The sequence below is a fragment of the Pseudoduganella sp. R-31 genome, assembly GCF_049913235.1.
GTDB lineage: Bacteria > Pseudomonadota > Gammaproteobacteria > Burkholderiales > Burkholderiaceae_D > Rugamonas.
In genome coordinates, this window is sequence record NZ_CP183986.1 from 2,095,828 (window position 1) to 2,149,233 (window position 53,406).

Annotated in this window: 57 protein-coding genes and 1 pseudogene (1 of these 58 only partly in view); 29 read left to right on the forward strand and 29 right to left on the reverse strand. The window is 62.2% G+C overall.

Annotated elements, in window-relative coordinates; translation table 11 throughout:
• On the reverse strand, nt 1–109 hold the beginning of the coding sequence (locus tag ACN9MY_RS09495) for an FCD domain-containing protein (RefSeq protein WP_426337205.1). Its footprint begins 641 nt before the window's first position; the window shows 109 of its 750 coding nt (coding positions 1–109); its start codon is at nt 107–109; the stop codon falls past the left edge of the window.
• 81 nt (nt 110–190) lie between these two features.
• On the opposite strand from ACN9MY_RS09495, the gene ACN9MY_RS09500 reads away from it, so the two are divergent.
• Nucleotides 191–1,006: a DUF4019 domain-containing protein gene (locus tag ACN9MY_RS09500; protein ID WP_426337206.1), complete on the forward strand. Its 816-nt coding sequence runs from the start codon at nt 191–193 to the stop codon at nt 1,004–1,006.
• Nucleotides 1,007–1,016: 10 nt separating this feature from the next.
• On the opposite strand, the gene ACN9MY_RS09505 is transcribed toward ACN9MY_RS09500, so the two are convergent.
• The 7 genes from ACN9MY_RS09505 to ACN9MY_RS09535 are packed head-to-tail and all read right to left on the reverse strand — an operon-like array spanning nt 1,017 to nt 7,266.
• On the reverse strand, nt 1,017–1,661 hold the full coding sequence (locus tag ACN9MY_RS09505) for a hypothetical protein (RefSeq protein ID WP_426337207.1): 645 nt from the start codon (nt 1,659–1,661) through the stop codon (nt 1,017–1,019).
• Nucleotides 1,658–2,362 carry a hypothetical protein gene (locus ACN9MY_RS09510; RefSeq protein ID WP_426337208.1) on the reverse strand — a complete coding sequence of 235 codons (705 nt, stop codon included), beginning with the start codon at nt 2,360–2,362 and terminating at the stop codon, nt 1,658–1,660. The genes ACN9MY_RS09505 and ACN9MY_RS09510 overlap by 4 nt, the downstream gene beginning before the upstream one ends.
• A complete protein-coding gene (locus ACN9MY_RS09515; protein ID WP_426170094.1) occupies nt 2,349–3,308 on the reverse strand; it encodes an AraC family transcriptional regulator ligand-binding domain-containing protein in 960 nt (319 codons plus the stop codon). The genes ACN9MY_RS09510 and ACN9MY_RS09515 overlap by 14 nt, the downstream gene beginning before the upstream one ends.
• A gap of 15 nt (nt 3,309–3,323) precedes the next feature.
• Nucleotides 3,324–3,857 (reverse strand): DUF2059 domain-containing protein, encoded by a 534-nt coding sequence (locus ACN9MY_RS09520; protein ID WP_426321971.1) that lies wholly within the window; start codon nt 3,855–3,857, stop codon nt 3,324–3,326.
• Between the two features lie 11 nt (nt 3,858–3,868).
• Nucleotides 3,869–5,470 carry an OmpP1/FadL family transporter gene (locus ACN9MY_RS09525; RefSeq protein WP_426337209.1) on the reverse strand — a complete coding sequence of 534 codons (1,602 nt, stop codon included), beginning with the start codon at nt 5,468–5,470 and terminating at the stop codon, nt 3,869–3,871.
• A 10-nt stretch (nt 5,471–5,480) separates the two neighbouring features.
• Complete coding sequence (locus ACN9MY_RS09530) at nt 5,481–6,488, reverse strand: transporter (RefSeq protein WP_426170100.1); 1,008 nt, start codon at nt 6,486–6,488, stop codon at nt 5,481–5,483.
• A gap of 10 nt (nt 6,489–6,498) precedes the next feature.
• Nucleotides 6,499–7,266: a C39 family peptidase gene (locus ACN9MY_RS09535; protein ID WP_426170103.1), complete on the reverse strand. Its 768-nt coding sequence runs from the start codon at nt 7,264–7,266 to the stop codon at nt 6,499–6,501.
• A 450-nt stretch (nt 7,267–7,716) separates the two neighbouring features.
• Here ACN9MY_RS09535 and ACN9MY_RS09540 point away from each other — a divergent pair, with 450 nt between their 5' ends.
• Genes ACN9MY_RS09540 through ACN9MY_RS09555 form a run of 4 tightly spaced genes read left to right on the forward strand, consistent with a single transcriptional unit; the run spans nt 7,717 to nt 10,415 of the window.
• Nucleotides 7,717–8,229, forward strand: a complete 513-nt coding sequence (locus ACN9MY_RS09540; RefSeq protein ID WP_090443139.1) for a DUF6160 family protein — start codon at nt 7,717–7,719, stop codon at nt 8,227–8,229.
• A gap of 43 nt (nt 8,230–8,272) precedes the next feature.
• Complete coding sequence (locus tag ACN9MY_RS09545) at nt 8,273–9,064, forward strand: hypothetical protein (protein ID WP_426321977.1); 792 nt, start codon at nt 8,273–8,275, stop codon at nt 9,062–9,064.
• Entirely contained in the window at nt 9,064–9,957 is an 894-nt protein-coding gene (locus tag ACN9MY_RS09550) for a hypothetical protein (protein WP_426337210.1), read from the forward strand. Before ACN9MY_RS09545 ends, ACN9MY_RS09550 begins: the two co-directional genes overlap by 1 nt.
• The gene (locus ACN9MY_RS09555) at nt 9,954–10,415 is read left to right on the forward strand and encodes a hypothetical protein (protein ID WP_426337211.1); all 462 of its coding nucleotides are present in this window, start codon (nt 9,954–9,956) and stop codon (nt 10,413–10,415) included. Before ACN9MY_RS09550 ends, ACN9MY_RS09555 begins: the two co-directional genes overlap by 4 nt.
• Here ACN9MY_RS09555 and ACN9MY_RS09560 read toward each other — a convergent pair.
• Nucleotides 10,412–11,590, reverse strand: a complete 1,179-nt coding sequence (locus ACN9MY_RS09560) for an MFS transporter (protein ID WP_426321983.1) — start codon at nt 11,588–11,590, stop codon at nt 10,412–10,414. The genes ACN9MY_RS09555 and ACN9MY_RS09560 overlap by 4 nt on opposite strands.
• A 55-nt stretch (nt 11,591–11,645) precedes the next feature.
• Between ACN9MY_RS09560 and ACN9MY_RS09565 the strand changes: the two genes are divergently transcribed.
• From ACN9MY_RS09565 to ACN9MY_RS09575, 3 genes are all read left to right on the forward strand, one after another.
• On the forward strand, nt 11,646–12,359 hold the full coding sequence (locus ACN9MY_RS09565; protein ID WP_426321985.1) for a substrate-binding periplasmic protein: 714 nt from the start codon (nt 11,646–11,648) through the stop codon (nt 12,357–12,359).
• A 4-nt stretch (nt 12,360–12,363) separates the two neighbouring features.
• Nucleotides 12,364–13,860 (forward strand): dipeptidase, encoded by a 1,497-nt coding sequence (locus ACN9MY_RS09570; RefSeq protein WP_426337212.1) that lies wholly within the window; start codon nt 12,364–12,366, stop codon nt 13,858–13,860.
• A 132-nt stretch (nt 13,861–13,992) separates the two neighbouring features.
• A complete protein-coding gene (locus ACN9MY_RS09575) occupies nt 13,993–14,934 on the forward strand; it encodes a TraB/GumN family protein (protein WP_426170122.1) in 942 nt (313 codons plus the stop codon).
• On the opposite strand, the gene ACN9MY_RS09580 is transcribed toward ACN9MY_RS09575, so the two are convergent.
• The 3 genes from ACN9MY_RS09580 to ACN9MY_RS09590 form a co-directional block, all read right to left on the reverse strand.
• Nucleotides 14,931–15,290, reverse strand: coding sequence for a hypothetical protein (locus tag ACN9MY_RS09580; RefSeq protein WP_426321991.1), 360 nt, complete (start codon nt 15,288–15,290; stop codon nt 14,931–14,933). The two genes, ACN9MY_RS09575 and ACN9MY_RS09580, sit on opposite strands and share 4 nt — an antisense overlap.
• 76 nt (nt 15,291–15,366) lie before the next feature.
• Entirely contained in the window at nt 15,367–15,765 is a 399-nt protein-coding gene (locus tag ACN9MY_RS09585; RefSeq protein ID WP_426337213.1) for a VanZ family protein, read from the reverse strand.
• A 143-nt stretch (nt 15,766–15,908) separates the two neighbouring features.
• Nucleotides 15,909–17,771 (reverse strand): methyl-accepting chemotaxis protein, encoded by a 1,863-nt coding sequence (locus tag ACN9MY_RS09590; RefSeq protein WP_426337214.1) that lies wholly within the window; start codon nt 17,769–17,771, stop codon nt 15,909–15,911.
• 190 nt (nt 17,772–17,961) lie between these two features.
• Between ACN9MY_RS09590 and ACN9MY_RS09595 the strand changes: the two genes are divergently transcribed.
• Genes ACN9MY_RS09595 through ACN9MY_RS09605 form a run of 3 tightly spaced genes read left to right on the forward strand, consistent with a single transcriptional unit; the run spans nt 17,962 to nt 19,067 of the window.
• Entirely contained in the window at nt 17,962–18,165 is a 204-nt protein-coding gene (locus tag ACN9MY_RS09595; protein WP_426170131.1) for a hypothetical protein, read from the forward strand.
• Nucleotides 18,166–18,167: 2 nt separating this feature from the next.
• Nucleotides 18,168–18,623, forward strand: a complete 456-nt coding sequence (locus ACN9MY_RS09600) for a hypothetical protein (protein ID WP_426170133.1) — start codon at nt 18,168–18,170, stop codon at nt 18,621–18,623.
• Between the two features lie 6 nt (nt 18,624–18,629).
• Nucleotides 18,630–19,067 (forward strand): hypothetical protein, encoded by a 438-nt coding sequence (locus tag ACN9MY_RS09605; RefSeq protein WP_426170135.1) that lies wholly within the window; start codon nt 18,630–18,632, stop codon nt 19,065–19,067.
• Between the two features lie 135 nt (nt 19,068–19,202).
• Here ACN9MY_RS09605 and ACN9MY_RS09610 read toward each other — a convergent pair whose 3' ends face one another.
• From ACN9MY_RS09610 to ACN9MY_RS09625, 4 genes and pseudogenes are all read right to left on the reverse strand, one after another.
• Nucleotides 19,203–19,967 (reverse strand): SDR family NAD(P)-dependent oxidoreductase, encoded by a 765-nt coding sequence (locus tag ACN9MY_RS09610; RefSeq protein ID WP_426337215.1) that lies wholly within the window; start codon nt 19,965–19,967, stop codon nt 19,203–19,205.
• Between the two features lie 32 nt (nt 19,968–19,999).
• Complete coding sequence (locus ACN9MY_RS09615; protein ID WP_426337216.1) at nt 20,000–20,524, reverse strand: TPM domain-containing protein; 525 nt, start codon at nt 20,522–20,524, stop codon at nt 20,000–20,002.
• A gap of 601 nt (nt 20,525–21,125) precedes the next feature.
• A pseudogene (locus ACN9MY_RS09620) lies at nt 21,126–21,603 on the reverse strand (TPM domain-containing protein); the annotation flags it as partial.
• Between the two features lie 195 nt (nt 21,604–21,798).
• Nucleotides 21,799–22,392, reverse strand: coding sequence for a LemA family protein (locus ACN9MY_RS09625; RefSeq protein ID WP_426322005.1), 594 nt, complete (start codon nt 22,390–22,392; stop codon nt 21,799–21,801).
• Nucleotides 22,393–22,513: 121 nt separating this feature from the next.
• On the opposite strand from ACN9MY_RS09625, the gene pyrF reads away from it, so the two are divergent.
• Complete coding sequence (gene pyrF, locus ACN9MY_RS09630) at nt 22,514–23,335, forward strand: orotidine-5'-phosphate decarboxylase (RefSeq protein ID WP_426322007.1); 822 nt, start codon at nt 22,514–22,516, stop codon at nt 23,333–23,335.
• Between the two features lie 79 nt (nt 23,336–23,414).
• Here the strand turns inward: pyrF and sbcB are convergent, their stop codons facing one another.
• Nucleotides 23,415–24,860, reverse strand: coding sequence for an exodeoxyribonuclease I (sbcB, locus tag ACN9MY_RS09635; RefSeq protein WP_426322009.1), 1,446 nt, complete (start codon nt 24,858–24,860; stop codon nt 23,415–23,417).
• A gap of 50 nt (nt 24,861–24,910) precedes the next feature.
• On the opposite strand from sbcB, the gene ACN9MY_RS09640 reads away from it, so the two are divergent.
• Nucleotides 24,911–25,471, forward strand: coding sequence for a DUF5610 domain-containing protein (locus ACN9MY_RS09640; protein ID WP_426337217.1), 561 nt, complete (start codon nt 24,911–24,913; stop codon nt 25,469–25,471).
• A 64-nt stretch (nt 25,472–25,535) separates the two neighbouring features.
• Here the strand turns inward: ACN9MY_RS09640 and ACN9MY_RS09645 are convergent, their stop codons facing one another.
• On the reverse strand, nt 25,536–26,507 hold the full coding sequence (locus tag ACN9MY_RS09645; RefSeq protein ID WP_426337218.1) for a diguanylate cyclase: 972 nt from the start codon (nt 26,505–26,507) through the stop codon (nt 25,536–25,538).
• Nucleotides 26,508–26,573: 66 nt separating this feature from the next.
• Here ACN9MY_RS09645 and ACN9MY_RS09650 point away from each other — a divergent pair, with 66 nt between their 5' ends.
• Nucleotides 26,574–27,347, forward strand: a complete 774-nt coding sequence (locus ACN9MY_RS09650; protein ID WP_426170159.1) for a helical backbone metal receptor — start codon at nt 26,574–26,576, stop codon at nt 27,345–27,347.
• A gap of 3 nt (nt 27,348–27,350) precedes the next feature.
• On the opposite strand, the gene ACN9MY_RS09655 is transcribed toward ACN9MY_RS09650, so the two are convergent.
• From ACN9MY_RS09655 to ACN9MY_RS09670, 4 genes are all read right to left on the reverse strand, one after another.
• Nucleotides 27,351–27,707: an HPF/RaiA family ribosome-associated protein gene (locus ACN9MY_RS09655; protein ID WP_426170162.1), complete on the reverse strand. Its 357-nt coding sequence runs from the start codon at nt 27,705–27,707 to the stop codon at nt 27,351–27,353.
• A gap of 54 nt (nt 27,708–27,761) precedes the next feature.
• Nucleotides 27,762–28,406 (reverse strand): DUF1345 domain-containing protein, encoded by a 645-nt coding sequence (locus tag ACN9MY_RS09660; protein ID WP_426337219.1) that lies wholly within the window; start codon nt 28,404–28,406, stop codon nt 27,762–27,764.
• Nucleotides 28,407–28,419: 13 nt separating this feature from the next.
• Nucleotides 28,420–29,643, reverse strand: a complete 1,224-nt coding sequence (locus tag ACN9MY_RS09665; protein ID WP_426337220.1) for an MFS transporter — start codon at nt 29,641–29,643, stop codon at nt 28,420–28,422.
• A gap of 66 nt (nt 29,644–29,709) precedes the next feature.
• Entirely contained in the window at nt 29,710–30,735 is a 1,026-nt protein-coding gene (locus ACN9MY_RS09670) for a CDP-6-deoxy-delta-3,4-glucoseen reductase (RefSeq protein ID WP_426337221.1), read from the reverse strand.
• A gap of 12 nt (nt 30,736–30,747) precedes the next feature.
• Between ACN9MY_RS09670 and ACN9MY_RS09675 the strand changes: the two genes are divergently transcribed.
• The 3 genes from ACN9MY_RS09675 to ACN9MY_RS09685 all read left to right on the forward strand — a co-directional run bounded on the left by ACN9MY_RS09675 (nt 30,748) and on the right by ACN9MY_RS09685 (nt 32,358).
• The gene (locus tag ACN9MY_RS09675) at nt 30,748–31,632 is read left to right on the forward strand and encodes an SDR family oxidoreductase (protein WP_426337222.1); all 885 of its coding nucleotides are present in this window, start codon (nt 30,748–30,750) and stop codon (nt 31,630–31,632) included.
• Between the two features lie 45 nt (nt 31,633–31,677).
• A complete protein-coding gene (locus ACN9MY_RS09680) occupies nt 31,678–31,902 on the forward strand; it encodes a hypothetical protein (RefSeq protein WP_426170175.1) in 225 nt (74 codons plus the stop codon).
• A 213-nt stretch (nt 31,903–32,115) separates the two neighbouring features.
• A complete protein-coding gene (locus ACN9MY_RS09685) occupies nt 32,116–32,358 on the forward strand; it encodes a hypothetical protein (protein WP_130315086.1) in 243 nt (80 codons plus the stop codon).
• Nucleotides 32,359–32,436: 78 nt separating this feature from the next.
• Here ACN9MY_RS09685 and ACN9MY_RS09690 read toward each other — a convergent pair whose 3' ends face one another.
• The 3 genes from ACN9MY_RS09690 to ACN9MY_RS09700 form a co-directional block, all read right to left on the reverse strand.
• A complete protein-coding gene (locus ACN9MY_RS09690; RefSeq protein ID WP_426337223.1) occupies nt 32,437–33,603 on the reverse strand; it encodes a glycine-rich domain-containing protein-like in 1,167 nt (388 codons plus the stop codon).
• A 335-nt stretch (nt 33,604–33,938) separates the two neighbouring features.
• Entirely contained in the window at nt 33,939–35,723 is a 1,785-nt protein-coding gene (locus ACN9MY_RS09695) for a CHASE domain-containing protein (RefSeq protein WP_426337224.1), read from the reverse strand.
• A gap of 120 nt (nt 35,724–35,843) precedes the next feature.
• The gene (locus ACN9MY_RS09700; protein ID WP_426170183.1) at nt 35,844–37,595 is read right to left on the reverse strand and encodes a glutamine--tRNA ligase/YqeY domain fusion protein; all 1,752 of its coding nucleotides are present in this window, start codon (nt 37,593–37,595) and stop codon (nt 35,844–35,846) included.
• A 234-nt stretch (nt 37,596–37,829) separates the two neighbouring features.
• Here ACN9MY_RS09700 and ACN9MY_RS09705 point away from each other — a divergent pair, with 234 nt between their 5' ends.
• From ACN9MY_RS09705 to ACN9MY_RS09720, 4 genes are read left to right on the forward strand one after another with little or no spacing between them, the layout of a single operon-like run.
• Entirely contained in the window at nt 37,830–38,123 is a 294-nt protein-coding gene (locus ACN9MY_RS09705; RefSeq protein ID WP_426170185.1) for a DnaJ domain-containing protein, read from the forward strand.
• A gap of 22 nt (nt 38,124–38,145) precedes the next feature.
• Nucleotides 38,146–38,646, forward strand: a complete 501-nt coding sequence (locus ACN9MY_RS09710; RefSeq protein ID WP_426170186.1) for a hypothetical protein — start codon at nt 38,146–38,148, stop codon at nt 38,644–38,646.
• Between the two features lie 2 nt (nt 38,647–38,648).
• Nucleotides 38,649–39,425, forward strand: coding sequence for a hypothetical protein (locus ACN9MY_RS09715; RefSeq protein ID WP_426170189.1), 777 nt, complete (start codon nt 38,649–38,651; stop codon nt 39,423–39,425).
• Nucleotides 39,425–40,297, forward strand: coding sequence for a hypothetical protein (locus tag ACN9MY_RS09720; protein ID WP_426170191.1), 873 nt, complete (start codon nt 39,425–39,427; stop codon nt 40,295–40,297). The genes ACN9MY_RS09715 and ACN9MY_RS09720 overlap by 1 nt, the downstream gene beginning before the upstream one ends.
• 58 nt (nt 40,298–40,355) lie before the next feature.
• Here the strand turns inward: ACN9MY_RS09720 and ACN9MY_RS09725 are convergent, their stop codons facing one another.
• Nucleotides 40,356–41,246 carry a LysR family transcriptional regulator gene (locus ACN9MY_RS09725; RefSeq protein WP_426170194.1) on the reverse strand — a complete coding sequence of 297 codons (891 nt, stop codon included), beginning with the start codon at nt 41,244–41,246 and terminating at the stop codon, nt 40,356–40,358.
• A 76-nt stretch (nt 41,247–41,322) separates the two neighbouring features.
• Here ACN9MY_RS09725 and ACN9MY_RS09730 point away from each other — a divergent pair, with 76 nt between their 5' ends.
• Both ACN9MY_RS09730 and ACN9MY_RS09735 read left to right on the forward strand, forming a co-directional pair.
• Entirely contained in the window at nt 41,323–42,522 is a 1,200-nt protein-coding gene (locus ACN9MY_RS09730) for an MFS transporter (RefSeq protein WP_426337225.1), read from the forward strand.
• 73 nt (nt 42,523–42,595) lie between these two features.
• Nucleotides 42,596–42,925, forward strand: coding sequence for a hypothetical protein (locus tag ACN9MY_RS09735; RefSeq protein WP_130315077.1), 330 nt, complete (start codon nt 42,596–42,598; stop codon nt 42,923–42,925).
• 136 nt (nt 42,926–43,061) lie between these two features.
• Here ACN9MY_RS09735 and ACN9MY_RS09740 read toward each other — a convergent pair whose 3' ends face one another.
• Nucleotides 43,062–44,288 (reverse strand): CaiB/BaiF CoA transferase family protein, encoded by a 1,227-nt coding sequence (locus ACN9MY_RS09740; protein ID WP_426170199.1) that lies wholly within the window; start codon nt 44,286–44,288, stop codon nt 43,062–43,064.
• A gap of 70 nt (nt 44,289–44,358) precedes the next feature.
• Between ACN9MY_RS09740 and ugpQ the strand changes: the two genes are divergently transcribed.
• The 6 genes from ugpQ (at nt 44,359) to ACN9MY_RS09770 (ending at nt 52,090) form a co-directional block, all read left to right on the forward strand.
• Complete coding sequence (gene ugpQ, locus ACN9MY_RS09745; protein WP_426170202.1) at nt 44,359–45,111, forward strand: glycerophosphodiester phosphodiesterase; 753 nt, start codon at nt 44,359–44,361, stop codon at nt 45,109–45,111.
• 123 nt (nt 45,112–45,234) lie between these two features.
• A complete protein-coding gene (alaS, locus tag ACN9MY_RS09750) occupies nt 45,235–47,847 on the forward strand; it encodes an alanine--tRNA ligase (protein WP_426170204.1) in 2,613 nt (870 codons plus the stop codon).
• Nucleotides 47,848–48,036: 189 nt separating this feature from the next.
• On the forward strand, nt 48,037–48,264 hold the full coding sequence (locus ACN9MY_RS09755; protein ID WP_426172164.1) for a sulfurtransferase TusA family protein: 228 nt from the start codon (nt 48,037–48,039) through the stop codon (nt 48,262–48,264).
• Between the two features lie 147 nt (nt 48,265–48,411).
• Complete coding sequence (locus tag ACN9MY_RS09760; RefSeq protein ID WP_057261578.1) at nt 48,412–49,161, forward strand: electron transfer flavoprotein subunit beta/FixA family protein; 750 nt, start codon at nt 48,412–48,414, stop codon at nt 49,159–49,161.
• 84 nt (nt 49,162–49,245) lie between these two features.
• Complete coding sequence (locus tag ACN9MY_RS09765) at nt 49,246–50,178, forward strand: electron transfer flavoprotein subunit alpha/FixB family protein (protein WP_426322032.1); 933 nt, start codon at nt 49,246–49,248, stop codon at nt 50,176–50,178.
• A 121-nt stretch (nt 50,179–50,299) separates the two neighbouring features.
• A complete protein-coding gene (locus ACN9MY_RS09770) occupies nt 50,300–52,090 on the forward strand; it encodes an acyl-CoA dehydrogenase (protein WP_426337226.1) in 1,791 nt (596 codons plus the stop codon).
• A gap of 29 nt (nt 52,091–52,119) precedes the next feature.
• On the opposite strand, the gene ACN9MY_RS09775 is transcribed toward ACN9MY_RS09770, so the two are convergent.
• Together ACN9MY_RS09775 and ACN9MY_RS09780 are read right to left on the reverse strand one after the other, a co-directional pair.
• The gene (locus tag ACN9MY_RS09775; protein WP_426170214.1) at nt 52,120–53,178 is read right to left on the reverse strand and encodes a bifunctional transcriptional activator/DNA repair enzyme AdaA; all 1,059 of its coding nucleotides are present in this window, start codon (nt 53,176–53,178) and stop codon (nt 52,120–52,122) included.
• On the reverse strand, nt 53,165–53,359 hold the full coding sequence (locus tag ACN9MY_RS09780; RefSeq protein ID WP_426170216.1) for a hypothetical protein: 195 nt from the start codon (nt 53,357–53,359) through the stop codon (nt 53,165–53,167). The genes ACN9MY_RS09775 and ACN9MY_RS09780 overlap by 14 nt, the downstream gene beginning before the upstream one ends.
• Between the last annotated feature and the right edge of the window lie 47 nt (nt 53,360–53,406).

A 53,406-nucleotide genomic window follows, 5' to 3' on the forward strand; every position in this document is an offset into this window, starting at 1 on the left:
CCAGTTCGCGCTCGGGCGGTAGGCGGTCGCCAGGCTTCAGCGAACCTTCGAGGATACGGGTTTCCAGTTCAGTGGCGACGACATCGGACAGGCGTGGGGCGGATGGCATGGCGGCTCGCAGCTTAATGGTCAGACGGCCGGATGCTACCACAATTGACCTTTTGTCGCGCCGTGCTCTATATTGCAATGCATGATTGATCTCCTGATACTCCTGGCCGCAGCTGCGGCGACGCCCGACAGTATTGGCTACCCCAGCGCCGCCGCAGCATTGGATGCCTTGAAAGCACGCGGCGACGTGGCGATCACGGAGGAGGGCGGCTGGACTGTCGCAGACGATAAAGCGAGCCATACGTTGTGGTCCTTCACCCGGGCCGGGCATCCTGCCCATCCTGCGGCAGTCCGGCGCACGGTGGTTGTGGAAAATGGCCAGGCATCGATCAGGATGAATGCGCTATGCCAGGCAAAGCGCGAAGCCTGTGACAGCATGCTGGAGGAATTCCGCCGCATGAACGCGGCGCTTCAGCAGTCCCTGGCGCCACCAAAGACCGTGAGTGCAACGCCAGCGTGGCAACCGACCGCCTCCCAGAAAACCCGCGTCGAGGCGCTGAGCAAGGCTTACTTTACGGAGAAGGATGCGGCGCGCTATGCCGAGGCATGGGCGCGCCTTGGCGCCGGCTTGCGGCAGCAGTGGACGTTTGAGGAATGGCGCGATGCCATGGCGGCGAGCGCTGCACGGGCAGGCAGTGTGCAACAGCGTGACCTGAAGAAAGTGACGATCTATCGCAGCTCGCAAAGCGGCGCGCCTGGCACCTATGCAGCGGTGGATTTCACGGGCCGTTTCACCAATGCCGAGACCTACTGCGGCTACCTGGTCTGGAGCGAGCAGGCGGACGGCAGTTTCCTGCTGATGCGGGAAGAAGAGAACTATATCTACAACGAAACCGCGGCGCGGCTGACGGCCGAACAACGGTCGAAAATGAAGGGTGTGTTTCGCTGCGTGGAGTGATAACTTTCCTTTACCTGGCCGCTTGCGCACGCAGCGCTTCCAGCGTGCGCGGGAGGCTGCGCTTGCTCATCATCTCGACGATCCAGCCGAAGCCGTAGGGCACCGGTCCCGGATCGGCATAGACATGATATTCAACCAGCGTCTTGGCGCTTTCGCCGGGGATCGGCGTGAATAGCCAGTAGCCGGCGGTGTCGGCAATGGTGTCTGCTGGCGCCAGGCCGGTCGGCACCAGCTGCCATGCGAGTTTGCATTGGGTGGTGTCGGGCTGCTGTTGCTGCTCCAGTCGCAGGCGGTACCTCTTTTGCTGTCCCAGTGGCAGGTCGAGTGTCATGTCGACCAGGACGTAGCCGTCTCCTTCGCCAACCGGCAGCGCGCTCTTTGTATTGGGCATGTAAGAGGAATAGGCGGCGTAGTCTTGCACCATCGCGCACAGGCGCGGGACGGGAGCTGCAACCAGCGTCCAGGCAGTGAAGGCTTTGCCGGGCAGGCCAGGACTTGGCGCCTCAGCCACATGGACAGTATTGCCCGACAGGGCGGACACCGCAGGTGCCAGAGGCTCTGCGCCTGTTGCCGCCATCGCGGGCAGGGCGACAGCCAGGGCCAGCCAAGGCGCGCGATGCAGGCGCTTTGCGACGGGGCGGACGGCGCGGTTCATCGCTTGAGCGCCATCGTGATGACGGTACCGGTCAGGTCGATGCCCCTGATCGAGATGCTGCCGAAGCTCGGTCCACTGCCCGCGGCGCCATGCACGCGGATGTTGTTGAAATTGATTTCTCCGATCGTGGTCGGAAGGTTCAGCGACAAGGAGCCGTCGGGATTCACGGTGGTCGCCGCGCGGTTCGGCGCGTACACCACGTTATTCACGCTGACATCGGAGTCAATCATGCCAAGCACCGGATTCACCAGCTTGGCCAGGTCTCCGCTCACTTCCACGCCGTTACGTTTCAACTGATCGCGTACCTGGCGCACCAGGTCTTCATCAAGCCCTTGGGCTGTCACGGCGTCGAGTTCACTTTCCGCCAGTGCCGCAAACGAGCCCTCGCGGGGCACGATTGCAGCCGGGGCGCTGATGGTGACGGGGGCTGTAGCCAGCGTTTCGGCGGCATACGCCTCCAGTGGAGCGAAAATCGCCCCGATCAGCGCCGCCGCCATGCGCACGCGGCGCTGCTTGCGCAGGATGTCCTGCACATGCTGGTGCGTGACAAGCTCCCACTCGGCGAAAATTTCGCCGAGCCGCTGGCCGGTTTGCCGCTGATGTTCGATCGCGCTCTGAAGCTGTTCTTCGGTGACCAGCTTGTGCTTGACCAGCAATTGGCCAAACAGTTGCGCAGGATGCTCCGGTTTATACCATGCCATGTTTTTCTCCGTGATTGGCCAGGTCGGAAGGCGTCATGCCGAACCAGCGCTTGCAGGCCCTGTAGAATGCGCTCGGTTCGGAAAAGCCCAGTTGGAAGCTGAGCATCTTCAGCGACAGTTCGCCAGCTTCAAGCGATTGCCGCGCCAGCGCGCGCCGGGTGTCGTCGACCACATTGGAAAAGCTGGTGCCTTCCTCGGCCAGGCGGCGCTGCAAGGTGCGCTCGCTCATGGCCAGCAAGCCGGCGACGGCGTCGCGATGCGGCGGCCCTTTCGGCAGCAGCGAGGCGAGGATCTCTTGCACACGGGCTGTGAATGCAGGCGGCTGCGCTTCGGCCAGTTGGGCCAGGATAGGCTTGGGGCCGGGCAGCGGCATGCCGCCGTTGGGCAGCGCCGCCACCATGTCCGCGTCGGAAAACTCCATCACATTGTGCGGCCGGTTGAAATACACCGGGCAGCCGAAGGTATTTTCGAAGAATGCCGAATTGGCCGGTTCCGGGAAGGCGTATTCCACCTTCACCGGCACGGCGTCGTCGCGGCCGGAGGCACAGCGCAGGGTGCGCAGCAGCACGCACCAGACGAAGTCGTAGCGCTGGCGCGGCACCACGCGCTGCAGGCCGGGCAGCAGGATACCGACGCGCGTATGGCCGTGACAGCGCTCGATCGTGCTTTGCACGGTCGGCGACAACAGCATGATGTGCCCCATCACGCCCAGCCAGCCCAGGCGATGCGGGGTAGAGACTTTCAGGCCGATCAGCGGATCGCCCGAATGTTCAACCACCAGCTCCCACAGGTGGCTGAGTTTATCCGACAGCGTCAGCGCGTCGCAGGCCAGGCCATCGCCTTCATTCAGGCCAGCTTGCTCGAACAGCGCTTCCGCTTCAACGCCGGAATGGGAAAGGCGCGATTTCACACCGCGCACCAGGTGAAGAGCCGAGGAATAGCTCATGGCCTGTTCTCCCGGTCAGGGCGACACCGCACTACGAAGGCGCATGCCGATGCGCTGCTGCAGTTCCTGCAGCTTGGGATCCATCACGGCACGCGTATCGGCGGCAACCCCTTCGCCCAGCTTCTTCTGCAGCTCGGGCACCATGCCTTCGAACTTTTTCTTCACCGGCGATTCGAGAATGGTGATGATCTGGCGCAGTTCCTCCTCCGTGAAGCGTTCGGCCAGCATCGGGGCCACCGTGGTGCCGACCAGTTTCTGCGCGCTGGCCTGCGCCAGCGGCTTGTTCTCGTCCATGAACTGGCGGGCATCGGCCACGATCTCCTTCAGCGCGGCATCGCGCTTTTCCGGCGATACGCGGCCCTGCAGCACGGCGCGCGCCTGCTGCACCGCATCGCCTACCGGCGCCTGCAGCATCGATTCCCCGATGGTTTCCGGGTGCCAGAGCTGCAGCACGCGGTTGACCAGCTCCTGTTTCGCGGCCGGTACCGGCGCCGCATGCACCGTGCCCCCGATGGCCAGGGCGGCGATCATTGTCGCGAGTTTTTTCATCTCAAACGCTCCTAGAAATGTTCAACAAGACTGAATCCGGTGTACCGGACCTTGATATCGCCAGCCACGTCCTGGCCGGCATATGGGTTGTAAATGATGTTGAGGAATTTGCTGCTGTTCATGTTGTCCGACGATTCGGCCGGCGCATTGAACTTGCCCGTCATGTAGGAGGCGGCCAGGTTCAGCTCATACTTCTTGCTGAGACGCCAGTTCAGGCCCACGCTATACAGCTTGGTATCCGGCAGCGGCGCGATCAGGTCGATCTTGTTGGCCGGGACCGAGGTCTTGCGCGGTTCGTAGCCCAGGCGCAGCGCCACGCCTTCGAACGGGAACAACTGCAGGCCGTAGCCCATATTCAGCACGCTCTTGTAGCCGCGCGGGATCTTCAGCTTGGTCGAATCCGGAACGCCGTACAGGCGCGCCACTTCCAGCAGCTTGATGCTCTGGTCGAATTCGAACACCAGCTGGTTCCAGTCGCTCCAGCGCGCGTAGCTGGCGTCCACGTTCAGCTGCACGTAGCGCACCGGCTTGAATTTGACGCCGACCTGCAGGTGCGCAGGGAAGGGGATGCTGGCCGACATGTAGCCGTGCTGGACTTCCGGGATCGACTGCGGCAGGCCGAGGATGGCGCCTGCCACGGGGCCGAACAGGCTGGAATTGAGGCCTTTAACGAAATTGCGCAGCATCGGCTCGGTCTCGAAGGTGTAATGCCCGGTATAGCGGGTCTTCGAGCCGCCCTGGTAGACCGCGCCCAGCGCGAACCACGGCTGCGGTTCCCACAGCACGCCCAGGTTCAGCGTCGGGTCGACCGGCGAGGTCATTTCCAGCCGCATCGCCGCAGCCTTCTTGAACGGATTGACCATGCCGGCCTTGCCGCCGCCGCACAGGCCGAAGCCGAAGGTGTCGATGATGTTGCCGCCTTCTTCCGGGCACCAGCCTTCCTGCAGCTTGCCGAAGATGCCCAGCAACTGGTTGGGGAAGCGCATATGCGTATCGACCACGAAGGCCGAGTGCGCGATCGGCACGGCGGCGCCGAAGCGCAGCGTGTCCGAATACTTGTAGCCGACGGCTGGCGAGGCCCACACCAGCCTTTGCAACTGGATCTGGCGCCCGTCGAAGCGGCCCGGGTCTTCCGGGTCCTTGGTGCGGTCAAGGCTGATCGCCTGCGCCATGTAGGAATTGGTGGCGAAAGTCCACGGCGAGCCCGGATTATTCCAGGCGAAGCCGAAAGTCGGCACCACCACCCCGGGCAAGCGCCAGCCCGGCATGCCGTAAGTCGGCACATACATCGCTTGCCGCATCGGCCCGGTGTGGGTGCCGCTGAGCGGATCGTCCTTCCATCCGCCGATATCGAAGCCGGCCGGCGCCGAGAAGCCGGCGCGGGCGCGGATCGAGGCGCCGAACGCCGTGTGCTGCATGCTGTCGCCCTGCAGGCGCGCCAGTCCTGCAGGATTGAAGTGCACCGAGTCGATGCCGGGCGGGTCTGCCGTCACGGCGTTCCCGAGCGACATGGCCACCACGCTGGTGGTCAGGTTTTCCACCAGCGCGGCATGCGCGGGCAGAACGTGGGCAAGCGCTGCGGCACATGCCGCCAGGCGGAGCGGGGCTCGCATTGCTGCCTCGTCAGAATGCCAGCGGCAGGTTCAGGCCCACCGAGAAGTTAGGCGAGTCGCTGGTCAGGCCGATGCCAACCGACATATTGACGGTGTTCTTCGGCGACATGCGGTAGCCCATGCCGAAGTTCAGGATGGCCGAGGTTTGCGTATTGGTGCGCACGTTCAGGCCGTCGGCAAAACGCAACTTCGCGCCCTGCGAGATCGCGCCCTGGAAGGACATCGTTGTAGAAATGCCATACGACAGGGCATAGGCGAAGCCCATGCCGAAGCCGAACTGTGTGCCCGGCGCCACACGCGTCAGCACGCGGGTGCCGTTGGCCTGGTGCAGGCCGGTAGCCTGGCTGCTGGCGGTCAGCGACAGGGAGCCGAACAGCGCCACCGGATCGACGATGCGGTTGACGTTCATGCCCAGCGACAGCGAAGCGACACCGCTGCCGGTTGCTTCGCCGCTGCCGGCGATGATCTTGAACGGGCTGCGCCCGGTGGGCAGGCGCAGGTTGCTGGTGGCGGTGAAGTTGGCGCGGTCGCGCCGTGCTTCCCACGGCTGGTAGCGGGCGCCGATGGCGATGTCGCCCAGCGAGAATGAGGTGTTGTTGCCGTTGCGCGACTCGGCGAACTTGCCGATCACGGGCAGGGTCACGTTGGCGGTCAGGTTGTCCCACACGCCGTAGTCGACCGACAAGGTGTTGGTGACCACGTGGGCCGATACGTTCTCGATTTCGAACAGGGTCAGGCCGTCGGCCGCGATGTCGGTGACGATTTTTTCCTGGCCGATGTAGGTGTAGTTCAGGTCATAGGTGTATTGCGATTTGCCTTTGCGGATCAGGGAATACTGCTTATCGACTGCGGTAAGGGTTTCCTTCAGCAGGGCGCTCTGGTCGCCTTCGCCTTCCTTCTTCGCCAGCGCGTCGCGTGCGGCGGCGGTGGTGTTGGCTGCCGTGCTTTCCTGCGCGCCGGCGGTCGAATGCACCAGCAGGGCGGTGGCAAGCATGAATGGCAGGTACTGATATTTCATTCGCGTTTCCTTATTGACGGTGCATCCAGGTGCGGGCCGGGCCGGAGTTGACGGCACGTTCCAGCAGTTGCGTGGTGTTGTTGAAGGGATCGAGCTGGCCATGGTTGGTGACGCGGTCCATGTCGACCACGCCCAGTTCCTGGTCATTCAGCGCCAGTTGTGCCGGCGCTTTCTGTCCGGCCGGCGCGGACAGGATGAATAGGGTGTTCTTGTCCCACAGCGTGGCAAATTCCTCTACCGAGAAGGCCAGGTTGCCGGCGGAGGGATCGGCGATGAAGACCACGCCATTGCGAATGCCGCGCAAGACCACGAAGTGCTTGGCGCCGGCATAGTCGATCGGCACGATGGCCGGTTCTTCCAGCGTCAGCAGGTCTTTTACTTCGGCCTTGTAGCCGGCGGCGGGCACGTTGAGCGAAGCGGCGTAGCGCTTCATGTCCAGCAGCGAAAAGCCGCGGCGCTCGATGATCTTTTCCTTCTCGCCCTTTTCCAGCATGCCTTCCATGGCTTGCTGCTCGGTGACGTCGAGGCCGAGGTGGAACTTGAGGATGGTGACCAGGGCCGCCGAACCGCAGCTGTAGTCATAGGCCTGGCGCACGATGTGGCGGTACTTGAGTTCGGAGAACGGCTCCATGCTCACGGCCTGCGAATAGCTGCCGCCGCCCAGCATGGTTTGCGGCATCTCGTACTGGCCTTTGGGACGCTCCTGCACCTCGTGGCGGGAGAGGGCGGCGGAACCGCCAATCAGGGCGGCCAGGACCCCCATCAACAGCATCAGCATGGCAGCTCCCGATCGTTGGGGTAAGCGCTGCCCTTGCGCGTCGCGCGCGCGTCGAATCCTGCTCCCATGGCGTCTCCAATGTAATTTGGACGAACGTTCGTCCTTGCTCTTTTGTTATTTATTTACGCACGTTTCGTGGCTTGCACGATGCATAAAAATTAGATGCACACCTCTACTTCGCACCCGAAAACTTATGCTAAAGCGAGCAACATGCGCACAACAGCGCTCTTCCTCTGTGTGGCTCCCCAGGACAATTGTTTGGCCTGTGCGGTCAGTGTGAAACGCTAGACCCTGTGCGGCGGCGCCACCTATCATAAATTTAATTAATATTCGAACAATATTAAGACGGCGCTTCGCCAACCCGGGCTTACCAGGCCAGGGGCCGGCAAGGAGGCGCAACAGGTGCAGCAAGCAAACCAAATTATTCTTATTCGAACGGAGATCAACGATATGAAACGCATTACCACCGCTGTAGCAATCGCCCTGTCCACCCTGGCCCTGTCCGCATCCGCAATGACCCCGATCAAAGACGCAGAACTGAGCGCAGTTACCGGCCAGGACGGCGTGTCGATCGGCGCCAACCTGAACGTCAAAGTCGAATCCTTCGTCTACACCGACACCGACGCTCTGGATGCCAACGGCCTGGGCGGCGGTTCGGTGAGCTTCAACGGCATCAAGGTCAATGGCCTGATCGCTGCCACCATCGACATCCTGTCGCGTAACTCCTTCCTGCAGGCTGCCGGCGCTGCCGGCGTGACCAACCCAGGCACCTTCTACAACCCGGCAACCGGCGGCGACGTGGTGCAGATCGCGATCCCGGCCGACGTGCAAGTGGCAGCAGGCAAACTGCTGAACATCTCCGTTGACGCAATCAAGATGGGCGGCAGCAATGCTTCCTACGGTTCGATGGCCATGAACCAGCTCGACCTGCGCGGCACCCAAGTGTGGATCTGGGCACACTGATCGCAATAGCGGCCGTGGGAGCGGCCGCTTTGCGAAGTTCCTGATGATGGAATCCCGTCTCTTTGCGGCCGCCCTCGCGGCCGCCTTTTTCTGCGCACCGGCTTCTGCGCAACTGCGGCCCATGAGCGACGACGACCTGTCGCGCGCGCGCGGGCAGGGCTTGCTGGCAGTGAGCAACAGCACGCTTGGCGGCTTCGATTTCACGCGCATCGCGCTGGACGCGGACGTGGAAATGAATGCGAGCTTGCGTAACATTCGCCTTGGCGATTACCGCTTTCCTTCGCGTGAGGGGACGGGCGCCGATATCGACATGCCGGCCCTGCAGTTCGGGCAGAACGGCAGCAAGGTTTCGATCACCAATCCGTATTTCGAAGTCGTGTACCGCAACACGGGCGATGCCAATGCGCCACGCGAAGTAGTGGGCATGCGCATGGGCTTCGACAGCATAAAGGGCGACGTGGGCCTGAAGGTGAACGGCCTTTCCGGTTCGCTGCTGGTCAGCGGCGTGGACGCGAACGGCCAGCCGGCTACAATCGATTCGCATACCGATGCCGGCGGCGGCAAGCGCTGGGATGGCGCCAGCTCCCTGGCCGGCGTGCGCGCAGGCGACGCTTCGGGGCCGAGCCGCGATTTCTGGATTTCCGTGCTGAAGTCGGGCGTGCAGTTCCAGGCGCCGAGCGGCACCACGCAGATGCCTGATGCCGCGCAGTCGGGCGTCTGGCTCAATTGGCGCGACAAGCTGGTGTCGCTCACCAACCTGCCCGCGGCGCAAGTCCCGGCGCCCGTGGCCCCAGCAGTGACGCTGGCTGCGCCAACCGTGTCGGCGGGGCGCTGATGCAGCGTGCACGCCGCTCCTTGCTGGCTGCAGCCCCCGCGGCCGCTGCCAGGGCCGCGCTTGTGTGCTGGGCGCTGGCGCCTGCGCTGGTGCTGGCTGACGGCCTGCGCCCGCTGAACGACAGCGCGCTGTCGGACGTGCGGGGACGCGATGGCGTCAGCTTCGACCTGAACGGCTTTTCCATGAACGGCGACCTGCGCGTGACCTATACTCGTCCGGACGGCGCCAGCATCTGGGCCGGCAACCCCAGCGCATCGCGCAGCGACAGTGCGATCCCGTTCTCCGATCCCTACCGCTTCGACATCATGCGCAGCACCAACGGCCTGGCCGACGTCGCGCAATTCTCCTTGCCGCAAAATGCCAACGGCGAACAGAAATGGCAGCTTGCCTTCGACTTTGGCGTGAATGCCGACGGCATCGACCGCGATGGCGGTTCCATCGTAGTAAGCGACCTGGCCTTGTATGGCGGCGGCTGGCAATTCTCCACGCCACGCACGCAGGACGGCCTTGCCCTTGGCGTAGCGATGCGCATGGACATCGGACAGTGGGCGTTGCGCCCGAACGGCCGCGCCAATACGGTGGGCCAGATGGCGCTGGATAACATCCGCATCGGCGCCACCGACGAAAACGGCAACTTCACCGGCCAGCCCTGGATGATTGCCGACGTTGCGCGCCAGCCCGCGCTGGTCAATGCGCTGGCCGACGAGAACGGCCCGCGCCTGCACATCGGCATCGGCGCGCCGGATGCGCAGTACGGCACCGGCCAGGCAGCCAGCGGGGGCATTGAAATCGGCAAGATCAGCTTCACGTCGCCCAGCGGCAACGTGGACCTGGGTTCTTCGCGCATCGGCAATATCCAGATCAACTACCTCGATATCAAATTCCGCCAATGACGAGACTTGCCACGCTATTGCTGCTGGTCCCGGCCTTGCTGCAGGCCGCCCCCTCCCGGCCGCTCGACGACAGCGAGCTTTCCGGCGTCAGCGCCCGCGACGGCATCAGCTTTGCCGCCCATGTGGTAGTGAACGATCCGACCCTGGTTGGCGCCGTGACCGACAGCCGCCTGTCGCTGGGCTTCCACGATGGCGGCCAGCCGCGCTACATCGTGCTGCGCAATGTGCGCGGCACGGTCGACATGTTTGCCATCGGCCTGAACGTACAAGCCCGCCCCGACGGCAGCGGCGATTACATCGCCATCACGCTGCCGTCGCAAATGCGCTACACAAACTTCGGCTTCGAATCAATGAGCGTGCAGAACGACCCCAACGCCGCCGTCACCGGCAACCTTGGCAGCGTCAATATCAACGGCAACCTGCAGATGCAGGGCGAGTTCCGCATGTGGGCGCATTAATCGCGGCGCTCGGTCGCGAACAGCAGTAGCGCCAGCAAGGGAAACAGCAGCCCCGCCACCAGCACGCCGTTCCAGCCGTAGCGGGCCCAGGTCCAGCCGCCAAGCCACGAGCCGAAGGCTCCGCCGGCGAAGAATATCGAGATATACAGGCCATTCAGGCGGCTGCGCATTTCCGCGCCCAGTGCGAAGATGGCGCGCTGGCCGACGACCAGGTTGCCCGAAGCGCCCATGTCCAGCACGATCCCGCACAATACCAGCAGCACCAGCGTGAACTCTCGGCCGCCATGCAGCAGGAGCGGCGCGCCAAAAGCTGCCGCAGCGGCCAGCAGCGCCATCAGGGTGGTCGAGCGGCTCTTGCCCTGGTCGGCGCGCCGGCCGGCGATCGGCGAGGCGATCGCACCTGCCACGCCAAGCAGCGCAAAGATTGCGATGCCGGTTTGCGAAAGGTTGAAGGCGGGGCTGGCCAGCACCAGCGGCACCGTGGTCCAGAACAGGCTGAAGGCGGCGAACATGCAGGCCTGGTAGGCCGCGCGCCGGCGCAGCACAGGCGTGGTGCGCAGCAGCGTCCACATGGAGGCTAGCAATCCGCCGTAGCGGTAGCCGCCCTCCGGCCGGCGCTGCGGCAAGCGTAGTTGCAGCACCACGGCCAGCACCGCGATGGCAGCAGTGGAGATGAAGAAGATTGCATGCCAACCCAGCGCGTCGGTCACCAGGCTTGATACCGGCCGCGCCAGCATGATCCCCAGCAGCAGCCCGCTCATTACCGTGCCCACCGTCTGGCCACGATGTTCCGGCGCCGACAGGTGGGCGGCAAACGGCACCAGAACCTGCGCTGCCGCCGAACATAGCCCGATGAAGAAGGCCGCCGCGAGGAAGGTCGCGGCATTGCCCGCCATCGCTGCGCCGAGCAGCGCCAGCGAGGTTGCGCCCAGCAGCGTCACGGTCAGGCGGCGGTTTTCCAGCAGGTCGCCCAGGGGCACGATGAAAGCCAGGCCCAGGCAGTAGCCGATCTGCGTCAGCGTGACGATCAGGCCCGCCGCGCCGGGTTCGATCCCGGTGGCGCGGCTGATCGGGCCCACCAGCGGCTGGGCGTAATACAGGTTGGCGACTATCAGTCCGCTGGCGACAGCCAGCAGCAGGATCATGGCTGGGGTGATGTGGTGCTCTTGTTTCATGGCGCAGGAGGATAGCACCGAAACAAAAAGCCTGCTGGTGGGTTAATATTTCCAAATGAAAGCCATTTCCGCCATCGTGTTCTCCCTGCTGACCGCTGCTTCGGCGCGCGCCGAAAAAGTGGTCATGCTGGTCGATACCGGCACTGAAATGCCGATGGCGGATATCCGCGGCGGCGAAGTCGTTGGCGGCATCCACAAGGATCTGGCAGAAGCGCTGGCGCAAAAAATGGGCCGCACGGCGGTGACGCTGGCGATGCCGCGCAAGCGCATCTCGATGGCGCTCGAATCGGGGCAGGGCGACGTTCTGTGCATGTACCTGCCCGAATGGCTGCAGGGGCGCTTCGGCTGGACGCAAGCCTTCATGCCGCAGACTGAAACAGTCATTACCTCGCGGACTGTGGCGCAGCCGCAAAGCCTGCTTGAACTGTGGGGCCAGCCGATCGGCACGGTGCTTGGTTTCCAGTATCCCGAAATGGAAAAGGCGATGGGGACCGGCTTCGTGCGCGCCGACGCGCACTCCAACCTGGCCAACCTGCGCAAGCTGGCAGCCGGCCGCCTGCGCCACGTCGCCACCATCAAATCGTTCTACGATTACCAGCTGCACAGGGGCGAGAAGGTCAACGTCCATGAACCGCTGGCAGTGCGCAGCTACTATACGCGCTGCGCCGTGTCGGAAAAGGGCCGCGTGGCCCTGGCCGAGGTCGACGCCGCCATCACCCAGCTGGTGCGCGAAGGCGCCATCAACAAAATCCTGTCCAACTACCAATAGCACAATGATCAAGAGACTCGCACTAGCCACCACGCTGGCCTTTGCCACCGCCCATGCCGCAACGCCTCTCAGCAGCGACGCCACGGCCGCCGCGCGCCATGCCCGCCAGGCTTACGGGGAAAAAGTGATCGACAGCCTGGCCAATATGGTCAGCTTCAATACCGTGGCAGACGACAAGGTACCGTTCGAGAAGAACCCCCAGCACATCGGCTTCAAGCGCTTCATCAAGGAAGAAGCCCGGCACCTTGGACTCGATTTCGCCGACCATGGCTACATCATGGTGATCGGCCTGGGCGAAGGCAAGGAGCGGGTTGGCGTGATCACCCACGGCGATGTGCAGCCGGTCGACCCGAGCAAGTGGAAGCAGTCGCCATTCAAGCTTGATCGCACCAGCGAACCAGGCTTGCTGCTGGGACGCGGCACCGAGGATGACAAAGGCCCGATCGCCACCGCCATGTATGCGATGAAGGCGATCAAGGACCGCAATGTGCCCTTGAAAAAACGCATCGAACTGTATATCTACATGGCCGAGGAGTCGGACTGGGCGCAGCTGGAAGCCTTCCTCAAGACCCATACGCCGCCGCAGACCAACATCACCATCGACGCCGAATATCCAGCGGTGACGGCCGAAAAGGGTTGGGGCGCCGTGCGCGTGACCTTGCCGGACATGGCGCCGGCGCCGGGCAGCGGGGCGCTGGTGACAAGCTTTACCGGCGGTTTCTTCGACAGCCAGATCCCGGAAGATGCGCGCGCCGTGATCGACAATGCCGATGCGGCGCTGGAGACGGCGATCCGCACCCGCGCCGCGCAGCAGAAAGGCATGCGCTACCAGTACGCGTGGCAGGGAACGCGACTGACCGTCACCGCCAAGGGCCTGGCCGCCCATTCTTCCAAGCCGGAGGACGGCGTGAACGCCATCGCCATGCTGGCCGATGCGCTGGACGTGCAGCACTGGGGCGCCAGCCAGGCCGGCATGATGGTCGATTTCGTCAACGACATGATCGGCACCGGCCTGAAAGGTGAGAAGTTTGGCAAGATTGCCTACAGCGATGACTTCATGGGGCCGATGACGGTAGCGCCGACCACGTTGAAGGCAAGCGACAAGGGACTGGTCCTGGGCATCAACCTGCGTCGCCCGCGCGGAAAAACAACAGCCCAGCTGACGGCGGAAATCAATGAGGCCTTTGACGCCTGGAAGGCGGAAAACCAGCCGCGCGCGACCCTGGCCGCGCAGATCGGCGAGCCGTGGGTGCAGGACAAGGCGCCGCAGTTGCCAACCCTGATGAAGGTGTTCTCGCACTACACCGGCATCAAGGATCCCCAGCCGATCGCCATTGGCGGCGGCACCAACTCGCGCCTGTTCCCGCGTGCAGTGAGCTTCGGCCCAACCATGCCGGGCAAAGTCTATACCGGCCACTCGGAGCATGAGTTCATAACGGAAAAGCAATTACTTCTCAACCTGGAAATGTACACCGCAGTCCTGGTCGAACTGGCGAAGTAAATGTCGACATTGTTGGCGAAACGAGTATTGCTTTACGGCAGCAAATGACCTTACCATGGGCAACAAGGCTTTCGCACCGGAAGCCTTCAGCCCATGCCTGGCTGCGCTACAGGCATCCCATGAAAAGATGCCATGTTCCGCAAGCTTGTCTTCCTGACTGCATTGTCATTTTCCCTGTCGGCACACACCATGGATATGAGTATCCCGCCGGCGAATTCCGCCGCGCCCGCGGATGCCATCCAGGTCAACGACGTGCCGCGCCGCGGCACGCTGTACCGCGTGCATCACGAAGGCAAAACCTCTTACCTCTTCGGCACCATCCACGTGGGCAAGCAGGACTTCTTCCCTTTAGAGCCTGAAGTCACCGAAGCGCTGGCCAAGTCCAGTTCGCTGGTGCTCGAGCTCGACGTGCGCGCCAGCGGCCCTTATTATCGCGCGCTGGAACGGCATGGCCAGTACCCGGCCGGGCAAACCATTCGCGACCACTTGTCGCCCGCCGCCCTGGCCAGGCTGCAGGTCGCGCTGGACAAGGTCAAGCTGCCGCTGTCCAGCGTCGAGCATTACCGCCCATGGGTGGTGGCGAATATCCTGGTAGGACAGGAAATCGAAAAGGGCGGCTTCAACCGCGGCCTGGGCGTGGAAGGCTATTTGCTGAGCAACGCCACGCGGCAAAAGAAGCCATTGCAGGAACTGGAAACTGCCGATTACCAGCTTGGCCTGTTCGGCTCACTGAGCGATGCGCAGCAGGAAGCCTACCTGCTGGAGAACATCGCCGATATCGACAGCGGGGCAGCGCTGCGTAAATCGGCAGGCCTGGTGGACGCATGGGGCGCGGCCGATGCTTCACGCATCGCGGCGCTGACGCGGGAGTTGACCACGGGCGACACGGTGTCCGCCCGCTTCATGGACCGCACCTTGCTGGGCAAGCGCAATCCGGAAATGGCAGCCAATATTGAAGCGATCATGCGCAAAGGCGATGCCTTCATCGGCATCGGCCTGTTGCACCTGGTTGGCGACAAAGGCGTGCCGGCCTTGCTGCGCCAGCACGGCTACCAGGTCGAAAAGGTCTACTAATATTTCGGGCTGGTGCTCAGCGAACCGTTCGCATAGCGGACGTTGTCGCCCACGCGATAGCTGGGCATGCTGTCCACATTCACGGTCTCGATGGAGCCGTCAGCCTTTTTCACGGTGACGCGGTAACCGCTGCCGCTGCCGGCCGCTGCTGCGCCAACCGCGCCGCCTGCCGACATCGAACCTGCCGGGTCGATCGACTGCACCACGCCATCCCAGTTGCCGGCAAGCGGGCTTCCTTCCGAAGCGCTGGCCGTCGAGGTGCTGGTGTCCTGATCCATGCTGGCGGTTTTCTTGCTGCTGTCATGGGCGCAGCCCGCCAGGGCCAGGCTCACCAGCATGATTACGGAAAGTTTCATACATCCTCCATAAGAAGCCCACGTAAGGTCTGCGCGCCGGGGAAGTGTACGCCGTTCCGTCAACGGCCGACGCACGTCAAGCGGCGGGGCGCTTGCGCAAGCTCCACAAGGCCCACATCAGCGTCGCGGCGATGATGGCAGCCGACATGTCGACCAGCCAGTCATCCACCGAGCCGTGGCGGTAGGGGAAGAAGGATTGAACGAATTCATCGATGGCGCCCATGACGGCGATGCCGAACACCGCCTTCAGCGCGCGCTGCGCCGGCTCGCCCTTGCAGCCTGTGAACAGCATGAAAGCCAGTACCGAATAGCCGAAGCTGTGCAGCACCAGGCCGCTGGCATATTCCGCCGCTTCGGCACGGGCGCCGGGAATCGATCCGATGATGCAGTTAAGTGTGAAGAGGGTGATGGCGCCCCAGAAACGCAAGCGTGCGTGGGCGTCGCTGAGGAACAGCAGGGTCAGGAATTTTTGCATGGGTGGGAAGATACCACGGAAGCGGTTGCGCCGGCACAAGGCCGGCGCACCTTCTGGCGCCACGCATATCGATTGCGTGTGCAGCAGATGTGTCCATTATAGGGATTGGCTGTGACAGCACCATGACATAAATCAATCTTCGTTCAAACTTTGAAGAAAGCCACAGCGTCGAGCAGGATGTCGGCCTGGCCCGCCAGTTCTTCCGCAGTGGCCGCAAGCTGTTCGGCGGCGGCGGCATTGCGCTGGGTGGTTTCGCTGAGCTGGTTGATCGCTTCGCTGATCTGGCTGGCGCCGCTGCTTTGTTCGCGCGAAGCCGCGTTGATCTCTTGCACCAGCTCGGAAGTCTTGCGTATGCCGGGCACGATTTCCTTCAGCAGCTTGCCGGCAAGGTTGGCCACGGCCACGCTGTCCTGCGCCACGCCGCTGATCTCCTGCGCAGCGGCCTGGCTGCGCTCGGCCAGCTTGCGCACTTCCGCTGCCACCACGGCAAAGCCTCGTCCATGTTCGCCCGCGCGGGCGGCCTCGATGGCGGCATTCAGCGCCAGCAGGTTGGTCTGGTAGGCGATATCGTCGACGATTGCGATTTCCCTGGTGATCTGCTGCATCGCCGTCGCGGTGCGCGCCACGGCGTCGCCGCCTTCATCCGCGTAGCCGGCCACGCGTGCCGCCATCTCGTCCGTCACGCGCGAGTTCTCATGGTTCTGGAAAATCGACGCGCTCATTTCTTCGATTGAAGCGCCGGTCTGTTCCACGCTGGCTGCCTGCTCGGTGGAACTGGTGCTCAGGGCTTGCGCAGTGGCGCTGGCCTGTGCTGCCGCGTTGGCCAGCGTATCAGCCGACTGGCGCACGCTGGTCACGGTGGCGTGCAGGCGCTGGGCCATGTCCTGCACCATATAGGCCAGGCTGCGGCGGTCGTCCCGACGCAACTGCATGCGCTGCGTCAGGTCGCCCTGTGCGACTTGCTGCAGTACCTGGCATACCTCCGATGGCTCGCCGCCGATCTGGTAAATCAGGTGGTGGCTGATCGCGTAGCCGACCAGGATCGCCAGCGTGGCAATGGCGATGATGCCGCCGGTGAGCAATTGGCGTGTCTTGTTTTGCTCATGCAAACGCTGTTCGATGTGGGCCGACAGCAGGGCGAAGGCGGTATCGTTTGCGCTGAATTGCTGGTCGATGGCGCGCGTGGTGGCGGCGATGTAATCCGGCGCGGCGTAGTCCAGCGTATCGGCCATGACGATGCGGGTGCGCGCCAGTTCCGTCACTTCGGCGGCGGCAGCGGCGGCGGCGGTGACCGGAATGTCCAGCTTCTGCTTCAGAACAGGATTGGCGGCATAAGCCTTGCCCATGGTGCGCTGCATGCCGGCGCTGGAATGGCGCGCCTTGCTGAGCAGGCTGTACATGATGGCGCGGCCTTCGATGTCGATCTTGCGGGTGGCCAGGAAGCCGGCGCCGCGGGCACGCATCTGTCCCAGGTCTTCGGCCACGCGCGGCAGGTCGAAATACGTGGCGCGCATCAGGTAGTAGGAGTCGGCGTCGGGATCGAGCGAGAGGCCGGACTGGTCGGCCAGCTGTTCGATGAAGAGCAGGGTGAATTCGCACAGGGCGGTATGGCGCTGGTAGCTCTCCACCGTGGCCAGGCTGCGCGTGCTGACATCGCGCGCCAGGGCACTCCACTCGTCGCGGATGCGGGCGAACATTTTGCGGTCCTGGCCATCGCCCTCGGCCAGCATGGACGACATGCCGAGCAGCAGGCGGTTGACTTCGGCCTCTTTGGCGCTGCGTTCACTGGCGAGCTGGCCGGCACCGACGAAGGCTGCCGACAGGCCACGGTGCTGCTGGATGCTTTGCAGCAGGTCGAGCGCCTGGGCGCCCGGTTTGAGGCCGGTCTGCTCGACGGCGGAAAAGTGGAGGCTGCGGCTGTTTTCCGATAAGAACAAATAGAACGGTGGCGCGACCAGCAACACGGCAATGATGCCCAGCACTGCAAAGCGTTGCCATAGTTTCATCCTATCCAGCAGGGTGGCCACCGCGTTCTCCCAGGATTGGCAGGTCTGATCAGTGTAGCCGGGAATCGCTGGGCCCGATACCGCGGCATGCCGTGCCGATTCTCGCTGCTATAATTCCGTGCGGAAAAATTGCAGTTTATTTAACTCTGGAATCGTCAGCGCAGAATCCATCCATTCGCGAGACTTGAAAATGAAGAAAAGTACTATAGTCGTTGGGCTCCTGCTGGCAGCAGGCCTGGCACAAAGCGCCTTTGCCGCTGCCAAGGCGCCGCTGCTCAAGCGCAGCGCCGTCATGCAATGTGCAGACCGCAAGATTGAATTGAAGGGCGATTGCTTCAAGCAAGATGAGATCGCCGGCTTGTCCTGCACCAGGCAGCGCCTGAGCAAAGTCTGAATATGAAATCCTTGTTGAAGGCATCGCTTTCGATGATCGCGTTTTGCTGCATGGCGCAGGCAAAAGCAGCAGATGTTTATTCTCCTTACGGCTTGCATTGCCCGGCCGTCTCCACGCCATCTGATGAAGATATCAGCAAGGTTACAGGAAGTCTCGATCAGCGCTACCGTGCAGCCTGGGGGAAAGAGCGGAAGCCTGGCCAGCCGATTCCTACCAAGGCTATCGATCCCAGGTTAATGGAAGAGATTGCAGCAATCTCGGCGTGCGGCGCACTCATGGATCAACCCTCCTGCTCACAGTATTACGACCCTGAGTTTGGCGGGAAGGTTAGCGTCTTGATGGACCTGAGCGCTAAAGCTCCGGTCCGCAGGCAATTTGACGAAGCAATTGCGGCGCTGCCATCTGTCGAGGCGAGGAAGGCAGCCCTGCACTGCATCAAACTAGTTGGAAGGAAATAAGTTCGCATGAAGCCTGCATTTTTAACGGCACTGAGCCTTCTTTTGTCTTGCGCGGCGGCACCAGCGATCGCGGGTGAGGCTTACGCGCCGTTTGGCCTGCGTTGTGTCGCCGCAGCGACGAACGCAGACTCTACAAAAGTTGCGGAAAGCCTCAGCCTGCGCTTTTCGAAAGTCTGGGGAAAAGACTGGCTGACGAAGCCAACGCCGCCCGGCCAGATTGATCCGAAGGTCATGGAAGAAGTTGTCGCCATTTCGGCATGCGCAGCAATCGTCGATTGCCCGAATTACTTTAACCGCGAAATCGGTGGCGACCTGACGGTGTTTACCGACATTGGAACCAAAGTGCCATTGCGCAGGCAATTTGATGCAGCGGTGGCCGCGCTCCCTGCGTCGGAAGGCAAGACCGCGCTGCAAAGTTGCATGAAGCTCGAAGCCAAAAAATAAAAAAAAGCCCGCTGGTTAAAGCGGGCTTAAACTATTTTCTTGGAGGAGAATAGTGGAGACATGTGCAATTATGGTGCGCCGCCACATATTAGTCCAATTTTCGTTTTCGATAATCGTTATTCAGATTTCGTATAACTAATCTTTTACTGGTACAACGTAGTTCAGCGCCATGCGGCCACCATCAACGAAAAGCGTCTGTCCGGTCATATAGCTGGCATCGTCGCTAGCGAGGAAAGCGCATATCGAAGCGACCTCTTCCGGCTCACCGCAACGCCCCAAAGGAGTGCGCGACAAAATGGTGCGTTTTGCTTCCGGGCTGGCCAGGACCGCCTGTTTTGCCAGTTCGGTCAGGATGGTGCCGGGGCCGATGCCGTTGACACGGATGCCATAAGGCGCCAGGTTCAGCGACATGACCTTGGTCAACTGGTTCACGCCGCCTTTGGACACCACGTAAGGCACCTGGTCCGGGATTGCCAGTTCCGAGTTCACACTTGACATATTGATAATGCAGCCGCTCTGCTGCTTGACCATTTCGCGTGCCACTGCCTGGCCGCACAGGAACATGGATTTCAGGTTAATGCCAAGCACGCGGTCGAAATCGGCTTCTGCCAGGTCGAGGAAGCTGCATTTGTGGGTCACGCCGGCGTTATTGACCAGGATGTCGATGCGGCCGAAAGCAGCCAGGGTGGCAGCGACCAGCGCGTCCACGTCGGCTTTCTGACTGACGTCAGCGGTGAAGAAGCGGGCCTGGTCGCCCAGGGCTTCGGCAGCCTGGGCTCCTTCCGGCTTGATGTCCACCAGCATGACCTTGGCCCCTTCGGAAATGAGGCGCTGGGCGCAGGCCAGGCCGATGCCCTGGGTTGCGCCGGTGACGATGGCTACTTTATTCGTTAATTTCATAGTGCTTCCGCGGTTCGGTTAGGAAGCTTATTTTAGAGGATGACCGCGTCGTTGGGCAGTTGGTTGGGGCGTGCGCCGTCGGCGGGATAGTGGCGTGCCAACAGTGTGTTGAGCTGCTCCAGTGCCGAAAGAGTGGGGGCGTGGTAGTCGCCCTGGGCGAAGCCGGTGGTCATGGTGCGGCAGATGGTTTGCCATTCGGTGTCGGCAACCAGTCTGCCGACATGGCGGTCGGCCACGATATCCACTTCGCGCGCGGCGAGGTTGATGTAGATGAGGACTCCGCAGTTTTCCTCGGTATCCCAGACGCCGTATTGCGCGAACAGGGCGCGGGCGCGCTGGCGGTTGCTGACGTTGTTGAAGGCTGAAAGGGCGTCCAGGCCCGGTTCCACGATCAGGCGCACTTCGGCGCGATGGCGTTGTTCGCCTTGCGTGATGGCTTGTTCGATCACTTGCAGGGTGGCTGGTGGGAAGGCGCGCTTGCCCACGCTTGTGCCGCTAGTCATATGCCGCCAGGCGCGCTTGCAGCGGCCGAAGAAACTTGTCGCTTGGGTTGTCATCACCAGTCTCCCGAGGCGCCGCCGCCATCGAAGCTGCCACCGCCGCCGCTGAAGCCGCCGCCGAAGTCGCCGCCACCGCCCCAGCTTCCGCCGCCGCTACGGCTTGCCGCGGCACTCAGGGCATTGCCCAGCGCGGCGCCGATCAGCACGCCTGTTGCGTCCGAACCCCAGCCGCCGCGCCGCAGTCCCCGGCGCGAACCGCCGCGCATCATCGGCAGGATGACGAAAACGCCAAACAGCAGCAGGGGGAAGAGCCAGCCGGCCGACCAGCCGCCGCCTTCGCGCCCGCCACGTCCGCTATCGCCATCGCCCGCGTTGCGACGGCCGGCCTGGCCCGTGCCTTCATCCGGGCTGCCTGGTGACCGGGTCTCGCCAGCGCTGTCCGGAACTTTCGCGCCGCCGGTATCCGCTGCGCTGCGCGCCAAGCCCGATTCTCCGCTGCCTGGAATGCCGCCTGCCCCCGCTGCTGCCGCCATACCGGCCACGCCAGCGTTTCCAGCTGCAGCGCCGCCGGCCGCCGAGCTTTGCTGCGCGCCGCCCAGCGTAGCTCCTGGCGCTGACGCGGATACGGTGCGCTGTCCTCCCGGCGGAGCAGGGAAGTGCTCCTTATCAAGCAAGGTCGCGATCGAGCTCACGCCGGCCGCCAGCCCACCGTAAAAATCCCCTTGTCGAAAATGCGGCGCTATCACATCCTGCAGGACGCGCTTGGATTGGGCATCCGTCAGCGTCCCCTGGACCCCGCGGCCAGCCTCAATCCTCAGCCTGCGCAGCGAAGACGGATTATCCTTGGCCACTACCAGCAGCACACCATCATCAACGCCCTTGCGTCCCAGCTTCCACGCCTCTGCCACGCGAATGCTGTACTGCTCGATCGCCTCCGGCGCCGTGGACGACACCAGCAGGATGGCAATCTGGCTGCCCGTCTTGCGCTCATAATCGGCCAACACCCCATCGAGGGACGAGCGTTGCTGGGCGGTCAACATGCCCGCCTGGTCGGTAACGCGGGCCGCGTGCGCCGGCACGGCGACGAAGCCATCGGCCGCCTGTGCGCCGGTGACGACAAGCGCAAGCAGCGCCATGATCGCCAGCCCGATCACCACCCTCAGCCACGGCGAGCCAGGCAAGATGGTCCAGCGCCGCGCATGCTCCGCCAGCCCGCCAGTACGCCGCGCCAGGTCGCGATCGATGAGCGGATCGCTCAACCGATCCTCATCGCGGCTGGAAGCCTTGCCGCCGCCGCGGGTATGCCGAGGTGTAGTCGCCATTGCGACTCCTTACTTCTTGTTGAAGTCCACCGTGGGAGCAGTTGAAATGGATTTTTCGTTCTCGACGGTGAAGCTGGGCTTCACGTCGTAGCCGAACATCTTGGCCGTCAGGTTGGTCGGGAAGCGCCGTGCCAGGACGTTGAAGTCCTGCACCGAGGCGATATAGCGCTGGCGTGCCACGGTGATGCGGTTCTCCGTGCCTTCGAGCTGCGATTGAAGGTCGCGGAAACTGGCATCGGCCTTCAGTTCAGGGTATTTTTCTGCCACCACCATCAGCCGCGACAGGGCATTGGTCAACTCGCCCTGGGCCTGCTGGAATTTCTGCAGGGCCCCCGGATTATTCAGTACATCCGGCGTCACCTGCATACTGGTGGCCGAAGCACGGGCCCGGGTCACCGCCTCCAGCGTTTCGCGCTCGTGCGAGGCATAGCCCTTCACCGTGTTCACGAGGTTCGGGATCAGGTCGGCCCGCCGCTGGTACTGGTTGACCACCTCACCCCACTGGGCCTTGACCGCTTCGTCCTTGGCCTGGAACTCGTTGTAACCGCAGCCGGACAGCAAAACCGTTGCCAGCACACCCATTGCCAAAAATTTTCGCATCATTCGCTCCTTGGAACGTATTATCGAAATATACACGCAATCAGCCGGCGGCCATGTGCGGCAATGCACACACCCGGCCCGTTATAATGGTGGGTTTGCAACGCAAAGAATAAAGAGGCCCGCTGTGACATTTATCGAAAAATTATCCGCTGCCTGGGCAGCCAACGATTCCCTGCTGTGCGTTGGCCTGGACCCGGATATGGCGCGCCTGCCTGCGCAATTCCAGAACAATCCGCAAGGCATTGTCCAGTTCTGCACCGGGATCATCGACGCCACTGCCGACCTGGCATGTTCGTTCAAGCCGCAGATTGCCTATTTCGCGGCACTGGGGGCGGAAGGCCAGCTTGAAAAAATCTGCGCTTATGCCAAGGAAAACTATCCGCATATTCCGTTGATCCTGGACGCCAAGCGCGGCGACATCGGCGCCACCGCCAAGCAATATGCGCGCGAGGCGTTCGACCGCTATGGCGCGGATGCGGTGACCGTCAATCCGTACATGGGTTCCGACTCCGTTGAGCCTTACATGGAGTGGAGCGACCGTGGCGTGATCATCCTGTGCCGCACCTCGAATGCGGGCGGCTCGGACCTGCAGTTCCTGAAGGTGGACGGCAAGCCGCTGTACCAGCATGTGGCCAAGCTGGTGGCGGAGAAGTGGAATGCCAACGGCCAGTGTGCGCTGGTGGTGGGGGCGACCTTCCCGGAAGAACTGGCGCAGGTGCGCGGAATTGTGGGCGACATGCCGCTGCTGGTGCCGGGGATTGGCGCGCAGGGCGGAGATATTGAGGCGACCGTCAAGGCGGGCCGTACTTACAACGGTACCGGCATGATGATCAATTCGTCGCGTGCGATTTTGTATGCGGCGCCGCAAGGCGGGGAGGATTTCGCGGCCGCGGCACGCCGCGTAGCGCTGGAGACGCGCGACGCGATCAATGCACATCGCGCCTGAAACCGGCAAACCAATGTCAGACCCATAGGGTCTGACACTAGGTGTCTGACCCTGTGGGTCAGACAACGCCGTACCGGTTTCAGTAGCGCTCCGGCGCAATCATTTCAACGTATTCGTACAAAGCCCCCAGCACCTCCTGCCCCCGCTCATCGGTCTCCGCCCCAAGCCGATCCAGCTCCGAGAACAACTCATCGACTGTCCGCGCCCCGCCGGCACCTTCAAACAAGCGCGCCGCACGATGCTGTTCCCAATGCTCATGCTCTTCCTCGGACAAAGTCTGCGGGAAGTTACGCGCCCGGTAGCGGAAAAACAGTTCGCCCAACCGGTCATCCTGGAAATGCGGTGACGCCGACGCCAGCTTGGCCGGATGCTCGCGCCGCAAGGATTCCAGCAAGCGCTTGTCGCCATTGCTGACAAAGCCGCCATACAAATCCTCATCGACATCCGCCGGCTCGCCGACAGGGCGCCAGAACACCTGTTCCCAGATCGCCGACATATCCGGCCCTGCCGCAGCACGCGCAGCATGGGCACGCGCCGCCTCCAGGTCCAGTCCCCAGCGCTCGGCCAGTTCCGGCCGCAGCGTCTTCAGGTTCGACACCAGCATTGGCGACTTGTTCAGGTGGATGCTCTTGATCGGCAGGCGCGTCATCCCCTCCGGCATGGCGTCGGCGCGGGTAAACATGCGGATGCGGATCGTCTCCGCATCCAGCGCAAACAGCTCCTGCGGGTCATAAGTGCAATCCCACACCAGCAACTCGTTCTTGTTGGATGGATGCGGCGCCAGCGGCCACACCAGCGCAAGGCAGCCGCGCTCCGCCGGGAACATGCCCGACACGTGCAGGAAAGGCTGGCGCAACTCGCGCGCCAGGTGCAGCCCGATCTCCTCGGAGACGCGGTCCTTCTTGTGCAAGGCCAGGCAGAAATCGAACAGCTTCGGATGCTTCTGGCGGATCAGGCGGGCCAGGGCAATCGTCGCGCGCACGTCGGACAAGGCATCGTGCGCAGCCTCGTGCACCAGGCCATTGGCCTTGGTCAAATGCTCAAGCTTGAAGCTCGGTTTGCCGCTATCATTAAGGGGCCACTCAATACCTTCGGGGCGCAACGCATAGGTCATCCGCACCACATCCAGCAAATCCCAGCGCCCGCACTGGTTTTGCCACTCGCGAGCGTAGGGATCGATCAGGTTACGCCAGAACAAGAAGCGCGTCACTTCGTCGTCAAAGCGGATAGTGTTGTAGCCTACGCCTATGGTGCCAGGCTCCGAAAAAGCCTTCTCGACGGTTGCCGCGAATTTGTGCTCCGGCACGCCCTGTTGCAAAGCTTGCTGTGGGGTAATGCCGGTAATCAGGCAGGCGACCGGGTCAGGCAGGTAATCGTTGGCTGGTTGGCAGAACAACATGATCGGCTCGCCGATTTCGTTCAGCTCTGCGTCGGTACGGATTGCAGCAAACTGGGCTGGGCGATCGCGGCGTGGCACGGCGCCGAAAGTTTCGTAGTCATGCCACAGGAAGGTATGGTTACTCATGGTGCAAATGTTGGTTCTCGTTATCGAATGCTGAGGCAAGGAGGACTGCTGTGTCAAATACCATTTCCGTCAATACCCGTGCCACGCCCGCCGCCGCGAGCAGCGACACGGCCATTTCGGCGTCCACCCGCGCCAAGATGCAACTGAACGTGTCGATCCTGCAGGAATCGGCCTCGGTTTCGCTGAATTCCGAAAATGATCCGCTGGCGCTGGTCTACAAATCGGCAATCACCTCGATCAACGAGCAGCTTGAGTCTGATTTCGGGCCGGATGCGATCCAGGACGCCACCGGGCAGGACAACTCGCCGGAAGGCACGGCGGGGCGCATTGTATCGCTATCGACGGCCTTCTTCAGCGCTTTCCAGCAACAGCACTCCGAGCTGGAGGGGGATGACGCCCTGAATCGCTTCATGGACACGATCAAGGGCGGCATTGAAAAAGGCTTCAAGGAAGCCCGCGATATCCTGAAAGGCCTGAAGGTGCTGGGCGGCGACATTGCCTCCAACATCGACAAGACCTACGAGCTGGTGCAGAAAGGCCTGGATGCCTTTGCTTCGAATCAAAGGCAAGCTTCCTCCACCGACGAGTCCCAAAGCGGCAAGGTGGCGTAATAAAAGTCGGGGTCAGGTCTGGCAATCCGCCATTTTGGCGGATTGCCAGACCTGACCCCGACTTTTATTTTGCGACTTCAACGCGGTTGCGGCCGGAATCCTTGGCGCGGTAGAGGGCCGCATCGGCGGCGGCGATGAGGGCCGTTTCGTCCTGGCCGGGACCCAGTGCTGCGACGCCGAAGGAACTGGTGATGTGCGGCAGCGGCAGGCGCATGTCGCTGAAGACTATCGCGTCGCGCATGCGCTGGCACAGGCGGCCGGCCACGGCTTCGGCCACATGCACATTCGTCTCGGGCAGCACCACCATCATTTCTTCACCTCCGTAGCGAACCGCGAAGTCGGTTGGCCGCAAGGCGCCGGTGAGCACTTGCGCGGCAGCGCGCAGGGCTTCGTCGCCTTGCAGGTGGCCGTGGCTGTCGTTGAATTTCTTGAAGTGGTCGATGTCGAGCATGATCAGCGACAGCGGCTGGCCGGTGCCCTGGGCGCTGGCGACCAGTTGCGGCAGGAAGTCGTTCAGCCAGGCGCGGTTATACAGGCCGGTCAGGCCGTCCACCATCGAGAGCTGGCGATAGAACTCGCCAAGCTTTTGGCGCTTGCGCATCTGCGCGTTGGCGGCGCGGATACGGAAGGAAAGCAGGCGTAACAGATTGCGCGCTACGCCGTTGGCGGCGTCGATCAGTTCCCACGCCAGTTCCGATTCGATCACCAGCAGTTCGCTTTGCTCCAGCGCGGTAATCGCGGCCTGGTTGGCTTCTTCGTCGAGCACAGCCTGTTCGCCGACGCTCTCGCCGGGCAGGACTTTGCTGATGGTGCCGTCGGACATGCCGGTACTCATATCGGCCGCCACCGACAAGGCGCCGCGCAGTACGATGTACAGGCGGGCGCGCTGCGGGTCTGAGACCACTTCGCCTTGTTCGACCTGCACGATCGGGCAGTCCTTCAACAATGGTGCGATGCGCGGGCTGTCGGCGCCGCGGAATAGTTGCAAGGCCTGGATCTGGTAAGCGGAAGTGCCGAAGGTGCCAATCGGTTTCAAGATGAACTTTCTTACTGCGGTATCAACAGGTGTTAATGATAGCCTAAGTGTGGTTCAATATCGGCCATGACTTTTACCGACATCCTGGGCCAGCAACATGCGGCCGCTCCAAACGCGCGCATCGTTTCGCTGGTGCCTTCGATTACCGAGCTTCTTTGCGACCTGGGCCTGGCGCCGCAACTGGTGGGCCGAACGGGTTTCTGCATCCATCCGGCGGACGTGGTGCGTAATATCCCGAAGGTCGGCGGCACCAAGGACGTCAACATCGAAAAGATCCGCAAACTGGCGCCGACCCACCTGGTGGTGAACATCGACGAAAACGAAAAGCCTACCGTCGACAAGCTTGCGGAATTCGTGCCGAATATCGTGGTCACGCATCCGATCGAGCCGCGCGATAACCTGGCGCTGTTGCAGCTGATGGGAGGCGTGTTCTGTGCGCAGGAGCGCGCGGATGCCTGGTGCGGCGAGTTCGAACGCGAACTGGCGCTAATGCAAAAAGGCCGTCCGCAGCGCGTGCTGTACTGCATCTGGAAGGACCCGTGGATGACGGTCTCGCGCGATACCTATATCGCCCGCATGCTGGCGCTGATCGGCTGGTCGGTTCCCGAGATCGGCGACGTGCGCTATCCAAGCTTCCAATGGAGCGATGCGCTGGTGCATGACGTGGACCAGGTGCTGCTGTCGTCCGAGCCTTACCGCTTCACGGAAGAACACGTGGACGCACTGGAGCGCCAGATCGGCAAGCCGGTGCAGTTGGTCGATGGGGAAATGATGTCCTGGTACGGCAGCCGTGCCCTGCAAGGTATCCGATACCTGAAAGGCCTGGCCGCCGCGGGCTAGGAATTACTCTTCAGCCTCTTCGAAGTTGGGCTGGGACGTGTGGCGCTTGCCATCGTTCAGGCGGCCCAACGCGCTGTCGATGGCTCGTTGCAGCTTGTCTGCTGCGCCGTTGATGGATTGATGCAGGGTTGCGTCGTGGTCGGTGACGGCAATCGGCTGGTAGCCGTTGACGCGCGCCTCGATCATGCAGCGGATATCTCCGTCAGAGGACTTCTGTGCATTGCCTTCGCTGAGGTGGACGTCGACGCGTCCGATGTGCTCGCCGAACCGGTGGAGTGCAGTCTTGACCACTTCTTTCACATGGTCTTCCAGGCCTGCAGTACGTTCGATGGTTTTGTCGGTGTTCACACTGATTTGCATATGCTGCTCCCGTTTGTTAACCAAAACGTGTTGCCACGCGATTTCATCATACGCCTACATCAGCGAAGCCGCCATATTCACAAATAAACCCAGGATAAGAAGATTGAAGAAGAAGCTCAGCACAGACTGGCCCAGCACCAGTTTGCGCATGGCGGGTGCTTGCACCGACACGTCCGAAGTCTGCGCGGCGACGGCAATCGTGAAGGAGAAATACAGGAAATCCCAGTAATCGGGCTGGGTCTCGCCGCCAGGGAATGACAGGGGGCGCTGGCGCCCCTCGGCGTTGTAATAAAGGTGGGCGTAATGGAAGCAGAACAAGGTGCCGACCAGGAACCAGGAGCCTACCAGCGTCATCACCACAAAGGCGTAATGCAGCCCGCGTTCATTGGCGGGCATGTCGCGCAGGCTGGCCAGTTCGCTGCTGATGGCGATCATGCTGGCGACCGTGGCGATCACCAGGCTGGCCAGGATGGTTGCTGCGCGTTCATCCTGGCGTGCGGCGATGCGCTTCACCTCGCGGTGGTCGGCGCGCATCATCATCCAGCCAACTGTGAACAGGTACATCCAGACCGCGATGTCCCAGGCAGACAGCACGCGCACCAGCGGTTTCCAGTGCGAAGGCAGGAACACTCCTGCCAGTGCGCCGACCGCGATGGCGGCGCTCAGGTGCGGGCGGCTGCGAACGATGTGGTAGCGCATGCGGCCAATCTTACTACTTGTCGTGATGGGGGAAGCGGTCCATGCGCGACAGGACAGGGAAGCGCCAGGCCCAGATGCCCGTCACGGCCAGCGTGGCGACGCCGCCGAAGACCACGGCGCGCGTGAGTCCCAGCCAGCCGGCAGTGACGCCGGATTCGAATTCGCCGAGTTCGTTGGAAGCGCCAATGAACACTGCGTTCACGGCGCTGACCCGGCCACGGATTTCATCGGGCGTTTCGAACTGCACCAGCAAATGGCGGACGTAGACGCTGATCATGTCGCCGGCGCCCAGCAGCAACAGGCAGGCGAGGGCGAGCGTGAAGCTGGAGGTGGTGCCGAGGATTACGGTGCAAATGCCGTACACGGCGACGCCGCCGAACATCCAGATGCCGACGCGACGGGTAATCGGCCAGAAAGCCAGTGAAATCGAGCACAGTGCGGCGCCAGCACCGGGCGCGGTGCGCAGCAGGCCAAGGCCGGAGGGGCCGATGTGCAGCACATCGTGCGCCAGTGCCGGCAGCAGTGCCGTGACACCGCCAAACAGCACGGCGAACAGGTCGAGCGAAATTGCCCCCAGCATGATGGGGCGCGACCAGACGAAGCGCAATCCTTCCAGCACGCTGTGCCAGGTGGCCGGCTCCTTGCGCGTGGCCTGCGGGGCGGGACGGGTCAGGCACATCAGCACCACGGCCATCAGCAGCATGACGGAAGTGACGGCGTACACCGTGGCCGGGCCATACACGTAGAGCAGGCCGCCCAGCGTCGGGCCGAGAATCACGGCGACCTGGAAGGTCGAACTGTTCAGGGCCACCGCGCGGCTGAAGTCCTCGGTGGGGACCATGTTGACCAATACTGCCTGGCCGGCGGGGCTCGAGAAGGCGCGCGCGCTGCCGTACAATACCAGCACCGCAAAGATAGGCCAGACGGATTCGAAGCCGCTGTGCGTGTAGCCCAGCAGCGCCAGCCCGCACACCAGTTGCGCGCCGAGGCAGGTGGCAATGATGTTGCGGCGGTTGTAGCGGTCGGCGGCATGGCCGGCGTACAGGATCAGCAGCAGGAAAGGCGCGAATTGCGCCAGGCCGATCATGCCGAGGTAGTATAGGTTCTTGGTCTGTGCATAGACTTGCCAGCCGATGGCGACGTTCTGCATTTGAACGGCGATGGTGCCGAGCAGGCGGGCTGACAGGTAGAAGGCAAAGTTGCGGTGGCGGAGGACAGAGAAACCGTTGGATGACATACGTTTGCGTGCTTGGGGGAGCCGAAGGGCGCTGCGCGCCCCACGGCACGCAGCGCGGGGAAAGACTTAAGGTTGCTGGAGGTCTGCTTCGGAAGTGAAGGCGTCCGCGTAGAACTCATCTTCCGGCAGCTTGCAATCCTTGACGAAATCGCGCTTGGCCGATTCGACCACGATCGGGGCGCCGCAGGCGTAGACCTGGTAGCCCGACATGTCCGGCAGGTCGTCGATCACTGCCTGGTGGACGAAGCCGGTGCGGCCGCTCCAGTTTTCTTCCGGCAGTGCATCGGAAACCACCGGCACGTACTTGAAGTGGGGCAGTTCTTCCGCCCATTGGCGGCACAGCGCGTCCATGTACAGGTCTTGGGGGCGGCGGCCGCCCCAGTACAGCGTCATCGGGCGCTTGGAGCCGCTGGCGCGTTCGTGTTCGACAATGGCCTTGATCGGCGCGAAGCCGGTGCCCGAGGCCAGCAGCACCATCGGCTTGTCGGAATCGTCGCGCACGAAGAAGGTGCCCAGCGGGCCTTCGAAGCGCAGGATATCGCGCTCCTTCATGGTGCTGAACACCTGGTCGGTGAACAGGCCTCCCGGCATGTGGCGGATGTGCAAGGTGATCGCGCCGCCTTCCGGTGCGGTGGCAATCGAGTAGGCGCGGCGCTTGCCGTCGCGCAGCAGGAATTCGAGGTACTGGCCGGCCTTATACTGGAAGGTTTCGTTGGCGGGCAGCTGCAGCGTCAGCACCATCACGTCCGGCGCCATTTTCTCCAGAGCGTTGACGCGTGTCGGCATTTTCTTGATCGGGAATTCGCCGCTGCCGACCACTTCGCGCGCTTGCAGCACCAGGTCGGAATGCGGAATCGCACAGCAGAACAGGGACATGCCGGCTGCTTCTTCTTCCTCGCTCAGGGCGCGGCGCTGGTGCGCCTTGTGGCTGACGGAGCCGGACACCACCTTGCCCTTGCAGGAGCTGCAGGCGCCATTCTTGCAGCCGTAGGGCAGGCCGACACCGGCGCGCATGGCTGCGGCCAAAACGGTTTCATCGTCTTCGCAGGTGAATTGGTGGCCGCTAGGCTGAACAGTTATTTGGAAAGACATACAATCTTAAAAATGGAAATCAGTAAAAAATTCAACAAGCCGCGCCTGTTGGTCATCGGTTGCGGCGATGTGGGCATGCGTCTGCTGCCTTTGGTGCGCGCGCATTACCGTGTATTTGCCGTGACCAGCCAGCGCGAGCGTTTTGCCGAATTGCGTGCGGCGGGCGCCGTTCCCTTGCTAGCCAACCTGGACCAGCCCGAATCGCTGCGTCGCCTGGCCGGGCTGGCGCAACAGGTCGTGCACCTGGCTCCACCGCCGGGCGAGGGTGTGCTGGATCGGCGCACCCGCAATGTGACCGCCATTTTACCTGACCGGGCGCAAGTGGTTTATGTGAGCACCACCGGCGTGTACGGCGACCTGGGCGGGCGCTGGGCTGACGAAACCCAGACCGTTGCTCCTCGCAATACGCGGGCGCTGCGGCGGGTTGATGCGGAGCAGGTGCTGCGGGACTGGGCGTGCCGCGCGCAAGGGCGACTGGTAATCCTGCGCGTGCCGGGCATCTATGCTGCGGACCGTTTGCCAATCAAGCGCCTGGAGCAGGGAACGCCAGCGCTGCGTCCGGAAGATGACGTTTTCACCAACCATATCCACGCCGACGACCTGGCGCGTGTTGTTTTGGCGGCCTTGCGCAAAGGATTTTGTAACCGTGTGTATCACGCAGTGGATGACACGGAACTCAAAATGGGGGACTATTTCGACATGGTGGCCGATCATTTCGGCCTGCCGCGCCCTCCGCGCCTGGATCGGGCAGCACTGGCGCAGGCCGTGGCGCCAACCCTGTTGTCTTTCATGTCGGAATCGCGCAGGCTGGCGAACCGGCGCCTGAAAGAGGAGTTGCAGGTACGGCTGCAGTACCAGGATGTTGCAGCCGCCTTGAGATGCATCAAGCGCCCGTGATGCTGCCGGCGCTATCTTGTGCCAACGTCTGCCAAGGAGGGCGCCATGTATAGCCATCCCACCAAGGAACAAGTCCGTGCTTACCTGGCCCAGCGCGGCCACGCCCACCTGCCTCCGCCTTCACCCGAGGAAATCAGGCGCCGCCTTGACTGGCGTTCGGAGTACACTCCCATGCCGGCTGCCCTGATGTACCTTCCCCCCGCACTGGCCTGGATCACGTTTGCCTGGCTCTGCTTGCCGTTTACTTTAGCAATAAACGACCATCAGTAGTCTTTTTGTTAAACAAGATGAATTCCTAGCACAGCTTTGTGCGCTACAATCTATCAAAATCTCACGGCGTTAAGCGAACGGCAATAAATCGGTGTATGATACCGTCCGTGTGCCGAAAATTGCGTCAATAACGGCTTTTTCTGGCGCTCTTTGTCGAAAATTCCGCCAATAATTTTGTTGCGACCACGCAACACATTGAAAAAGTACCCAGTCATGAGCTCTCTGAAAGAAATTACTGCATCGTCGACCTACAATCCGAACCGCGTTCTGGACGCCATCATCGAAAAGCTGCAACTGAAAAATGACGCAGCCCTGTCCCGCGCGCTGGAAGTTGCTCCACCAGTGATCAGCAAGATCCGTCACAACACGCTGCCAATCGGCGCGACGATCCTGATCCGCATGCATGAAATCAGCGATTTCAGCATTCGCGAACTGCGCGAACTGATGGCGCACTGAGCTTTCGCCCGGATGTAAAAAAACGGCCGCACCTGCTTGGCAGGTGGCGGCCGTTTTCATTTGCGCGCTCGATCGGGCTCAGGCAGCTGCCAGGCGAGGACGGGCGGTGTAGAACAGCGATTGCGATGCGGCCTGGGCTTCGGCGCTGACGCGGCCGGAATAGGCGGTTTTCGCTTCGGCGGCGACACGGCCGGAGTAAGCGGTTTGCGCTTCAGCCGCCACGCGGCCTGAGTAGGCCGTCTTCGCTTCGGCTGCCACGCGGCCTGAGTAAGCGACTTGCGGCGCTGCCCCCGATGCGACGCGTCCGGAGTATGCCACTTGAGGCGAGGCTTCAGCTGCCACGCGGCCCGAGTAGGCCACCGCGACACGGCCGGAGTAGGCGACCTTCGGTGCAGCTTCGGCAGCGACACGGCCCGAGTAAGCCACTTGCGGCGCGGTTTCAGCAGCGACGCGGCCGGAGTAAGCGACCTTTGGCGCCGCTTCGGCGGCGACGCGTCCCGAATAGGCGACTTGCGGCGCGGCATTCGCGGCGACACGACCCGAGTAAGCCACTTGCGGCGCGGTTTCAGCAGCGACGCGGCCGGAGTACGCGACCTGCGGCGAAGCCTCGGCAGCGACACGGCCAGAATAGGCTACCTGCGGCGCGGCTTCAGCAGCCACACGGCCCGAATAGGCAACTTGCGGCGAAGCCTCGGCGGCGACGCGACCCGAGTAAGCGACTTGCGCGCCCGCTTCGGCAGCCACGCGGCCGGAGTAGGCCACCTGCTGGCCAGCTTCATCTGCCACGCGGCCCGAGTACGCAAGCTGGGCGCCATCCGCTGCAGCCTCGGTTGCGACACGGCCCGAATAAGCAACCGCGCTGCGGAAATAGTCTTCGCCGAAGGTTTCTTCATACAGCTCCTTCATGCGGTTGCCCACGCGTTCATGCGCCTCTTCATCGTCTTCGCCGCGCAGGCCGATGTACGGGAAGTGGTGCAGGTAGTAGCCGAACACATTTTCGCAGTCGATGAAATACTTCATCGTGTCGAGGATGTGGTAGTGCCAGAAGATGTCCACGTCCATCAGCGGAGCGGTCTGCTCGTTGGGGAACATTTTCATCAGGTACAGGAAGCGACGGTATTCGAATTCGATTGCGTTAACCTTTTCCAGCGACCAGCCTTCGCCAGATTCCACATGCATCAGTTTCACCTTGATAGGTTCGAGGTCCAGGTCGGCAATAGCCTTGAAGCTTTCAGCAGAAATCATGAGTGACATCCCTTTATGGTGAGCGAATTTAAGACTGACTGAAGAGAGAGAAGACGCCGTTCTAGGGGGCTGGTGTTGTACTGCCTGGCATCTGAGGCGTTCGGAGTTGGGAACGCGTGTTGATGTAGATCAACTAGCTCAAGTATAGACATGGCCCCCGCTAATGCAAGTAACAATTCAAGCGTGCGCGGATTAAACAACACAGGAATGCTACTTTCAAATCAATAGCTTATCGCATCGCCAAATGTTACAAATGCATTTTTGCTGAGCTAGGGAAAGGGAGTTTGATTTGGATCAACGACGTCAGGCAAAATCCTACCGAGTGGTAAAAATGCCTAAGCGCTGAGGCGCATATCGTCGGCCGGCGCCACGCGGTAGCCGACGGGGACAGCAATGCTGACCGCGGTGCCGCCGTGTGCAAGGCTGGTGATCGAGCAGTTCCCGCCAAGCAGGCTGATGCGCTCCTCGATGCCGACCAGGCCGAACGAGCCGGCCTTGTGCCGGCTGGCCGTATTGATGCCGATGCCGTTGTCGCTGATGGTCATGCGCAGCATGCCATGCGACTGGTGCAGTTCAACGCGCACCATCGTGGCCGATGCATGCTGGTGGATATTGCTGAGCGATTCCTGCAGCACGCGGAAGAAGGCGGTTGCGCAATGATCGTCGACGCCATGATCGGCCACCGCGTCTTCAGTGAATTCGCACTTGATGCCGGAGCGCAGGCGGAACTGCGCGATCTGCCATTCCACGGCAGCCGACAGTCCGAGGTCCAGCACATTTGGCCGCAAATCGTTGATGATCTGGCGCACGCTGCGGATGGTATTGTCGATCTGGTGCAGCGTGGCGCGCGCCCGCGCATGCAATCGCGGATGGGTTTTTTCAGTGCGCGTGGCGAGGATATCGGCTTCAATGCGCAGGGCCAGCAGGTTCTGGCCCAGGTCATCGTGGATCTCGCGCGCGATACGCTTGCGCTCTTCTTCCTTGATGTGGTCCGCGTGCGCGGCCAGGCGGCGCAGGCGATGGTGCGACAGCTGCAGGCGCGCCTGGCTGTCGCGCAACTCGCGCGTCATGGCGCGCGCCAGCTTGACGGCGCGGCGGCGCGAAGAGGCCAGCGTGATAAACAATGCATAAATCAACACGCTTGCACCGAAACCCATGCTGCCTGCCAGCGCGGGCAGGTATTGATCGAAAGTCGAATACAGTGCGCGCTTCGGCACGCTGAACTGGGCATGCCAGGTGCGGCCATGGAACTGTATCGGCAGCTCGGTGATGAAATGGCTGCTGTCCGCGCCAGGCATATTAGGCTGGCTGTCGAACAGCAGGGTGGCTGGCCTGCCGATGCTGCTGCTATCGCGCAAGACAACGCGCACGGTGCGCACCGGCATTTCACCGAGCGCCACATCGACCAGGCGCGGCACGCTGAAGCCCAGGCCTACCGACCCGATGCAGGCAAGGCGCCGTTCTGCGACCGTGGTGACCCGCATGCCGTTGCGGTAGATCGGGATGCGCATGGCCATGCCAACATGGCTTGGCGCGCTGCGCAAGGGGATGGGCTGGCCGGAGCTGCTCAAGGCGCCCTGGTCGCGCGCCGAGAACAGGGCGCCCGCGACGCCTGGCCGGGCCGCAATATCAAGCCCATAACGGTCGCCGAAGCCTTCGAGCGGTTCGATCAGCGTCAGCACCGCGTATTCGGGACGTTTTCCTTCAGGGTGGAGGCGGTAGGCGGGGTAGAGCTTGTCTGTGAGCTGGCGCTGGCGGGCTTCCGCTGCCGGACGATGCTCATCCGTGTAGTACTCGGCGAAGTTGATGTTGTCCATCGCCGGATAGTTGTGCTCCAGGTCCAGGCCCTGCACGTAGCGGTGGAAGGTCTCCCGCGTGACTTCGCCGCCGGCCTGGAAGTAGCTGGCCGCGGCACGCAAGACATCGGTATAGGCCTTGATGCTGGCGTTGATATTGAATTGCGTATTGCGGGCCTGGTTATGAAAGCGGGCACGCGCTTCGCTTTCGACGGAGCGGGTGGCAACCGTATTCAGCCCGAGGCCGACGCCCAGCGATAAAGCAACGCCCAGCCACCACAGGGGTTTGGACGGAGAAAACAGGCTGAGCTGTAGGCGGGTCATTGCGCGACTATAAGAATTCCCACCATTCAAGGTCAAGTTGCAAAAACGCCACTTTGATTGAAATCAAACTAACAATAAAAAACCGCCCGAAGGCGGCTTTTTTGTCACAGTTCGGGTCAGTTATTTTGCCCAGCTATCTTTCAGTGTGACGATGCGGTTGAACACCGGCTTGCCTGGCTGCGACAGCACGCGGTCGGCCACGAAATAGCCGTGGCGCTCGAACTGGAAACGCTGCTCGGCGGTGGCGTCCTTCAGGCCCGGCTCCAGGTAGGCTCTGACGATTTCCAGCGCTTTCGGGTTCAGGAACTCCTTGAAGTCCTTGCCGCCGGCGTCCGGTTTCTCTTCTGTGAACAGGCGGTCGTACAGGCGCACTTCCGCTTCCAGGGCCGCTTCGGCGCTGACCCAGGTGATATTGCCCTTCACCTTGTAGGTGTCGGCGCCCGGGGTGCCGGACTTGGAGTCTTCGAAGTACTTCACGCGCACGGCGGTGACCTTGCCGCTTTCATCCTTGTCGTAGCCTGTGCATTCGGCCACGAAGCCGTACTTCAGGCGCACGCGGGCGCCTGGCTGGTCGCCGACCGGAGGGGTGAAGCGGAAGTAGCCCTTGGTCGGTACTTCCATGAAGTCTTCTTCTTCGATCCACAGTTCGCGGGTGAACGGGAAGGTGCGGTGACCCAGCTCAGGGTGGTGCGGGTGGACCGGCGAGGTGCACTCGACCGACTGGCCTTCCGGGAAGTTCTCGACGATCAGCTTCAGCGGGCGCAGTACGGCGATGGCTCGCGGGGCTTTCGGGTCCAGGTCTTCACGCACGGCGCCTTCCAGCACGCCGAAGTCGATCCAGCCGTCGGACTTGGTCACGCCGGTGCGCTCGCACATCAGCTGGATGCCCTCCGGGGTGAAGCCGCGGCGGCGCATGCCGGCCATGGTCGGCAGGCGCGGGTCGTCCCAGCCGTCCACGATGCCTTCTTCCACCATCTGGCGCAGCTTGCGCTTGGAGGTGACGATGTAGGTCAGGTTCAGGCGTGCGAATTCGTACTGGTGCGGCACCGGCTTCTTGAAAAAGCCACCCTCGGACAGGGTTTCCAGCAGCCAGTCGTAGAACGGGCGGTGATCCTGGAATTCCAGGGTGCAGATCGAGTGCGTGATGTTTTCCAGCGCGTCCGAAATCGGGTGCGTGTAGTCGTACATCGGGTAGATACACCAGTCGTCGCCCGTGCGGTGGTGGTGGGCGTGGCGGATGCGGTAGATCGCCGGGTCGCGCATGTTCATGTTCGGCGAGGACATCGCGTCTTCGCTGATCTTGGCGCGCAGTGCGTGCTCACCGTCCTTGTATTTGCCCGCCTTCATGTCGCGGAACAGTTGCAGGTTTTCTTCCACCGAACGGTTGCGGAACGGGGAATTGGTGCCGGCGACGCCGAAACCGCCGCGGGTATTTTTCATTTCCTCGGCGCTCTGGCTGTCCACGTAAGCCTTGCCGACCTTGATCAGGTATTCGGCCATTTCATACAACTTGTCGAAGTAGTCGGAGGCGTAATACAGGTGTTCGCCGGCGCCTACCGGGCCTTTGTAGTTCCAGTCGAAACCGAGCCAGCGCACGCTGTCGATGATGGAATCGACGTACTCCTGTTCTTCTTTTTCAGGATTGGTGTCGTCGAAACGCAGGTGGCAGCGGCCGCCGAAATCGCGCGCCAGGCCGAAGTTGGTGTAGATGGACTTGGCGTGGCCGACGTGCAGGTAGCCGTTTGGCTCCGGCGGGAAGCGGGTGATGACCGGCGGCAGGCCTTCGCGGGTATGCGCGCCGGAGGCCAGGTCGGCTTCAACGATATTGCGCAGGAAATTGGGCGCTGGGGCGTGGGTTTTGTCGTTGCTCATGTATGTTTTAGTCTTTAAAACCGGTAAACCAGGGTCTGACCCGCAGGGTCAGACCCTGTCAGCTCCACCGCCTGGGGCTTGGATTGAAACCCAACCCCCAGCCGTTGAACAGACAGGGTCAGACCCGTGGGTCTGACCCAGGTTTACCGGTTTTAGGGTGATATTCAGCGTAAACAGGGCATTTTATAGGATAATTCGACATTACGCGTTTAAAAACCGGCCCGGAGTTGCAATATGGAAAATTTATATAATGTGCTCGGTGTCGCGCCCAATGCCTCTGACGAGGAAATCAAGAAGGTCTATCGTTCCCTGGCGATGCGTTTCCACCCGGACCGCAACCAGGAACCGGGCGCCGACGCCCGCTTCAAGGCCATCGTCAAAGCTTATGAAGTGTTGTCCGACCCCGAAAAACGGGAAGAATACAACCAGAGTGTGCACCACCGCATCATCATCGACCCGGAAGCGGAGGCCTACCAACAGTGGCGTTCCATCTTCAGCGTCAACGGCGTGACGATCCCCGCCGCCTGAATCAACAGAAAGACAGCAGCAAATGAGAAAAGTACACCCAGAGTTCGCCTACCAGGCGCGCGAACTGGAAGGGCAGATCGAGGGCATCCTCGGCGATCCGCCTGACCACAAGAATTACAAGAAGATGGTCGAAGCCCTGCGCACCGAATACGTGAACGGCGGCGGCATCGACGATTTGAACATGATGGCTTTCGCCCTGGTGGACGTGATCGAATTCCACGACCCGAAGGCAGCTTTTGCCGACGCCGAGGATTTCGAATACGGCGATCCGGCCCGCGTGTTCGGCGCCGCCACCTGCCCGAAGGCGCAAGGCCTGCTGGAAGCGCTGGAAGAGAACCACCCGGACCTGGCGCGCCAGGCCATCATCACCGCGCTGCTGCACAAGCATCCGCGCATGTGGGACGACGAGGACACTTCGCTCGACCGCCTGGCTGAAGGCGACGAGGGCGATGATGAAGACGATTACGCGGATGATGTCGCAACCGACGACTTCACCGGCATCTTTGACCAGCAGGAGGATTGAGCATGACCGACAAGAATCTGCCAGCCATTCGCAAGCAGGTCACCGAACTCGTTCTGGCGGGCTCCCTGGAGCACGCCGAGCGCGCCTTTGCCGAAGCAGCGGATACCCACGGCGACCTGGCCGTGGTCGAAGTGCTGCAGGAGCTGCCGCCGCACGTGACGGCGCTGCACATGTCCGGCTTCGACGGCGGCAAGATGTCGCTGGCGACCCTGCTGGTGCCGCCGAAGCAGTGGGCCGAAAGCCTGGCCTACATCGCCGCCACCTGGCCGGACGACATGATCGAAGACGATCCAGAGCGTATCGCCGAATCGCTGTTCGCCCACATGCACGGCGTGATCTTCGGCACCGAAGATGAAGAGCGCCGTGCCGAACTGCTGAAAGAAGCGTCGGCTACCGACTGGGGCTGCACCGCGTTCGCGATCCTGTTCTCGCTGGCGCCGAAGGAGGTGCTGGAGGTTGCGGGCGAAGTGATCTCGAAAGGTGCCTACCTGACCGGCCAGACTTCGTCCGACAACGACATCGTTCCCGTTGCCGTCGCCCTGGCGCAAGCCAATGAAGACGGCTGGGACCGTGCGCTGTTCGAATTGTTCCCGGAATTCCGCCACAGCGCCGACCTGGCCGATGCGGAATTCAGCGACGATCCGGACGAAGAGCCCGAGCACCTGCAGCGCTCCACCAAGGAGCTGCTGTACCGCCTGCGCAAGCAAGTGCCGACCACCCGCAGTGGCACCGGCCGCGAACGCGCACGCCGCTCGATCGGTACGGGGATCTTCGGCTGATGCTGCCCGCACTCGTCAAAGAAAGCCTGCCGCGACTGACCCGCGCCATCAAACTGCTGCCAGGCGACGACCGCGAAGATGCGGCCAGCATCCTGGCGGAAGAGTTGAGCGGCATCACAGCCATGGTCGCGGACAAGTTCACCAACAACCGCACTGCGGAAGGCATCCAGAAGGCAGTCAACCTGACGGTTGGCGGCGTGTCGCTCGGCCTGGAGCAGGTGCTGACCGTCGATTCCGACGAGCTGGCGCTGGACTACCTGGTGGAGCAGGGCGCTGAGCTGGCCTTCCAGGCGGGCTTCCGCCAGTTGAAAGACCTGGCTGCGATGCCGGAAGATACGCTGATTGGAGAGTACGACAACGACCCGATGTATGCACAGCGCCGCCTGCGCGACCTGTTCTTCGACATCTGCTTCACCGAGCCCGGCGCCAACTGGGATGGACCATCCAAGTACCAGGCGCAGTTGAAGCAGCGCCAGGAAGTGCAAGCCGTGGTGCGCCTGGCGAACTGGCTGCGCCGCCACAACCTGGAAGGCGCAATCAAGGACCCGGACCTGAACGCGGAAGGCGTGATCGCGCTGGCGATCATCTTCGCGGTGGAAGGTGGTGGCCGCATCGTCGCCCGCACCGGCCAGAAGGAGTTCGAACGCTTCGTGAAGGCTGTGCGCAAGGCCAAGCCAGATTACGAAGCGGGCTGGCAAGCGCTGGTCGCAGCGGTGCCCGAGCAGCATCACCCGGTCCTGCTGCATCGCATCGACCTGTACCGCCGCACCTGCACCGTGCTGCAGAAGCTGCCGGGCCGCTACGCAATGAAGACGCTGTGGACCGAGCTGGAAAACTACGCCGGCTCCGAGCTCGACGCCGACTACGATTGATAAACTGGACCAGCGCCAGACGAGCATGCGTGTCTGACCCTGTGGGTCAGACACCGGTTTACCGGTTCTCCTCCAGCGCCACCCGGACAAACGCCTCCACCAACGCCCCGCCATCCCCCCGCCGCTGCGCCAATTGCAGCGAAGTGACCGCCCCCGCATCATCCAGCGGCCGGAACACCACTCCCTCCAGATGCATCGACTGGAACGGCGAAGGCAGCACCGACACCCCAATCCCCGCCGCAACCAGCCCGATAATGGTTGCCGCCTCGCCCGCTTCCATGGCCACCTGCGGCACGAAGCCCGCCGACCGGCACATGCCCAGAATGGCGTGATTGATGCCCACGCCAGACTCCTTCGGATACATTACCCACGGCAGCTCCGCCAGGTCAGCCACCTTGATCATGCGCTTGCGCGCCAATGGCGAATCGCTCGCAAGCACCAGCAACAGCGCATCGCGGCGCAGCGTCGTCAGCTCCAGGTGCTCCGGCAAAGCCACCTCCGGCGGCCGCACGAAACCAAGATCTATCTTGCGAGCCTCCAGGGCATCGATTTGATGCAGCGTCGTCATCTCATGCAAGGTAAGCGCCACGTCCGGATAAAGCTGGCGATAGCGGCGGATCGCGCGCGCAAACAGCGGCGTGAAAGGCGTGGAAAACGTAAAGCCCACACGCAGTTCGCCAGCCTCGCCACGCTGCGCCCGGCGCGCCCGCTTGGCCGCGCGCTCGGATTGCGCCAGGATGGCCCGCGCATCTTCAAGAAACAGCTTGCCGGCTTCGGTAAGGCGCACCCAGCGCTTGCTGCGATCGAAGAGGCGCGCCCCCACTTCCGCTTCCAGCGCCTGGATTTGTTGTGATAGGGGCGGCTGGCCGATATGCAGCCGCTCAGCCGCGCGAGTGAAGCTCAGTTCCTCGGCCACAGCCACGAAATAGCGCAGATGACGCAATTCCATAATATGTTGAAGCGATTAATAACGCCTTAAATATATATTGGACGGTAATACAGGGCAATCCTAAGATGAATTCACGATGAAAGCCCTCAGCCACCCCACCAATCGCGCCATGTTCTTTGGCGGCTTTTCCTGCTTCGCGCTGTTGTACTGCGTGCAACCCTTGATGCCGCTGCTATCCAGCGAATTTGCGCTGACGCCCGCGCAGAGCAGCCTGTCCTTGTCGCTGGCCACGGCGGCGATGGCAGTCTCGCTGCTCGCGTCGAGCGCCATTTCCGACCGCTTCGGCCGCAAGCCCTTGATGGTGGGAGCGCTCGCGATCTCCGCGATCATGACTTTGCTGTGCGCTCTGGCCGATGGATACGGCCAGCTGCTTGTCGCGCGGGTTTTGCTCGGCGTGGCGCTGGGCGGCATGCCAGCCGTCGCCATGGCATACCTGGCAGAGGAGATCGAACCCGAATCCTTGGGGCTATCGATGGGTCTTTACATCAGCGGCAGTGCGTTCGGCGGGATGGTCGGGCGCATGGTGACATCGATACTGAGCGACTTTTTCTCCTGGCGCGTGGCGCTGGTGGCGATGGGCGCGGCAGGCGTATTGGCTGCAGTCGAATTCTGGCGCAGCCTGCCGGAGTCGCGTCGTTTCCGCCCGTCGCCCGGAGGCTGGCGCGCGCTGCCGGAGAATGCACTCCGCCACCTGCGCGATGACGGCCTGCCTTGGCTGTTCACCCTGGCCTTCCTGTTAATGGGTTGCATGGTCAGCGCCTACAACTACATCAGCTACCGCCTGCTGGCCGCGCCGTTCGAGCTGCGTCAAAGTGTGGTGGGTGGAATTTCGTTTCTGTACCTACTGGGGATTTTCAGTTCGGTCTGGGCAGGCAAGCTGGCGGACCGTTATGGCCGCAAGGGCGTGCTGTACCTGGTTCTCAGCTTAATGCTGACAGGCATTGTGTTGACCTTGTCGAGCTGCTTGTCGCTGGTAATCGCCGGGCTGGCCCTGTTCACCTTCGCTTTCTTTGCATCGCATTCCATGACAAGCAGCTGGGTAGGCCGACGTGCGCGCGGGGCGGCATTGGCGTCCGCGCTATACCTGTTCTTCTACTACCTTGGCTCCAGCGTGATTGGCTGGGCTGCAGGAATACTGTGGGGAAGGGCAGGCTGGGCGGGCGTGGTGCTGCTGCTTGCAAGCTGCCTCGTCGCAGCTGTCGCGATCGCAATCCACCTGCGCCGGTTGACGCCAATCGCGCCAATGTTGAGACAGATCAAAGCTGAGGCAGGGTGATTGAACCGCCGAGCGCGAACGGTCTCCAAGTCCCACCGGCACGCTGGGTGCCGTTTTGAGCAAGGAGATCATCATGATGCACGATCGAGAAATCCGTATCAGGCTCAGCAACATCCAAATGGCTGTCAGCCAGGCCGCGCAAGCCCTGTCGGCCGAGCGCCACCTGACCGGCGAGCTGCGCGATACGATCCAGAAGCTGGACCGCCGCTCCGACGACATCAGCGAAATGCTGGTGAGTGAGGACTACGCCAACGTACCCAAGTTGGTAGACGACATGGAAATGCTCGGCGCCCGGGCCCGGCGCGTCTGCGCCAGCGAGCGCATGCAAGTGACGCCCGAGATGAAGGCCGCAGTCAACTTCATGCATCGCGAATTATTCGACTTCAAGCAGCACCTGCACTAAAGGCGTACCAGCCGAGCCCGTGTCACACCATGGGGTCACACCCCAGGTGTGACACGGGCTCTTCCGCACTGCGGTTGGGCTCGTGTCACTCTCGGGGTGTGACCCCAAGGTGTGACACGGGCTCGGCCGTAACGCGTTACAGGATGCCTTTGGCGCGCAGGGAGGCGATGTCGGCCTCGCTGCGGCCGAGGACTTCGCGCAGCACTTCGTCGGTGTGCTGGCCAAGCAGGGGCGGGGCCATGTCGGTTTCTGCGGGACTGGCGCTCAGGCGCATTGGGTTGCGCACCAGTTTCACTTTGCCGGCGGTCGGGTGGGCTGTTTCGATCATCATGCCGCGCGCTTGCACTTGCGGGTTCTTGAATACGTCGTGCAGGTCGTTGATTGGGCCGCATGGCACGCCTACCGCTTCCAGCTGTTCGATCCACCAGTCGCGCGGTTGCGACTTCACCATGTCAGCCAGGATCGGCACCAGCTCGTCGCGGTTCTTCACGCGCAGTGGATTGGTGGCGTAGCGTTCGTGTGTGGCCAGGTCGGGGCGGCCGCCCACTTCCACGAATTTCTGATACTGGCCGTCGTTGCCGGTGGCGACGATGATGTAGCCGTCGGCGCAGGCGAAGGTCTGGTACGGCACGATGTTGGCGTGGGCGTTGCCCCAGCGCTTGGGCGCTTTGCCGCTATTCAGGTAGTTGGAGCCCATATTGGCCAACATCGCGACCTGCACGTCCAGCAGCGCCATGTCGATATATTGACCTTCGCCGGTCCGGTCGCGGTGGGTCAGGGCGGCCAAAATTGCGATGGTGGAGTACATGCCGGTCATCAGGTCGGTCAGGGCCACGCCGGCTTTCTGCGGGCCGCCGCCCGGCAGGTCGTCGCGCTCGCCGGTGACGGACATCAAACCGCCCATGCCCTGGATCAGGAAGTCGTAGCCGGCGCGGTGTGCGTAGGGGCCGTCCTGGCCAAAGCCGGTTACGGAGCAGTAGACCAGGTCCGGCTTGACGGCCTTCAGCGATTCATAATCCAGGCCATATTTTTTCAACTGGCCGACCTTGTAGTTTTCCAGCACCACGTCGGCGTGCCTGGCCAGTTCGCGGATCAGGGCCTGGCCCTCCGGCTTGGAGATGTCGCAGGTGACCGAGCGCTTGCCGCGGTTGGCGGACAGGTAGTAGGCGGCTTCGGTGGTGTCGGCGCCGGAGGCGTCCTTGGCGTAGGGAGGACCCCAGGCGCGGGTGTCGTCGCCGCTGCCCGGCCGCTCGATCTTGATCACGTCCGCGCCCAGGTCGGCGAGGTTCTGCGAGCACCAGGGGCCGGCCAGCACGCGGCTTAAATCCAGTACGCGAATGTGTCCAAGGGCCTTCGGGGTCATGTTGTCTTCTTCCTACTGTTTTCAGGGAGCGTTAGCTTAACGCATCCAACCGTGTTAGTGTCTTAATCCTATGTGGCCCTACCCAAAAATCGTTGCGCATCGCGGAGGCGGCACGCTGGCTCCGGAAAACACCATCGCCGGCTTGCGTGCCGGCCTGGCTTATGGTTTCCGCGCGGTGGAATTCGACGTCATGCTGTCATCCGATGGCATTGGCGTGGTGATGCATGATCCGCACTTTGGCCGCACGATCTATGGCGATGGCTATGTGCCGAACTTTTCGGCAGCCGAATTGGCGAAGATGGATGCCGGGCGATGGTTCGGCCCTGAGTTCCGCGGTGAGCCAGTGCCTTTGTTCCTGGAGTGGGTCGACTACTGCAAAGAGCATAAGATCTGGATGAATATCGAGATCAAGCCGGCTGAAGGCCATGATGAGGCGACCGGCCGTTGGGTGGCGCAGACTGCGCGTGCCCGTTTCGCTGCCGAGGTGGCGGCCGGCGATCCGGCGTCAATGCCTTTGCTCTCGTCCTTCAGCATGCCGGCCTTGGCGGCGGCGCGCGATGCTGCGCCCGAACTACCGCGGGCTTGTCTGTTTGATAAAATTCCCCCCAATTGGCTGGAAACGGCGCGCGACCTTGGCGCGGTGGCGATCCATACCAACCACAAATACCTGACACCGGACCAGGCAAGAGCGGTGAAGGCAGCAGGCCTGGGCCTGTTTTGCTATACCGTCAATACGCCGGAACGAGCGCGGGAAATCCTCGCGCTCGGCGTAGACGCCTTCTGCACCGACCGCATCGACTTGATCGGGCCGGACTTCGCTTGATAAATGGGGACGCACCCCATCTAGAGGAAATTTCCCTCTAAATGGGATACGTCCCCATTTATCAGGCGAACTGTTCACGTATAATCAACCCTTTGCACCAGCCTGCAACCTACCTTTTACGACATGAAATCTGCTGAAATTCGCGAAAAGTTCCTGAAATTCTTCGAATCCAAGGGCCATACGATTGTCCGTTCCAGCCCGCTGGTGCCAGGCAACGACCCGACCCTGCTGTTGACCAACTCCGGCATGGTGCAGTTCAAGGATGTGTTCCTGGGCCAGGATGTGCGCCCGTATTCCCGTGCCACCACCGTGCAGCGCTGCGTGCGCGCCGGCGGCAAGCATAACGACCTGGAAAACGTCGGCTATACCGCGCGTCACCACACTTTCTTCGAAATGCTGGGCAATTTTAGCTTCGGCGACTATTTCAAGCGCGATGCCATCCAATACGCGTGGGAGCTGCTGACCAAGGTCTACGGCCTGCCGCCTGAGAAGCTGACCGTCACCGTCTATATCGAAGACGACGAAGCCTACGACATCTGGGCCAACGAAATCGGCGTGCCGAAAGAGCGCATCATCCGCATCGGCGACAACAAGGGTTCGCGTTACGCGTCGGACAACTTCTGGCAGATGGCCGACACCGGCCCATGCGGTCCTTGCACCGAGATCTTCTACGACCACGGCGCCGACATCTGGGGCGGTCCTCCGGGCTCGGACCAGGAAGACGGCGACCGCTTCATCGAAATCTGGAACCTGGTGTTCATGCAGTTCAACCGCGACGAAGCGGGCGTGATGCACAAGCTGCCGAAGCCTTGCGTGGATACCGGCATGGGCATGGAGCGCCTGGCTGCCGTCCTGCAGCACGTGCACTCGAACTATGAGATCGATTCCTTCCAGGCCCTGATCAAGGCTGCCGCCCGCGAAACCGGCGCGACCGACCTGGAAAACAAATCGCTGCGCGTGATCGCCGACCACATCCGCGCTGCTGCTTTCATGATCGTCGACGGCATCATCCCTGGCCCTGAAGGCCACGGCTATGTCCTGCGCCGCATCATCCGCCGCGCACTGCGTCACGGCCACAAACTGGGCCAGACCAAAGCCTTCTTCTACAAGCTGGTGGCAGACCTGAACACCGAAATGGGCGTTGCCTATCCTGAGCTGGCGGAAGCCAAGGACCGCGTGGCCCAGGTGCTGAAGGCGGAAGAGGAGCGTTTCGGCGAGACCCTGGAAAACGGCATGAAGATCCTGGAAGCCCAACTGGCCAAGGATCCGAAGAACCTGGATGGTGCTACCGCCTTCACCCTGTACGACACCTACGGCTTCCCACTGGACCTGACCGCCGACATCTGCCGCGAACGCGAAGTGACGCTGGACGAAGCAGGCTTCAACGTCGCCATGGAAGCGCAGAAGCAGAAGGCGCGCGAAGGCGGCAAGTTCAAGAAGATGGCTGCCAACGTTGAATACTCCGGCGAGAAGAACAAGTTCGTCGGCTATGACCAGCTGCTGCATGATTCGAAAGTGATCGCCCTGTACGCCAACGGCGCACCGGTGCAGGAACTGAAGACCGGCGAGCAGGGCATCGTCGTGCTGGATACCACCCCGTTCTACGCCGAATCCGGCGGCCAGGTGGGCGACCAGGGCCTGATCACCGGCGCCACCGGCCGCTTCGACGTGGAAGACACGCTGAAGATCCAGGCTGACGTGTTCGGCCACCACGGCGTGGTGGCACAGGGTTCGCTGAAAGTGGGCGACGCTGTCGGCGCTGCTGTGGACCAGCATTCGCGCGGCCGCACCATCCGTAACCACTCGGCGACCCACCTGATGCACAAGGCCCTGCGCGAAGTGCTGGGCTCCCACGTGGCGCAGAAAGGCTCGCTGGTTGATCCGGACAAGGCGCGTTTCGACTTCTCCCACACCCAGCCGATGACCGCCGAGGAAATCGCCAAGGTGGAAGCCATCGTCAACGCCGAGATCCTGGCCAATGCTGCGACCCAGTCGCACCACATGTCCTTCGACGACGCCGTGAAGCATGGCGCCATGGCGCTGTTCGGCGAGAAGTACGGCGACGAAGTGCGCGTGATGGACATCGGTTCCTCGAAAGAGCTGTGCGGCGGCGTGCACGTGCACCGCACCGGCGATATCGGCCTGTTCAAGATCGTATCGGAAGGCGGCGTTGCTGCCGGTATCCGCCGCGTGGAAGCCGTGACCGGCGAAGGCGCCTTGGCGCTGGTGCAGGGCATGGCTCGCAAGCTGAACGAAGCTGCTGCCGCGCTGAAGTCGAACCCGGAAGAACTGACTTCCAAGATCGCCGCCGTGCAGGACCAGGTGAAGTCGCTGGAAAAAGAACTGGCTGCGTTGAAGTCCAAGCTGGCTTCCGGCCAGGGCGACGAACTGGTCAACAAGGCGGTCGACGTCAAGGGCCTGAAGGTGCTGGCTGCAACCATGGAAGGCGCCGACGTGACCGCGCTGCGCGAAACCATGGACAAGCTGAAAGACAAGCTGAAGTCCGCTGCCATCGTGCTGGCTTCCGTCAATGACGGCAAGGTCAGCCTGATCGCCGGCGTGACGGCGGACTCGATCGGCAAGGTCAAGGCCGGCGAGCTGGTCAACTTCGTTGCACAACAAGTGGGCGGCAAGGGCGGTGGACGTCCTGACATGGCGCAAGCCGGCGGCACCAATCCGGATGCACTGCCAGGTGCTCTCGGTGGCGTTGCAGCATGGGTGGAGTCGCGTATCTAAAAGCTGCCAGGGGCCCGCGCTTCCTAGTGCTGGCCTTTCCGACATTGCAAGGTCGTTGTGATTTTGCAACGCAACATTAACTATTTTGGTGCAGTGCGTCAGACGCACAAAATTGGAGTAGTATGTCGGAACCAGTTGTACAGAAGCGAGATATTGATGAGCGAAACTCTTACTCTCGAGTCCGAGACCATGGAATTTCATAAGGACCTCGACGCCCGCGGCCTGAATTGCCCGCTGCCTATTCTGAAAGCCAAGAAAGCCTTGGCGGAATTGGAAAGCGGCCAGGTGTTGCGTATCGTGGCTACCGATCCAGGGTCAGTGCGTGACTTCCAGGCCTTTGCCAAGCAGACTGGCAATGCACTCTTGTCCTACGTCCAGCAGGGCACTGAATTTACGTTTTTGATGCGCCGCAAGTAAAAACTGCGGTATGCTACCGGTTGCTGATTTTCGGCGCCGGATTGTATTCAAAAAACGCACGATCGTGCTTTTATTCGATCAGTGATATCGAATTCCAATATAATCTAGCCCACTAATTTTACTTATCTCTTTTTCAAAGGCACACCTATGAAAGTCCTGGTACCTGTCAAGCGCGTCGTCGACTTCAACGTGAAAGTGCGCGTCAAATCCGACGGCACTGGCGTAGATATCGCCAACGTCAAAATGTCGATGAACCCGTTCGACGAGATCGCACTGGAAGAAGCGACCCGCCTGAAAGAAGCTGGCAAAGTAACCGAAGTGGTTGCCGTGTCCGCCGGCGTGACCCAATGCCAGGAAACCCTGCGCACCGGCATGGCGATCGGCGCCGACCGCGGCATCCTGATCGAAACCGGCGTTGAACTGGAGCCGCTGGCTGTAGCCAAGCTGCTGAAGGCCGTTGCCGACAAAGAGCAACCGCAACTGATCATCCTGGGCAAGCAGGCTATCGACGACGACTCCAACCAGGTTGGCCAGATGCTGGCAGCGCTGCTGGGCTGGCCGCAAGCGACCTTCGCGTCGAAGGTTGAGCTGGGCGACGGCAAAGTCACCGTGACCCGCGAAGTGGACGGCGGCCTGGAAACCCTGGCGCTGCAACTGCCAGCCATCGTGACCACCGACCTGCGCCTGAACGAGCCGCGCTATGTGACCCTGCCTAACATCATGAAGGCGAAGAAGAAGCCGCTGGATACCGTCAAGCCGGAAGACCTGGGCGTCGACGTGACCCCGCGCCTGAAAACCCTGAAAGTGGCCGAGCCTGCCAAGCGTTCCGCTGGTATCAAAGTGCCTGACGTAGCGACCCTGGTGTCCAAGCTGCGCACCGAAGCTAAAGTCATCTAATTATTTGCTAAAACCGGAACTGCAGGTGTCTGACCCATTGGGTCAGACACCGGTCTGCCGGTTTTCACTCAAGGAAAAAATATCATGGTCGCACTCGTAATCGCAGAACACGACAACGCATCCCTGAAGGGCAGCACCCTCCACACCGTTACCGCCGCCGCCAAATGCGCAGGCGAAGTGCACGTGCTGGTCGCTGGCTCGAATGCCGGCGCCGCTGCTGCCGCCGCTGCCAAGATCGCTGGCGTCACCAAGGTGCTGCACGCAGACGCAGCTTACTTCGCGGACGGCCTGGCCGAAAACGTCTCCGAGCAGATCCTGGCGATCGCTGGTGGCTACACCCACATCCTGGCTCCGGCAACCGCTTACGGCAAGAACATCCTGCCGCGCGTTGCCGCCAAGCTGGACGTGGCTCAGATCTCCGAAATCACCAAGGTTGACGCGCCTGATACCTTCGAGCGCCCAATCTACGCCGGCAATGCGATCGCGTACGTGCAATCGTCGGACAAGGTCAAGGTGATCACCGTACGTAGCACCGGCTTCGACGCTGCTGCTGCCGAAGGCGGTTCCGCTGCTGTGGAAAGCGTGGCTGCAGCCGCTGATTTCGGCAAGTCCGCTTTCGTTGGCCGCGAAGTGGCCAAGTCGGACCGTCCGGAACTGACCGCTGCCAAGATCATCGTTTCCGGTGGCCGCGGCATGGGCTCCGCTGACGCCTTCAAGATCCTGGAACCACTGGCCGACAAGCTGAACGCCGCCATGGGCGCATCGCGCGCTGCGGTGGACGCAGGTTTCGTGCCGAACGACTGGCAGGTTGGCCAGACCGGCAAGATCGTTGCTCCTTCCCTCTACATCGCCGTCGGTATCTCCGGCGCGATCCAGCACCTGGCTGGCATGAAGGACTCCAAGGTCATCGTGGCTGTGAACAAAGACCCTGAAGCTCCAATCTTCTCCGTTGCCGACTACGGCATCGTGGGCGACCTGTTCGAGGTTGTGCCTCAACTGGTCAAGGAACTGGGTTAAACCGGTAAAGCAGTGTCAGACCCTCAGGGTCTGACACTGGCTCGCGACGGCCGCCTGATCGGGGTCTGACCCTTGGGTCAGACCCCGTTTTTCAGGTTTCTGGAGATTTTTGGAGACATCAATGAGCTATCAAGCCCCAATGAAAGACATGCTGTTCGTGATGAACGAACTGGCAAACCTGGCTGGCGTGTCCGCGCTGCCAGGCTGTGAAGATGCAAACGCGGAAACCGCGGAAGCCGTGCTGGAAGAAAACGCGAAGTTCGTGAGCGGCGTGATCGCCCCGCTGAACCACGCGGCTGACAAGGAACCAAGCTCCTGGGCCGACGGCAAGGTAACCACCTCGAAAGGCTTCAAGGAAGCCTTCAAGCAGTTCGCGGAGGCCGGCTGGCAAGGCCTGCAGCACCCGACGGAATTCGGCGGCCAGGGCCTGCCGAAGCTGATCGGCACCCCGTGCGTGGAAATGCTGCACGGCTCGAACCTGTCGTTCGCGCTGGTGGCGCTGCTGTCCGACGGCGCGATCGAAGCGCTGCTGACCGCCGGTTCCGACGAGCAGAAGGCGACCTACCTGGAGCCGCTGGTGACCGGCAAGTGGACCGGCACCATGAACCTGACCGAGCCGCAGGCCGGCTCCGACCTGGCTGCCGTGCGCACCCGCGCCGTGCCGCAGGGCGACGGCACCTACAAAGTATTCGGCACCAAGATCTTCATCACCTACGGTGAGCACGACATGGCCGAGAACATCATCCACTTGGTGCTGGCGCGTACTCCTGATGCGCCTCCTGGCGTGAAGGGCATCTCGCTGTTCATCGTGCCGAAGTTCATGGTCAACGCCGACGGTTCGCTGGGCGAGCGCAACGACGCGCACTGCGTGTCGATCGAACACAAGCTGGGCATCAAGGCTTCCCCAACCGCCGTGCTGCAATTCGGCGACAATGGCGGCGCCGTTGGCTACCTGGTGGGCGAAGAGAACCGCGGCCTGGAATACATGTTCATCATGATGAACGCGGCCCGCTTCGGCGTCGGCATGCAGGGCGTGGGCCTGGCGGAGCGCGCTTACCAGCAGGCTGTGACCTTCGCCAAGGACCGCGTGCAGTCGCGCGACCTGAACGGCTCTCCAGCCGGCGTGGCGATCATCAACCATCCGGACGTGCGCCGCATGCTGATGTCGATGCGCGCCCAGACCGAAGCGGCGCGTGCGCTGGCTTACGTGGCTGCCGGCATCCACGACGTGGCTCATCACCACGCCGATGCGGAAGTCCGCGCTGCGAACCAGGCTGTCTACGAATACCTGGTGCCGATCGTGAAGGGTTGGTCGACCGAGATGTCCGAGAACGTGACCCGCGACGGCGTGCAGGTGCACGGCGGCATGGGCTTCATCGAAGAAACCGGCGCGGCGCAGCACTACCGCGACGCCAAGATCCTGACCATCTATGAAGGCACCACCGCGATCCAGGCCAATGACCTGATCGGCCGCAAGACCGTGCGCGATGGCGGCGCTTTGGCCAAGTCGATCATTGCCCAGGTGCGCGCGACTGCCGAAGAACTGGCTGGCGTGAACAGTCCTGACTTCGCGGCGATCCGCAAGCACCTGGTGCAGGGCGCAGACGACCTGGAAGCGGTGGTGGACTTCGTCGTCAACCACGCCAAGTCGGATATCAAGGGCGTATTCTCCGGCTCCGTGCTGTACCTGAAGCTGGCCGGTATCGTGTTCGGCGGCTGGCAGATGGGCCGTGCTGCGCTGATCGCGCAGTCCAAGCTGTCGGCAGGGGAGGGCGATGCTTCGTTCTTCCACGCCAAGATCGTGACCGCGCGTTTCTTCGCGGACCACATCCTGTCCGGTTCCACCGGCATGCGCACCGCCATTGTTGATGGCAGCGCCGGTGTGCTGGGCCTGGACGTCGAGCAGTTCTAAGCCAGAACCATGGTGTCTGATCCAATGGGTCAGACACCGCTTTGCCGGTTCTGCAGTTCATGCGCAAGGAGCCACTCCTTGCGCGCCAATCCCCCTCCGTATCCCGTCAGCGAACCATCCTTGCCGATAATCCGGTGGCAGGGAATGATGATCGCAATCCGGTTCGCCCCATTCGCTCCAGCTACCGCCCGCACCGAGTTGGGTGCACCCAGGCGCGCTGCCAGGTCGGCATAATGCGTCACTTCCCCGAACTTCATTGCGCGCAAGGCATCCCAGACGCCGCGCTGGAAATCGCTGCCCGGTGCGTCCAGCGCCACGCTGAACTGCTGACGTTTGCCTTCGAAGTATTCCGCGATCTGGGTCTCGGCTTCTCGCGTGTGTGCGTTTTCTCCGGCCAGGATGCGCGCCTTGAACAGGCGCTGCAAATCGCGGAACTCGGTTTCCAGCATGCGTCGGTCGGTGAATTCCAGTAAGCACACGCCGTTCTCGCTGGCGCAGACAAACATTGGCCCAAGCGGCGTCGCAAAGCGGTGCAGCACTAGTTGCTGTGCGCCCTGGCTGGGCGCATTGCCGGTCATCTTCTTGTAGGTATAGGCGAAGCCGCTGAGCGATTCGTAACCGCTGTCGAGCGCTACTTCGGTGGCGCTGCGACCCTCCTTCAGTTCCGTCATGGCCAGGTTGATGCGCAACATGCGCTGGTAGGCCTGGAAGCTGAAACCGTGGTGTTTCTTGAACCAGCGCCGCACCAGTTCCGGGCTGATGCCCAGTTCGCGCAGTTCGGCATCCTGGATGCGCCGCTTGGGATGTTCCCGCACCAGCGCGACTGCGCGGGCGACTTGCGGCGGCACGTCGGGTGCATTTTCGGTCGGGCGGCACACCTTGCAGGGGCGGAAGCCAAGCGCCAGCGGCTCCTTGATGTCGGAGAAAAAGTCGACATTTTCCGCCTTCGGTTTGCGCGCGCGGCAGGTCGGCAGGCAGAAGATGCCGGTGGTCTTGACCGCTGCATAAAAAGCGCCGACATGCTCGGGCGAGCGCGCGACCAGGGCCTGGTAGCAGCGCTGGATGTCGGCGGGATCAGTGAATTTCATCGGCGAACAGGGGCGAGAAGGATTGCTGGTGGCGGGTCGACTCAAGCATGGCCTGCAGTTGCCGCGTCATGGCGCCGTGCACGAAGTTGCCCATGCTGAAACGGGCGGCAGCATACGCGCGGCCACGGGCAACGGTTTCCTCAAGCGCCGCAGCGCGCCAGGCAAAGAAAAATAGAGGCATGAAATGGATTCCGGTTGCAGTGATGGCTGGAGCTTAGCGAGGCTCCA

What these genes read in the sequence shown, in the direction of transcription:
- ACN9MY_RS09575 (WP_426170122.1), top strand. Translation starts at nt 13,993, where the DNA reads ATGTTCCGCAAGCTTGTCTTCCTGACTGCATTGTCATTTTCCCTGTCG.
- ACN9MY_RS09710 (WP_426170186.1), top strand. Translation starts at nt 38,146, where the DNA reads ATGAGAAAAGTACACCCAGAGTTCGCCTACCAGGCGCGCGAACTGGAA.
- ACN9MY_RS09765 (WP_426322032.1), top strand. Translation starts at nt 49,246, where the DNA reads ATGGTCGCACTCGTAATCGCAGAACACGACAACGCATCCCTGAAGGGC.
- ACN9MY_RS09665 (WP_426337220.1), bottom strand. Translation starts at nt 29,643, where the DNA reads ATGTCATCCAACGGTTTCTCTGTCCTCCGCCACCGCAACTTTGCCTTC.
- ACN9MY_RS09735 (WP_130315077.1), top strand. Translation starts at nt 42,596, where the DNA reads ATGATGCACGATCGAGAAATCCGTATCAGGCTCAGCAACATCCAAATG.
- ACN9MY_RS09655 (WP_426170162.1), bottom strand. Translation starts at nt 27,707, where the DNA reads ATGCAAATCAGTGTGAACACCGACAAAACCATCGAACGTACTGCAGGC.
- ACN9MY_RS09550 (WP_426337210.1), top strand. Translation starts at nt 9,064, where the DNA reads ATGCAGCGTGCACGCCGCTCCTTGCTGGCTGCAGCCCCCGCGGCCGCT.
- ACN9MY_RS09585 (WP_426337213.1), bottom strand. Translation starts at nt 15,765, where the DNA reads ATGCAAAAATTCCTGACCCTGCTGTTCCTCAGCGACGCCCACGCACGC.
- ACN9MY_RS09565 (WP_426321985.1), top strand. Translation starts at nt 11,646, where the DNA reads ATGAAAGCCATTTCCGCCATCGTGTTCTCCCTGCTGACCGCTGCTTCG.
- ACN9MY_RS09685 (WP_130315086.1), top strand. Translation starts at nt 32,116, where the DNA reads ATGAGCTCTCTGAAAGAAATTACTGCATCGTCGACCTACAATCCGAAC.
- ACN9MY_RS09730 (WP_426337225.1), top strand. Translation starts at nt 41,323, where the DNA reads ATGAAAGCCCTCAGCCACCCCACCAATCGCGCCATGTTCTTTGGCGGC.
- ACN9MY_RS09625 (WP_426322005.1), bottom strand. Translation starts at nt 22,392, where the DNA reads ATGATGCGAAAATTTTTGGCAATGGGTGTGCTGGCAACGGTTTTGCTG.
- ACN9MY_RS09725 (WP_426170194.1), bottom strand. Translation starts at nt 41,246, where the DNA reads ATGGAATTGCGTCATCTGCGCTATTTCGTGGCTGTGGCCGAGGAACTG.
- ACN9MY_RS09760 (WP_057261578.1), top strand. Translation starts at nt 48,412, where the DNA reads ATGAAAGTCCTGGTACCTGTCAAGCGCGTCGTCGACTTCAACGTGAAA.
- ACN9MY_RS09615 (WP_426337216.1), bottom strand. Translation starts at nt 20,524, where the DNA reads ATGACAACCCAAGCGACAAGTTTCTTCGGCCGCTGCAAGCGCGCCTGG.
- ACN9MY_RS09670 (WP_426337221.1), bottom strand. Translation starts at nt 30,735, where the DNA reads ATGTCTTTCCAAATAACTGTTCAGCCTAGCGGCCACCAATTCACCTGC.
- ugpQ (WP_426170202.1), top strand. Translation starts at nt 44,359, where the DNA reads ATGTGGCCCTACCCAAAAATCGTTGCGCATCGCGGAGGCGGCACGCTG.
- ACN9MY_RS09680 (WP_426170175.1), top strand. Translation starts at nt 31,678, where the DNA reads ATGTATAGCCATCCCACCAAGGAACAAGTCCGTGCTTACCTGGCCCAG.
- ACN9MY_RS09555 (WP_426337211.1), top strand. Translation starts at nt 9,954, where the DNA reads ATGACGAGACTTGCCACGCTATTGCTGCTGGTCCCGGCCTTGCTGCAG.
- ACN9MY_RS09610 (WP_426337215.1), bottom strand. Translation starts at nt 19,967, where the DNA reads ATGAAATTAACGAATAAAGTAGCCATCGTCACCGGCGCAACCCAGGGC.
- ACN9MY_RS09650 (WP_426170159.1), top strand. Translation starts at nt 26,574, where the DNA reads ATGACTTTTACCGACATCCTGGGCCAGCAACATGCGGCCGCTCCAAAC.
- ACN9MY_RS09510 (WP_426337208.1), bottom strand. Translation starts at nt 2,362, where the DNA reads ATGGCATGGTATAAACCGGAGCATCCTGCGCAACTGTTTGGCCAATTG.
- ACN9MY_RS09530 (WP_426170100.1), bottom strand. Translation starts at nt 6,488, where the DNA reads ATGAAATATCAGTACCTGCCATTCATGCTTGCCACCGCCCTGCTGGTG.
- ACN9MY_RS09660 (WP_426337219.1), bottom strand. Translation starts at nt 28,406, where the DNA reads ATGCGCTACCACATCGTTCGCAGCCGCCCGCACCTGAGCGCCGCCATC.
- ACN9MY_RS09580 (WP_426321991.1), bottom strand. Translation starts at nt 15,290, where the DNA reads ATGAAACTTTCCGTAATCATGCTGGTGAGCCTGGCCCTGGCGGGCTGC.
- ACN9MY_RS09770 (WP_426337226.1), top strand. Translation starts at nt 50,300, where the DNA reads ATGAGCTATCAAGCCCCAATGAAAGACATGCTGTTCGTGATGAACGAA.
- ACN9MY_RS09755 (WP_426172164.1), top strand. Translation starts at nt 48,037, where the DNA reads ATGGAATTTCATAAGGACCTCGACGCCCGCGGCCTGAATTGCCCGCTG.
- ACN9MY_RS09505 (WP_426337207.1), bottom strand. Translation starts at nt 1,661, where the DNA reads ATGAACCGCGCCGTCCGCCCCGTCGCAAAGCGCCTGCATCGCGCGCCT.
- ACN9MY_RS09780 (WP_426170216.1), bottom strand. Translation starts at nt 53,359, where the DNA reads ATGCCTCTATTTTTCTTTGCCTGGCGCGCTGCGGCGCTTGAGGAAACC.
- ACN9MY_RS09560 (WP_426321983.1), bottom strand. Translation starts at nt 11,590, where the DNA reads ATGAAACAAGAGCACCACATCACCCCAGCCATGATCCTGCTGCTGGCT.
- ACN9MY_RS09590 (WP_426337214.1), bottom strand. Translation starts at nt 17,771, where the DNA reads ATGAAACTATGGCAACGCTTTGCAGTGCTGGGCATCATTGCCGTGTTG.
- ACN9MY_RS09540 (WP_090443139.1), top strand. Translation starts at nt 7,717, where the DNA reads ATGAAACGCATTACCACCGCTGTAGCAATCGCCCTGTCCACCCTGGCC.
- ACN9MY_RS09675 (WP_426337222.1), top strand. Translation starts at nt 30,748, where the DNA reads ATGGAAATCAGTAAAAAATTCAACAAGCCGCGCCTGTTGGTCATCGGT.
- ACN9MY_RS09720 (WP_426170191.1), top strand. Translation starts at nt 39,425, where the DNA reads ATGCTGCCCGCACTCGTCAAAGAAAGCCTGCCGCGACTGACCCGCGCC.
- ACN9MY_RS09605 (WP_426170135.1), top strand. Translation starts at nt 18,630, where the DNA reads ATGAAGCCTGCATTTTTAACGGCACTGAGCCTTCTTTTGTCTTGCGCG.
- ACN9MY_RS09545 (WP_426321977.1), top strand. Translation starts at nt 8,273, where the DNA reads ATGATGGAATCCCGTCTCTTTGCGGCCGCCCTCGCGGCCGCCTTTTTC.
- ACN9MY_RS09500 (WP_426337206.1), top strand. Translation starts at nt 191, where the DNA reads ATGATTGATCTCCTGATACTCCTGGCCGCAGCTGCGGCGACGCCCGAC.
- alaS (WP_426170204.1), top strand. Translation starts at nt 45,235, where the DNA reads ATGAAATCTGCTGAAATTCGCGAAAAGTTCCTGAAATTCTTCGAATCC.
- sbcB (WP_426322009.1), bottom strand. Translation starts at nt 24,860, where the DNA reads ATGAGTAACCATACCTTCCTGTGGCATGACTACGAAACTTTCGGCGCC.
- ACN9MY_RS09715 (WP_426170189.1), top strand. Translation starts at nt 38,649, where the DNA reads ATGACCGACAAGAATCTGCCAGCCATTCGCAAGCAGGTCACCGAACTC.
- ACN9MY_RS09705 (WP_426170185.1), top strand. Translation starts at nt 37,830, where the DNA reads ATGGAAAATTTATATAATGTGCTCGGTGTCGCGCCCAATGCCTCTGAC.
- ACN9MY_RS09740 (WP_426170199.1), bottom strand. Translation starts at nt 44,288, where the DNA reads ATGACCCCGAAGGCCCTTGGACACATTCGCGTACTGGATTTAAGCCGC.
- ACN9MY_RS09600 (WP_426170133.1), top strand. Translation starts at nt 18,168, where the DNA reads ATGAAATCCTTGTTGAAGGCATCGCTTTCGATGATCGCGTTTTGCTGC.
- ACN9MY_RS09595 (WP_426170131.1), top strand. Translation starts at nt 17,962, where the DNA reads ATGAAGAAAAGTACTATAGTCGTTGGGCTCCTGCTGGCAGCAGGCCTG.
- ACN9MY_RS09515 (WP_426170094.1), bottom strand. Translation starts at nt 3,308, where the DNA reads ATGAGCTATTCCTCGGCTCTTCACCTGGTGCGCGGTGTGAAATCGCGC.
- ACN9MY_RS09535 (WP_426170103.1), bottom strand. Translation starts at nt 7,266, where the DNA reads ATGCTGATGCTGTTGATGGGGGTCCTGGCCGCCCTGATTGGCGGTTCC.
- ACN9MY_RS09695 (WP_426337224.1), bottom strand. Translation starts at nt 35,723, where the DNA reads ATGACCCGCCTACAGCTCAGCCTGTTTTCTCCGTCCAAACCCCTGTGG.
- ACN9MY_RS09690 (WP_426337223.1), bottom strand. Translation starts at nt 33,603, where the DNA reads ATGATTTCTGCTGAAAGCTTCAAGGCTATTGCCGACCTGGACCTCGAA.
- ACN9MY_RS09700 (WP_426170183.1), bottom strand. Translation starts at nt 37,595, where the DNA reads ATGAGCAACGACAAAACCCACGCCCCAGCGCCCAATTTCCTGCGCAAT.
- ACN9MY_RS09775 (WP_426170214.1), bottom strand. Translation starts at nt 53,178, where the DNA reads ATGAAATTCACTGATCCCGCCGACATCCAGCGCTGCTACCAGGCCCTG.
- ACN9MY_RS09570 (WP_426337212.1), top strand. Translation starts at nt 12,364, where the DNA reads ATGATCAAGAGACTCGCACTAGCCACCACGCTGGCCTTTGCCACCGCC.
- ACN9MY_RS09525 (WP_426337209.1), bottom strand. Translation starts at nt 5,470, where the DNA reads ATGCGAGCCCCGCTCCGCCTGGCGGCATGTGCCGCAGCGCTTGCCCAC.
- ACN9MY_RS09520 (WP_426321971.1), bottom strand. Translation starts at nt 3,857, where the DNA reads ATGAAAAAACTCGCGACAATGATCGCCGCCCTGGCCATCGGGGGCACG.